Annotated in this window: 70 protein-coding genes and 1 tRNA gene (1 of these 71 cut by a window edge); 27 read left to right on the top strand and 44 right to left on the bottom strand. The window is 62.1% G+C overall.

The features are described from left to right. The 15 genes from API01S_RS00320 to API01S_RS00255 form a co-directional block, all read right to left on the bottom strand. Nucleotides 1-1,950 carry the 5' portion of a phage tail tape measure protein gene (locus tag API01S_RS00320; RefSeq protein ID WP_061302562.1) on the bottom strand. The gene continues 864 nt to the left of window position 1, outside the view, so only the first 1,950 of its 2,814 coding nucleotides appear in the window; it begins with the start codon at nt 1,948-1,950; its stop codon lies off the left edge, out of view. A 2-nt stretch (nt 1,951-1,952) separates the two neighbouring features. Beyond that, a complete protein-coding gene (locus tag API01S_RS00315; RefSeq protein ID WP_061302559.1) occupies nt 1,953-2,258 on the bottom strand; it encodes a DUF1799 domain-containing protein in 306 nt (101 codons plus the stop codon). Between the two features lie 8 nt (nt 2,259-2,266). Continuing rightward, a complete protein-coding gene (locus API01S_RS00310) occupies nt 2,267-2,578 on the bottom strand; it encodes a phage tail assembly chaperone (protein ID WP_061302558.1) in 312 nt (103 codons plus the stop codon). Next, on the bottom strand, nt 2,578-3,231 hold the full coding sequence (locus API01S_RS00305) for a phage tail protein (RefSeq protein WP_061302555.1): 654 nt from the start codon (nt 3,229-3,231) through the stop codon (nt 2,578-2,580). The genes API01S_RS00310 and API01S_RS00305 overlap by 1 nt, the downstream gene beginning before the upstream one ends. A gap of 60 nt (nt 3,232-3,291) precedes the next feature. Further along, a complete protein-coding gene (locus API01S_RS00300; protein WP_061302553.1) occupies nt 3,292-3,648 on the bottom strand; it encodes a DUF3168 domain-containing protein in 357 nt (118 codons plus the stop codon). Continuing rightward, on the bottom strand, nt 3,638-4,138 hold the full coding sequence (locus API01S_RS00295) for an HK97 gp10 family phage protein (RefSeq protein WP_061302551.1): 501 nt from the start codon (nt 4,136-4,138) through the stop codon (nt 3,638-3,640). Before API01S_RS00295 ends, API01S_RS00300 begins: the two co-directional genes overlap by 11 nt. Further along, nucleotides 4,131-4,481: a head-tail adaptor protein gene (locus tag API01S_RS00290; protein ID WP_061302548.1), complete on the bottom strand. Its 351-nt coding sequence runs from the start codon at nt 4,479-4,481 to the stop codon at nt 4,131-4,133. Before API01S_RS00290 ends, API01S_RS00295 begins: the two co-directional genes overlap by 8 nt. After that, nucleotides 4,478-4,897 (bottom strand): head-tail connector protein, encoded by a 420-nt coding sequence (locus API01S_RS00285; protein ID WP_061302546.1) that lies wholly within the window; start codon nt 4,895-4,897, stop codon nt 4,478-4,480. The genes API01S_RS00290 and API01S_RS00285 overlap by 4 nt, the downstream gene beginning before the upstream one ends. 2 nt (nt 4,898-4,899) lie before the next feature. Continuing rightward, nucleotides 4,900-5,238, bottom strand: a complete 339-nt coding sequence (locus tag API01S_RS29100) for a hypothetical protein (RefSeq protein ID WP_156487035.1) — start codon at nt 5,236-5,238, stop codon at nt 4,900-4,902. Nucleotides 5,239-5,304: 66 nt separating this feature from the next. Then, complete coding sequence (locus API01S_RS00280; RefSeq protein ID WP_061302545.1) at nt 5,305-6,543, bottom strand: phage major capsid protein; 1,239 nt, start codon at nt 6,541-6,543, stop codon at nt 5,305-5,307. A gap of 69 nt (nt 6,544-6,612) precedes the next feature. After that, entirely contained in the window at nt 6,613-7,353 is a 741-nt protein-coding gene (locus API01S_RS00275) for a head maturation protease, ClpP-related (RefSeq protein WP_061302543.1), read from the bottom strand. Further along, nucleotides 7,319-8,659, bottom strand: coding sequence for a phage portal protein (locus API01S_RS00270; protein ID WP_061302541.1), 1,341 nt, complete (start codon nt 8,657-8,659; stop codon nt 7,319-7,321). The genes API01S_RS00275 and API01S_RS00270 overlap by 35 nt, the downstream gene beginning before the upstream one ends. After that, on the bottom strand, nt 8,659-10,362 hold the full coding sequence (locus API01S_RS00265) for a terminase large subunit (protein ID WP_061302540.1): 1,704 nt from the start codon (nt 10,360-10,362) through the stop codon (nt 8,659-8,661). The genes API01S_RS00270 and API01S_RS00265 overlap by 1 nt, the downstream gene beginning before the upstream one ends. A 3-nt stretch (nt 10,363-10,365) precedes the next feature. After that, the gene (locus API01S_RS00260; protein ID WP_061302538.1) at nt 10,366-10,884 is read right to left on the bottom strand and encodes a terminase small subunit; all 519 of its coding nucleotides are present in this window, start codon (nt 10,882-10,884) and stop codon (nt 10,366-10,368) included. 234 nt (nt 10,885-11,118) lie between these two features. Next, a complete protein-coding gene (locus tag API01S_RS00255; RefSeq protein ID WP_061302537.1) occupies nt 11,119-11,451 on the bottom strand; it encodes an HNH endonuclease signature motif containing protein in 333 nt (110 codons plus the stop codon). Nucleotides 11,452-11,610: 159 nt separating this feature from the next. Here API01S_RS00255 and API01S_RS00250 point away from each other — a divergent pair, with 159 nt between their 5' ends. Both API01S_RS00250 and API01S_RS00245 read left to right on the top strand, forming a co-directional pair. Beyond that, nucleotides 11,611-11,793: a type II toxin-antitoxin system HicA family toxin gene (locus API01S_RS00250; RefSeq protein ID WP_061302535.1), complete on the top strand. Its 183-nt coding sequence runs from the start codon at nt 11,611-11,613 to the stop codon at nt 11,791-11,793. Nucleotides 11,794-11,818: 25 nt separating this feature from the next. After that, nucleotides 11,819-12,208 carry a type II toxin-antitoxin system HicB family antitoxin gene (locus API01S_RS00245; protein WP_061302533.1) on the top strand — a complete coding sequence of 130 codons (390 nt, stop codon included), beginning with the start codon at nt 11,819-11,821 and terminating at the stop codon, nt 12,206-12,208. Nucleotides 12,209-12,211: 3 nt separating this feature from the next. Here API01S_RS00245 and API01S_RS00240 read toward each other — a convergent pair whose 3' ends face one another. Together API01S_RS00240 and API01S_RS29625 are read right to left on the bottom strand one after the other, a co-directional pair. Further along, the gene (locus tag API01S_RS00240) at nt 12,212-12,979 is read right to left on the bottom strand and encodes a DNA adenine methylase (RefSeq protein WP_061302531.1); all 768 of its coding nucleotides are present in this window, start codon (nt 12,977-12,979) and stop codon (nt 12,212-12,214) included. Nucleotides 12,980-13,802: 823 nt separating this feature from the next. Next, the gene (locus API01S_RS29625; protein WP_409360599.1) at nt 13,803-14,045 is read right to left on the bottom strand and encodes an H-NS histone family protein; all 243 of its coding nucleotides are present in this window, start codon (nt 14,043-14,045) and stop codon (nt 13,803-13,805) included. 337 nt (nt 14,046-14,382) lie between these two features. Between API01S_RS29625 and API01S_RS29095 the strand changes: the two genes are divergently transcribed. Further along, a complete protein-coding gene (locus API01S_RS29095) occupies nt 14,383-14,640 on the top strand; it encodes a hypothetical protein (protein WP_156487034.1) in 258 nt (85 codons plus the stop codon). A 61-nt stretch (nt 14,641-14,701) separates the two neighbouring features. On the opposite strand, the gene API01S_RS29090 is transcribed toward API01S_RS29095, so the two are convergent. The 10 genes from API01S_RS29090 to API01S_RS00190 all read right to left on the bottom strand — a co-directional run bounded on the left by API01S_RS29090 (nt 14,702) and on the right by API01S_RS00190 (nt 19,483). After that, a tRNA-OTHER gene (locus API01S_RS29090) sits at nt 14,702-14,804 on the bottom strand. 109 nt (nt 14,805-14,913) lie between these two features. Beyond that, complete coding sequence (locus API01S_RS00230; RefSeq protein ID WP_061302527.1) at nt 14,914-15,555, bottom strand: hypothetical protein; 642 nt, start codon at nt 15,553-15,555, stop codon at nt 14,914-14,916. Further along, nucleotides 15,555-15,980, bottom strand: coding sequence for a putative PDDEXK endonuclease (locus API01S_RS00225; RefSeq protein ID WP_254598523.1), 426 nt, complete (start codon nt 15,978-15,980; stop codon nt 15,555-15,557). Before API01S_RS00225 ends, API01S_RS00230 begins: the two co-directional genes overlap by 1 nt. Continuing rightward, nucleotides 15,977-16,678 carry a hypothetical protein gene (locus tag API01S_RS00220; protein ID WP_061302522.1) on the bottom strand — a complete coding sequence of 234 codons (702 nt, stop codon included), beginning with the start codon at nt 16,676-16,678 and terminating at the stop codon, nt 15,977-15,979. Before API01S_RS00220 ends, API01S_RS00225 begins: the two co-directional genes overlap by 4 nt. After that, nucleotides 16,662-17,492 carry a YdaU family protein gene (locus API01S_RS00215; protein ID WP_061302520.1) on the bottom strand — a complete coding sequence of 277 codons (831 nt, stop codon included), beginning with the start codon at nt 17,490-17,492 and terminating at the stop codon, nt 16,662-16,664. The genes API01S_RS00220 and API01S_RS00215 overlap by 17 nt, the downstream gene beginning before the upstream one ends. Next, complete coding sequence (locus API01S_RS00210; RefSeq protein ID WP_061302518.1) at nt 17,489-17,983, bottom strand: nuclease domain-containing protein; 495 nt, start codon at nt 17,981-17,983, stop codon at nt 17,489-17,491. Before API01S_RS00210 ends, API01S_RS00215 begins: the two co-directional genes overlap by 4 nt. Further along, on the bottom strand, nt 17,974-18,279 hold the full coding sequence (locus API01S_RS00205; protein ID WP_061302516.1) for a hypothetical protein: 306 nt from the start codon (nt 18,277-18,279) through the stop codon (nt 17,974-17,976). Before API01S_RS00205 ends, API01S_RS00210 begins: the two co-directional genes overlap by 10 nt. Continuing rightward, a complete protein-coding gene (locus API01S_RS00200; protein WP_156487033.1) occupies nt 18,272-18,487 on the bottom strand; it encodes a hypothetical protein in 216 nt (71 codons plus the stop codon). The genes API01S_RS00205 and API01S_RS00200 overlap by 8 nt, the downstream gene beginning before the upstream one ends. Nucleotides 18,488-18,570: 83 nt before the next feature. Next, nucleotides 18,571-19,098 carry a hypothetical protein gene (locus API01S_RS00195; RefSeq protein ID WP_061302512.1) on the bottom strand — a complete coding sequence of 176 codons (528 nt, stop codon included), beginning with the start codon at nt 19,096-19,098 and terminating at the stop codon, nt 18,571-18,573. Between the two features lie 172 nt (nt 19,099-19,270). Next, nucleotides 19,271-19,483 carry a helix-turn-helix domain-containing protein gene (locus API01S_RS00190; protein WP_061302511.1) on the bottom strand — a complete coding sequence of 71 codons (213 nt, stop codon included), beginning with the start codon at nt 19,481-19,483 and terminating at the stop codon, nt 19,271-19,273. On the opposite strand from API01S_RS00190, the gene API01S_RS29085 reads away from it, so the two are divergent. Next, entirely contained in the window at nt 19,464-20,600 is a 1,137-nt protein-coding gene (locus API01S_RS29085) for a S24 family peptidase (protein WP_254598525.1), read from the top strand. The two genes, API01S_RS00190 and API01S_RS29085, sit on opposite strands and share 20 nt — an antisense overlap. Nucleotides 20,601-21,004: 404 nt before the next feature. On the opposite strand, the gene API01S_RS29080 is transcribed toward API01S_RS29085, so the two are convergent. After that, complete coding sequence (locus tag API01S_RS29080) at nt 21,005-21,349, bottom strand: hypothetical protein (protein WP_156487032.1); 345 nt, start codon at nt 21,347-21,349, stop codon at nt 21,005-21,007. A gap of 114 nt (nt 21,350-21,463) precedes the next feature. Between API01S_RS29080 and API01S_RS00180 the strand changes: the two genes are divergently transcribed. Further along, nucleotides 21,464-21,757, top strand: coding sequence for a hypothetical protein (locus API01S_RS00180; RefSeq protein WP_061302507.1), 294 nt, complete (start codon nt 21,464-21,466; stop codon nt 21,755-21,757). 97 nt (nt 21,758-21,854) lie between these two features. Continuing rightward, nucleotides 21,855-22,034, top strand: coding sequence for a hypothetical protein (locus tag API01S_RS00175; RefSeq protein ID WP_061302506.1), 180 nt, complete (start codon nt 21,855-21,857; stop codon nt 22,032-22,034). Between the two features lie 58 nt (nt 22,035-22,092). Here API01S_RS00175 and API01S_RS00170 read toward each other — a convergent pair whose 3' ends face one another. After that, the gene (locus API01S_RS00170) at nt 22,093-22,443 is read right to left on the bottom strand and encodes a hypothetical protein (RefSeq protein WP_061302504.1); all 351 of its coding nucleotides are present in this window, start codon (nt 22,441-22,443) and stop codon (nt 22,093-22,095) included. 339 nt (nt 22,444-22,782) lie between these two features. Here API01S_RS00170 and API01S_RS29465 point away from each other — a divergent pair, with 339 nt between their 5' ends. From API01S_RS29465 to API01S_RS28645, 9 genes are read left to right on the top strand one after another with little or no spacing between them, the layout of a single operon-like run. Next, the gene (locus tag API01S_RS29465) at nt 22,783-22,911 is read left to right on the top strand and encodes a hypothetical protein (RefSeq protein WP_255221292.1); all 129 of its coding nucleotides are present in this window, start codon (nt 22,783-22,785) and stop codon (nt 22,909-22,911) included. Beyond that, a complete protein-coding gene (locus tag API01S_RS00165) occupies nt 22,908-23,141 on the top strand; it encodes a hypothetical protein (RefSeq protein ID WP_061302502.1) in 234 nt (77 codons plus the stop codon). The genes API01S_RS29465 and API01S_RS00165 overlap by 4 nt, the downstream gene beginning before the upstream one ends. Next, nucleotides 23,138-23,437 (top strand): hypothetical protein, encoded by a 300-nt coding sequence (locus tag API01S_RS00160; protein WP_050729827.1) that lies wholly within the window; start codon nt 23,138-23,140, stop codon nt 23,435-23,437. The genes API01S_RS00165 and API01S_RS00160 overlap by 4 nt, the downstream gene beginning before the upstream one ends. Nucleotides 23,438-23,466: 29 nt before the next feature. Continuing rightward, complete coding sequence (locus API01S_RS00155; RefSeq protein ID WP_061302499.1) at nt 23,467-24,366, top strand: recombination-associated protein RdgC; 900 nt, start codon at nt 23,467-23,469, stop codon at nt 24,364-24,366. Between the two features lie 24 nt (nt 24,367-24,390). After that, nucleotides 24,391-25,389 carry a ParB N-terminal domain-containing protein gene (locus tag API01S_RS00150; RefSeq protein ID WP_156487031.1) on the top strand — a complete coding sequence of 333 codons (999 nt, stop codon included), beginning with the start codon at nt 24,391-24,393 and terminating at the stop codon, nt 25,387-25,389. Then, nucleotides 25,386-25,811, top strand: a complete 426-nt coding sequence (locus API01S_RS00145; protein WP_061302495.1) for a hypothetical protein — start codon at nt 25,386-25,388, stop codon at nt 25,809-25,811. Before API01S_RS00150 ends, API01S_RS00145 begins: the two co-directional genes overlap by 4 nt. Beyond that, nucleotides 25,808-26,188: a hypothetical protein gene (locus API01S_RS00140; protein ID WP_061302493.1), complete on the top strand. Its 381-nt coding sequence runs from the start codon at nt 25,808-25,810 to the stop codon at nt 26,186-26,188. Before API01S_RS00145 ends, API01S_RS00140 begins: the two co-directional genes overlap by 4 nt. Beyond that, a complete protein-coding gene (locus tag API01S_RS00135) occupies nt 26,185-27,162 on the top strand; it encodes a hypothetical protein (RefSeq protein WP_061302490.1) in 978 nt (325 codons plus the stop codon). The genes API01S_RS00140 and API01S_RS00135 overlap by 4 nt, the downstream gene beginning before the upstream one ends. Further along, nucleotides 27,152-27,418, top strand: coding sequence for a helix-turn-helix transcriptional regulator (locus tag API01S_RS28645; protein ID WP_084802328.1), 267 nt, complete (start codon nt 27,152-27,154; stop codon nt 27,416-27,418). The genes API01S_RS00135 and API01S_RS28645 overlap by 11 nt, the downstream gene beginning before the upstream one ends. On the opposite strand, the gene API01S_RS00130 is transcribed toward API01S_RS28645, so the two are convergent. Then, nucleotides 27,415-28,704: a tyrosine-type recombinase/integrase gene (locus API01S_RS00130; protein WP_061302488.1), complete on the bottom strand. Its 1,290-nt coding sequence runs from the start codon at nt 28,702-28,704 to the stop codon at nt 27,415-27,417. The two genes, API01S_RS28645 and API01S_RS00130, sit on opposite strands and share 4 nt — an antisense overlap. Before the next feature lie 190 nt (nt 28,705-28,894). Here API01S_RS00130 and mutS point away from each other — a divergent pair, with 190 nt between their 5' ends. The 3 genes from mutS (at nt 28,895) to API01S_RS28640 (ending at nt 33,178) form a co-directional block, all read left to right on the top strand. Next, complete coding sequence (mutS, locus tag API01S_RS00125) at nt 28,895-31,546, top strand: DNA mismatch repair protein MutS (protein WP_409360592.1); 2,652 nt, start codon at nt 28,895-28,897, stop codon at nt 31,544-31,546. After that, on the top strand, nt 31,543-32,736 hold the full coding sequence (locus tag API01S_RS00120) for a ribosomal protein uL16 3-hydroxylase (RefSeq protein WP_061302484.1): 1,194 nt from the start codon (nt 31,543-31,545) through the stop codon (nt 32,734-32,736). Before mutS ends, API01S_RS00120 begins: the two co-directional genes overlap by 4 nt. 217 nt (nt 32,737-32,953) lie before the next feature. Next, nucleotides 32,954-33,178 carry an endopeptidase gene (locus API01S_RS28640; protein WP_081451557.1) on the top strand — a complete coding sequence of 75 codons (225 nt, stop codon included), beginning with the start codon at nt 32,954-32,956 and terminating at the stop codon, nt 33,176-33,178. A gap of 195 nt (nt 33,179-33,373) precedes the next feature. Here the strand turns inward: API01S_RS28640 and bamC are convergent, their stop codons facing one another. From bamC to API01S_RS00095, 4 genes are all read right to left on the bottom strand, one after another. After that, nucleotides 33,374-34,498 carry an outer membrane protein assembly factor BamC gene (gene bamC, locus API01S_RS00110; RefSeq protein WP_006220701.1) on the bottom strand — a complete coding sequence of 375 codons (1,125 nt, stop codon included), beginning with the start codon at nt 34,496-34,498 and terminating at the stop codon, nt 33,374-33,376. Between the two features lie 17 nt (nt 34,499-34,515). Further along, nucleotides 34,516-35,421 carry a 4-hydroxy-tetrahydrodipicolinate synthase gene (gene dapA, locus API01S_RS00105; protein ID WP_006220702.1) on the bottom strand — a complete coding sequence of 302 codons (906 nt, stop codon included), beginning with the start codon at nt 35,419-35,421 and terminating at the stop codon, nt 34,516-34,518. Nucleotides 35,422-35,508: 87 nt separating this feature from the next. Beyond that, entirely contained in the window at nt 35,509-36,156 is a 648-nt protein-coding gene (locus API01S_RS00100; protein WP_006220703.1) for a site-2 protease family protein, read from the bottom strand. A gap of 72 nt (nt 36,157-36,228) precedes the next feature. Continuing rightward, entirely contained in the window at nt 36,229-36,855 is a 627-nt protein-coding gene (locus API01S_RS00095; RefSeq protein WP_006220706.1) for an L-threonylcarbamoyladenylate synthase, read from the bottom strand. Nucleotides 36,856-36,941: 86 nt separating this feature from the next. Between API01S_RS00095 and ypfJ the strand changes: the two genes are divergently transcribed. From ypfJ to API01S_RS00080, 3 genes are all read left to right on the top strand, one after another. After that, nucleotides 36,942-37,793: a KPN_02809 family neutral zinc metallopeptidase gene (gene ypfJ, locus API01S_RS00090; RefSeq protein ID WP_006220707.1), complete on the top strand. Its 852-nt coding sequence runs from the start codon at nt 36,942-36,944 to the stop codon at nt 37,791-37,793. A gap of 186 nt (nt 37,794-37,979) precedes the next feature. Then, on the top strand, nt 37,980-38,516 hold the full coding sequence (locus tag API01S_RS00085; RefSeq protein WP_006220708.1) for a hypothetical protein: 537 nt from the start codon (nt 37,980-37,982) through the stop codon (nt 38,514-38,516). Beyond that, nucleotides 38,513-39,277 (top strand): hypothetical protein, encoded by a 765-nt coding sequence (locus API01S_RS00080; RefSeq protein WP_061302482.1) that lies wholly within the window; start codon nt 38,513-38,515, stop codon nt 39,275-39,277. The genes API01S_RS00085 and API01S_RS00080 overlap by 4 nt, the downstream gene beginning before the upstream one ends. On the opposite strand, the gene API01S_RS00075 is transcribed toward API01S_RS00080, so the two are convergent. The 3 genes from API01S_RS00075 to API01S_RS00060 all read right to left on the bottom strand — a co-directional run bounded on the left by API01S_RS00075 (nt 39,274) and on the right by API01S_RS00060 (nt 41,433). Continuing rightward, nucleotides 39,274-39,546, bottom strand: coding sequence for a hypothetical protein (locus API01S_RS00075; protein WP_081451558.1), 273 nt, complete (start codon nt 39,544-39,546; stop codon nt 39,274-39,276). The two genes, API01S_RS00080 and API01S_RS00075, sit on opposite strands and share 4 nt — an antisense overlap. Before the next feature lie 220 nt (nt 39,547-39,766). Further along, the gene (locus tag API01S_RS00070; RefSeq protein ID WP_050729816.1) at nt 39,767-40,432 is read right to left on the bottom strand and encodes a hypothetical protein; all 666 of its coding nucleotides are present in this window, start codon (nt 40,430-40,432) and stop codon (nt 39,767-39,769) included. Between the two features lie 263 nt (nt 40,433-40,695). Further along, on the bottom strand, nt 40,696-41,433 hold the full coding sequence (locus tag API01S_RS00060; RefSeq protein ID WP_050729814.1) for an ArsR/SmtB family transcription factor: 738 nt from the start codon (nt 41,431-41,433) through the stop codon (nt 40,696-40,698). Between the two features lie 87 nt (nt 41,434-41,520). Between API01S_RS00060 and API01S_RS00055 the strand changes: the two genes are divergently transcribed. Beyond that, on the top strand, nt 41,521-42,786 hold the full coding sequence (locus API01S_RS00055; protein WP_061302480.1) for an MFS transporter: 1,266 nt from the start codon (nt 41,521-41,523) through the stop codon (nt 42,784-42,786). Here the strand turns inward: API01S_RS00055 and API01S_RS00050 are convergent. After that, nucleotides 42,776-43,408: an FMN-binding negative transcriptional regulator gene (locus API01S_RS00050; protein ID WP_061303770.1), complete on the bottom strand. Its 633-nt coding sequence runs from the start codon at nt 43,406-43,408 to the stop codon at nt 42,776-42,778. The genes API01S_RS00055 and API01S_RS00050 overlap by 11 nt on opposite strands. 143 nt (nt 43,409-43,551) lie before the next feature. Continuing rightward, nucleotides 43,552-43,746 (bottom strand): hypothetical protein, encoded by a 195-nt coding sequence (locus tag API01S_RS00045; RefSeq protein ID WP_039883411.1) that lies wholly within the window; start codon nt 43,744-43,746, stop codon nt 43,552-43,554. A 115-nt stretch (nt 43,747-43,861) separates the two neighbouring features. Here API01S_RS00045 and API01S_RS29075 point away from each other — a divergent pair, with 115 nt between their 5' ends. The 4 genes from API01S_RS29075 (at nt 43,862) to API01S_RS00035 (ending at nt 47,647) form a co-directional block, all read left to right on the top strand. After that, nucleotides 43,862-44,539: a hypothetical protein gene (locus API01S_RS29075; RefSeq protein ID WP_156487030.1), complete on the top strand. Its 678-nt coding sequence runs from the start codon at nt 43,862-43,864 to the stop codon at nt 44,537-44,539. 91 nt (nt 44,540-44,630) lie between these two features. After that, nucleotides 44,631-44,795, top strand: a complete 165-nt coding sequence (locus API01S_RS29290; protein WP_167351688.1) for a hypothetical protein — start codon at nt 44,631-44,633, stop codon at nt 44,793-44,795. 166 nt (nt 44,796-44,961) lie between these two features. Further along, a complete protein-coding gene (locus API01S_RS00040; protein WP_050729811.1) occupies nt 44,962-45,951 on the top strand; it encodes an Lnb N-terminal periplasmic domain-containing protein in 990 nt (329 codons plus the stop codon). A gap of 13 nt (nt 45,952-45,964) precedes the next feature. Beyond that, on the top strand, nt 45,965-47,647 hold the full coding sequence (locus API01S_RS00035; RefSeq protein WP_050729810.1) for a WD40 repeat domain-containing protein: 1,683 nt from the start codon (nt 45,965-45,967) through the stop codon (nt 47,645-47,647). Nucleotides 47,648-47,741: 94 nt separating this feature from the next. Here API01S_RS00035 and API01S_RS00030 read toward each other — a convergent pair whose 3' ends face one another. The 4 genes from API01S_RS00030 to API01S_RS00015 form a co-directional block, all read right to left on the bottom strand. Continuing rightward, nucleotides 47,742-48,236 (bottom strand): carboxymuconolactone decarboxylase family protein, encoded by a 495-nt coding sequence (locus API01S_RS00030; RefSeq protein ID WP_050729809.1) that lies wholly within the window; start codon nt 48,234-48,236, stop codon nt 47,742-47,744. Between the two features lie 226 nt (nt 48,237-48,462). Continuing rightward, a complete protein-coding gene (locus API01S_RS00025; protein ID WP_061302478.1) occupies nt 48,463-48,909 on the bottom strand; it encodes a hypothetical protein in 447 nt (148 codons plus the stop codon). Beyond that, nucleotides 48,906-49,316: a M15 family metallopeptidase gene (locus API01S_RS00020; protein WP_061302477.1), complete on the bottom strand. Its 411-nt coding sequence runs from the start codon at nt 49,314-49,316 to the stop codon at nt 48,906-48,908. Before API01S_RS00020 ends, API01S_RS00025 begins: the two co-directional genes overlap by 4 nt. Next, on the bottom strand, nt 49,313-49,603 hold the full coding sequence (locus API01S_RS00015) for a phage holin family protein (protein WP_050729806.1): 291 nt from the start codon (nt 49,601-49,603) through the stop codon (nt 49,313-49,315). The genes API01S_RS00020 and API01S_RS00015 overlap by 4 nt, the downstream gene beginning before the upstream one ends. Before the next feature lie 91 nt (nt 49,604-49,694). Between API01S_RS00015 and API01S_RS00010 the strand changes: the two genes are divergently transcribed. Further along, nucleotides 49,695-50,717 carry a tyrosine-type recombinase/integrase gene (locus API01S_RS00010; RefSeq protein WP_061302475.1) on the top strand — a complete coding sequence of 341 codons (1,023 nt, stop codon included), beginning with the start codon at nt 49,695-49,697 and terminating at the stop codon, nt 50,715-50,717. 27 nt (nt 50,718-50,744) lie between these two features. Here API01S_RS00010 and API01S_RS00005 read toward each other — a convergent pair. Then, a partial coding sequence (locus API01S_RS00005; protein WP_322788511.1) for a hypothetical protein occupies nt 50,745-51,139 on the bottom strand: 395 nt, incomplete at its 5' end.

The following is a 51,139-nucleotide window of genomic DNA, read 5'->3' as shown; positions in this document are numbered from 1 at the left end:
GGCCTGGTCCAGCTGCCGCTGGTAATCCCGCACGATGGACTGGCGGGCGCGGAGTTCTTCCTGCGCGCGGTCGCCCATGCCGATGGCGGCCAGCTGATCGTCGTACTGGCGCTGCTCGACCTCACGGGACGAACTCAGGCCGGCGCGCATGACTTCCACGCGTGCCGCCTCTTGCGCAAGACGAACCGACTTTTCCGCAGCGACGTTCTTTTCCAACGCCACGCGCAACTGGCTTTCTTGCGCAAGCAGGCTCTTCTGGTCTGCCGTGAGCGTCTTCTTGGTCTTGAGGTCCGAGATTTGTTGTTCGAACTCCAAGCGGCGCTTTTCCCAGGCTCCCAGCTTTTCCTGCGTGGTCAGCTGGGCCCGCAGCGCAGTTTCGGCCTGCGCATACTCGGCCAGCAGGCGGGTTGCGCTATCGTCCGTGTATGGCTTCTTGGCGCTCTTATCCTCAAAGCGACGATCGATTGCCTCGCGCGCCGCCTTAATGTCCGATGCGGACAACGTGGTGCCGTCCTTCTGGGCCTTAGCAATCTGGTCATCTAAGTCCTTCAGCGCCTTCTTGCGCTTTTCAGCCTTGGACGCCCCTTCGTCGATAATTTTTGAGATTTCAAGGCGGGATTGGATCGCCTCGCGGTTGATCCGGACCAACTCGGCCTGAGCCTTGGCCGCGTCCTCTGCCTCTTTCTTCTGCGCGATAAGCGCGTCACGGCGCCCCTCGGCGTTCTTGAGGCCCTGCCTTTCCTTGTCGCTGATCGTGGCGCCAGCTTCGGCAGCGATGCGGATGTTCTCCGCACGCTGCCGAACCTCACGCTCAAGGCCCCGAAGGGTTTCATCGACCGTGTTTTCTCGGCCGATGTCCAGCATCTTGTCCCAAGCCCAGCTGGCGGCAGAGCCCAGCTTGTTCCATGCCGATTCGAGCGTCCCGAGGTTGGCCTTCTGTGCTGCCGTGCGGCTCGTAAGTTCGGTCGCCGCTTGGCGCGCGACCAACTCTACCGCCTCCTGTGCGCGGCCTTGTTCGGTCAGTGCTCTGACCTGCTCGTAAATTGCGCCGGTTAAGATCCCATAGCGCTCGTTGAGGTCAACAACCGCCGCAACAGGGTCTTTCCCCAACTTGGAGAACACTTCAACAGTCTTCTCGATTTCCGCACCGGTCGCGCGCTGCCATTCCGCAGCAATGAGCGCCACATCACGTAGCGCGGACCCTGACAGCTTTCCAGAAGCCGCTACCGCGTTCAAGGCCTGCACCGCTCGCGAGTGACTGCCGGTGATTTCACCAAGCCCGTGCGCCAGGCTGATCAGGTTATCGGCCGTCAACCCTGCGGCATGGCCGGTGAGAATAAGTGCCTCACGGAAGTTCTGGCCTTCCGATGTCCCCTTCGCGTACGCCACGGCCAGCGCCGCAACGCCCGCTGCCGCCAATGTGTAAGGGTTGACCAGCCCCATGAGAGCGCCACCCAGCGCGCGCGCCGCCGGCACCACGCCTCCAAACATATCCTTCAGCTGACCGCCCTGCTGCAACAAGACGGTTAGCGGCTGTTGCCCGCCCTGAAGGGAGACGATGATGTCGGTCATCTGGGCAGGAACGCCGCGCATGGCTGCGGCCTGCTGTGCAGCGCTTATCCCATACTGATTCAACTGCTTGCCGGCGACAGCGGCAGCCGTTCCCGTGGCGGTCAGCTTCGTCTTCAGCTCATCTAGGATAGAAGTTGGAACACCGCGCAAGGCCGCGTTGTACAGGATCTGCTGCTTGCGGCTGTACTCAATGGTGTTCGCCTGATTGACTAGGGCGTCAACTCGCCGCTTCTCCGCAGCGGTCAGCTTGGCGTAGTCCGATTGCGCGGCCTGCGACATGCCGCTGGTTCCGCGCTTCGCCGCAGCAATGGCGGTGTCGAACTGCGTGGTGTCGACAACGATGTCTAACCGCGCGGTCCCGATGCTGTCCTGTGCCATTTTTAGCTCTTATGAAGAAGTTCCAGCGCAGCGCGTTCGACTTGCCGCACGACGTTCATTACCCCCGGACGCTTCGCTGGCTCGATCCCATACAACGCGAGGTCGGCATGGACGGCCACGTAATCCAGGCCAATAGGCCCGCCGTTTCCCATGCGCCATTGAGTGCAATTTCGGATGAAGACACTGAAGGCGTCAGCGTGCTCGGGCCAAAGCTCGACAGTGGGCCGCCGAAACAACGCAGGCCGTGACCTAATGCCGGCCAATGCCAAGGCATCGGCGGATGGCGGCTCCCAATAGAAGGCCGCCACCGCCGACTTCAGTTTTTTTCGCGCTCAACCTGCAAGGCTTGGTTGTAGGCTTGCATGATCGCCAGGTCTGCACCGGGCTGGTGCTGGCGCAAAACTGAAATCGACGCTTCCTCCAGCGGCATGTCAGCGTCCCACTGTGCGATCAACTCGACCAGCAATTCAGCAGTCGAAATTTCGTCGCTTTTGAGGCGGTTCATGAGCGCTTCGTACTCGTCGCTGGTCTTGTGGCGAAAGGTGACCGCGAGCTTTTGTTTGCGGCCTTGACCGACGATAGTTACGGTGGCGTCAATCGTCGGATTTGCTTTGATGATGAATGCCATTACGCGCCTTCGTAGGTGGTGGTGTCAGCCCGCAGCGACAGAACAAACGTGTTCTGAAGGTTGGTGTTCACGCCGCCGACCGGGTTCTTGTTGAAGGACGGGTAGCCGTAGTAGTAGACGACGCTTCCGTCTGGATAGACTGCTTCTACGACTACAGGCGCCTTCAGGATGTCGGCTGCGATCAGCTCGCCGTACCATTCCTTCTTTCGGTCGTAGTCCATGGTGAAGGTAAGCACCACCGGCGTTTTGAAGGTCGGCTTCTGCAATTGCTGGCTGCGCGGGTCCTCGACGTACTGGTACTGGTAGTTCTGCTGCTCGCCGCCCGTGATCTGCACATCCTGCATCTGGTCGAGGCTGAACCAGTCTGTGACCTTTCGATAGGCGCCCGCGCCCTTGCCCGTCGGATACAGCTTCTGCACGGTCGTGTCGGCCCCCTCCATCGTGAAACCAGTGGCGTCGGCCGCAGCGGCGCGCCATACCGTTTCATCAAGCGCAGGCCACCCAGAGCTGATGACCAGAACGTCACCATCGACCGGCGGTGTTGCGGTGGAGGCTTCGGGATCGACCCCATTGGTGACCGCAGTGATCGGGATCGGCGCGCCCAGGGTCTTGGACACGCGAAACTGCGTGCCATTGACAAAAATGGAAGACATTGCGTTTCCTCATAAAAAAACCCGGCTCAAGGCCGGGCAAAGAGTTGAATATTTCGGTGCTTAGGGCTGATACCAGATACCGAAATCCTGGCGTGTTCCGTACTTCTTGATCGCCTCTTCGTAGAGGCTGCTGGGTGCGCCGTAGGGCTCTACGGCAGGAAAGCCACTTTCACAGAGCGCTGTTCCGATCAAATCTGCGATGCCCGATGCCTCCAGGCGCGAAGTGGCCCAAACATGGATCTGGACGCGTTGATGCCGCTTCTCGCGGCGCTTTCCCTCGACATACCACTGCTCAGACCCGCCAACGCCTTGATAGACGATCAGCGGGAACTCGGGTTTGTCTGGCGTAACGTCCGGGAACAGGCGACCTGCCACCAGCGGCGCCAAAACAGCCTTCAGCTTGCCTTCAAGGCTCATGGCCTACCCCTTCTTGCGCTGCCAACAATTGCGGCAAACGCTCGCGGCCGCGCTCGACCATGGCGGCTCGTGCGCGCTGCGATGCTGCCTCGTATGCCGGTCGAAGAAACGGATATGCTGGCACCCACTTCGGGGTCGACAGCTTGCGGCGTTTGTCCGTGACGAAGGTTCCGTCAGGCTTTCGGACCACCGCGTAAATCTGCCAATGCCCGAACTCGATCAGGTGGCCGTGTGGCGCTTTGCTCTTGTTCCAGGTGACGGCGTACTGCACCTCCCTTTCCGTGGAGTGCTTGTCGCGGAACGCAAGGTAAATCGCATTGGCCAACACCCCGTTATGCGTGTTGATCCGCGCTTTGGCTTCGTCTCGCAACACCTCGCCGCCAGCCACGGCCATGGAGCGCGCCAAACTGACGCGCGCCGGACCTAGCAGCCGATCAAGACCAGCAGCCCAGCCGGAAGTGTCGAACTTCGCCTGAATGCCGTTAGCCATCGTTGCCCCCCTGCTCGCAGATCACGAATGCCCTCATTCGGTCCCTAAAGTCGCGGGTAATACCTTTGACCTCAAAAACCGTCCCATCGTGAATGACGCGCATTCCCTCATCAATACCCACCGCCTTGGCCGCGTCGAAGCTCACGAGAAAGCTGTAACGCGCAATTGACGGCGACACGTTGCCTTGCAGGCTTGACCGAATAGCACCGAGGCCGGTTTCGTTCGCAATGCCCGCCCAAAGCGAGCCTGCTTCCTCCCAGTCATCCAGGGGCTGGCCCGCTTCATCAGTCGCGCCGGAGCGGCGCTGGACCAGAATTCGGCGATTCCGCTCTCGAGCCGTCATGGCAACACTCGCGTGTAGGGAAAGACGAGTCGCGCGAATCCAGGGTTCTCATGGAGTACCTTTTCGCCCGCCGCCTCGGGGTTTTCGAGCAGGTCGCCCACCAGCATGACGATCGCAAGCTTCAACGGCTCAGGTGCCGGGCCAGGCTTGCTTGTGAACAACACAGGGACCGTTCCCGGCGCACTCGTGGTTTCGCCGGGCCAGATTGGCAGCGGGGATTCCCGCCCGCCCGCTGGCGTCCATTCATACGATGCTTCGGCCAATGCAAAGCCCGTCCTGCGCTCCACAAGTTCGCGAGCTGCGGAAATAACGCCGGGTATGTCTTCGTCCAGCGCATCGTGGTCGATGTGCAGGAGGCGTTTTGCCTGTGCCAAGCTAACGGGTTCAGCCGTCGCAGCGGTGATCAGGCGCAACATGATCAACCTCCAGCAAATTCCACCGCTTTGGGGTGGGGATCGATATAGCCAGCGATTTTCAGCGCCGAAACTTGTTCAACATCGAACTCGCGTACCTCGCCGCATTTGCCGTAGATGCTGTCATGCAGCACCAAGGCCTTGACCCACTTCCGCGTTTCGGGCGCATCCGTGGACACCTGGGGATCGATGGGATCTTGCCCCTGGGTTGTTGCCGCCGCATTGGCCCCGTGGTCGTCTCCGCCCGAATTCGGCGCAGGGCTTGGGGGTGCCGCAACGGGTACCACGGGCTGCGCTGGGGGGGCACTGACCGTCGGCGCTTCGGGTGTAGCTTTTCGTGCCATGACTTTTCCTTGAAAAATGCAGGCCAGCGGGATTCGCCCGCTGGCACGCGATCACGCGGAGGCCGATTAAGCGGCGGCGCCGTGTTGGAACAGCTTGACCGCCCCGCCCACGTCGATCAGGTTGCCACCCGAACGCATCCAGGCCAGAAAGCCGACTTGACCCTTCTTCACGTAGGCCGAGTCGTTGAAGCGGAACAGCGTGATCGCCATCACGTCGCGGATCTTGTACAGGCTGAAGTCGCCGAACGCGATGGACTTGGCGGCGGCCGCGGGCACCGGCATGTGCTGGTTGATCTGGATGTCACGGTTCAGCAAGCGATCCGGCGCGCCACCGGGGTTTCCCTGCTCGTAGCCAGGCACGAAGATGGGGCGGCCTTGGTCGTCCTTGATCTTGCGAACCATCTTCAGCATGTCGTCGTGGAACATCCACTTGGCGCCCAGGCGGTACGCAGGGTCAACGCTGTGCTCGATGTCAACCAGGTCGTCGTAGGTGATCAGCGGGATTGCCGAGACGGTGCCGATCTTGCCGACCGTAGCGGCGGTGACCAGGCCCATCGGGCCGGCCGTGCCGGGACCAACGGTGTAGTGGCGATTGGTGACGCGGCCAAGCCGGGTGTTCAGACGTTTGGTGATGAAGCCCTCAATGTTGGACGAACTGTCCTGCAACAGTTCCCAGGGCACGGTCACAACCTTCGAGCTGAACTTGTAAACCGCCAAGCCCTTCGTGCCAAAGCTCACGTCCTCGTCGCTTGCAGACTGGTTCTCTTCAACGATTTCGCCCTCTTCGTTCGTCCCGTCGCTCGTCGGGTACTGCATGGGTTCGCCGCCGCCGGTCGAGAAGACGTCCGCAACGGCGCGCATGCCGCCAAACGATTTCAGCGTATCGATAATGGAGCTGGCGACGGTGGTGGGCACCGTATAGCCACCCTGCTCCGGATTCACTGCCGGGTTGCCGCTCATGGCGTTGCGGACCTGGGTCCAGTCCTCGGCGGTGAGCGCGTTGTCGCCACCACGGCACCATTTATCAAACAGGGCCACGTCGGCACTGCGGTTGCCCTTCGCGCCGGGGCGGGTCTCATGCTCACGCACGCCGGCGTCATGAAGACCGCTTTCAGCCGTCAGGTCCATCATCTTTTGATGGCGCTCGATCGAGGCGTCAATGCGTTCGATTTCCGCCGTGTTGTCGTCGTACTTCTTTTGATGGTCGGCGTTCCAGTTTGCGCCGGGGTTGTTGTCCAGCAGGGCGCGGGTTTCTTTGGCCAGCGCGTTGCGGCGCTCCCGCTCGGCTTGAGGATTGAAAGCCATAACGTAGTTTCCTTCAGTCGAAAAAAAACCGCCCGAGGGCGGTGGGGTTGTCCTGCGTGCGGGAGCCGCTTATGCAGGGGTGGCCTCGATCAGCGAAAACCGCCGCTCAAGATCATTTCTTAGGGCTTGGACCTCGGCGTCATCAACACCAGACGATTTCGGTTCGGTGAGCGCTTTGGGCGCGTTCTGGTAGGCCGCCAGATTCCATGCATTTGAGGCGGCCGGCTTCTTCGCAGCAGCGTCAACGATGCGATCGACAAAGCCATGTTCCAGCGCCTCGTCGGCGCTGAACCAGGTCTCCGCGTCCATCCAGGTCCTGACCTGCTCCGGCGACTGCCCTGAACGGGCCACATAGTCAGCGGTGATCGCCCCGTCCACCTTTTCGAGCAAATCGGCCGTTTCGCGCATGTCCGCCTTGTTGCCGATGGCAACGGTCCAGGCGTTGTGGATCATGAAGAACGCCCCCTGCGAGATCTCTACCTCATCGCATGCCATACAAACGTCCGTCGCCGCAGAAGCAGCCAAGCCGTCCACGTGAGCAACTACCTTCGCCGAATGCTGGCGGATGGCGGTCATCATCGCGCGGGCGTCGAACACGTCGCCCCCCGGCGAGTTAATGCGCAAGTGGATCGTGTCGGCCGTGATGCTGGAAAGGGCCTTGGCAAATTCGGTCGCGTCGATATCGCCCCACCAACCGCCTATAACCCCATGCAGGTAGATCGTATGCTCACCGTTGTTAGACTCGGCGCGCAGCGGCTTCGATCCAGAGGCGTTGTCACGCGCCATCTGAAGCAGTTTCGGAATTTTCATTCTGGGTTTCCCTGTCTTGATCGTTGTCGTGCTCGGGTTCGGGTTGCGCTTGCTCGCCCGCCCGCGTCGGGCGGTCAAACTCGCCGCCCAAGGGCTGGAGGTTCTTCACGCGGCGGACCTCATCTACGCTCATCCAGCCCTGCGCACCTGGCCCACCCAATGCCTTAGCGAAGTACTCCGCCTGAGCCTTGGAATCGCCGGCCATGAGCCCATCTGTGTTGTGCTCGGTGAAATACCGCGCGGTGCGGAATAGCTTTCGGTTCAACTCGCCCTTGATCCGCTTCAAATGCGGGGCCAATGTGTATTTCACAAAGCCGATACCCATCTGCTCAATGCCGCTACCCCAGCTGCTGGACTTCGTCATTTCGCCGATCATGTGCGGCGGGACACCAAAGGCGCGCGCCATGTCGATCACCTGCCATTGCCGGGACTCCAGCAGTTGCTGGTCCACCGCCGACATAGTCAATTCCTTGATGTCCAACCCTTCGGTCAGAATCAGCGGTATACGGCGGTTCCCCTGGATACCTCCATACTTGGCAACCCAGGCGGCGCGGAAGTCTTCCTGCATGTCGAAAGACATGGCTGCTGGCGCCTTGATGGCGACTTCGGGCTTGCCCCCTTCGCTGAAGAACTTCCCGGCATGCTCGTCACCCTGGATGGCGATGCCAATGCCGTTGCGCGCGCCCCACTGAATTACGGACATCGAACTGATGCCGTTGAATCCGAATCCGGGAATGTGGATCACGTCATCCTGATCGACCGTGAAGAATCCCTTGTCGTCGTAGAAGGTGTATTGCAACCGCCGCAGCTCGCGCGGGCTTTCTCGCTCCTGCTCCCGGATCTCCACACGAGAGCGGGGCCAGGGGATAAGGTTCGTCATGGTGCCGGCACGATTGCGGACGATGTATGCAATGCCATCGCCCCGCAGCAGCATCTGCGTCACCAAGAATTCCCACGCCGCAGACGCCACCCAGGTGGGGCAAAACTGCTCGTTCAGCGTCCACCAATACGCGTGGTCCACTTGCTGACGTGCCCCGCCCACGCGCTCAAAGACGGGAAGCGGCAGTTGGGCGATCGATCCGGCGATCAGCGAGACACACGCATACACGGCCGACACCCGCATTGCGGTCTGGTCATTGACCACAGCGCCAGCCGCTGTCCGAGGATCACCAAAAATCTCAAACATGCGGATGTCGGACGATGAGACCGTCTCGCCGTCGGCGATATTGCCTATTGCTGGCTCTTGTCGGCTGTCGGGCTGTACTGCCTGGCTGTCCGAGCCGAAGAATCTGGAAAGTAGTCCCATCACATCACCACGAATCCTTGTTGAATTTTCTTGGGGCCGGCCAATGGGTTCAGCGCCATCAGTTGCGCGGCATCGAAAAGCGCCATCAGTGGGTCAATCTTTGCCGTGCCGCTGGCCTGCTTCGTGATGAGAATTGAATTCGCGCGCTGCTCGATACGCGCATTGCTGACGGCCCACGCCATCATTGGCCGTCCGCCGTGAGAAAAGGCTCCCTCCGCGAGCTTGCGCTCCACGGTCTTGATGGTGCCTCCCAGACGCCAACCTTGCGAAACACCGACAAGAACGTTGTCTGGGATGCCCGCATCTGCAAATGCTTCCGCAAACGTGATGCCACTAGGGTCGACCCCGACCCCTTCCTTTTCGGGGAATAGCCCGGCGTCATACACCCTCTTGACGATCTCGGCCAACTCGGCCACGTCGTCCCCAATCCGGTTGACGATGACCAGGTCTTTGTCTTGCTCGAAGTCCCGCAAACGCGGCGCGATTTCCTTTCTGCGCTCCAAAACGGACGGATGCGCCCAAGCTCGCCCCCAATGCAACCAGCGCCCCGTCCCAGGCTCTCGGCCCACCAATCCAAGCCCCAATAAGTCGTCTAGGCCGCCACCGTCGATACCTCCGGTTATGACCTCCACGCGAAGCAGGAAATCATCAAGGTGGCGCAGACTCGGGTCGCCATACGCTTGCCAGTGGTCGGCCCCCGCCCAACGGTCAGACCGCAGATTCAGGCCGATTTCGACGTTGAGGTGCTTTGCCAGGAACTGCTGGAACGCGCCGTCCGTCCTGGCGCGCAGCAGCTTGAGCTGATCCTCCAGCCACTCGGCGCTGACTGAGCGGCCTATGTTGGGATTGGTGAAGTAGAAATTGGCCGGGTCAAGATAGGCCTTTGCCTCCAACATATCCTCCGGGAACTCGTACAGAATGCCCAATGTCTTCGGATCGACCACCTTCCCGTCACGGACATCGCGCCAGTACGCCAGCTTCTCTTTAAAGACACCTGCGGGCGGGTCATCGCTTTGAGTGGTCAGGTAGATCACCCAGCCTTCATCACGCGATATTTGGCCGCCAAGCGCCTCAAGGAACATCGCCACAGCATTAGCACGCTTGCCGAATAGCCACAATTCGTCCACCAAGATGCGACCGGACTTCTTGCCCGACACCGTGTCAGTGTCGGCAGCTACCACCTTAAGGCTGTTGCGAGTCGTGCGATGGGTAATGGTGCGGATGTGGTCCTGGACGTGGAACATGTCCGACAGCTCCTCATCCGCCCGAACCATTGCCGCCGCCGGCTTGAAGCTGTTGTCTGCCACTTCCTTCGTTGGGGCCAGGATCAAGTGTTCCTCTTCCTGGCGCCAGCAGATGATTACCGCCGTCAACATGATGCCGGCGGCAATAGTCGATTTCGTGTTCTTCTTGCTGATCAGCAGGCCATATTCCCGGATACGTTGCTTTCCGGTTTCGACGTCATATCCGCCGAAGATCGCCCGCACAAAGTCAAAAACCCATTCTTCGGAGCATTCCCCGAAGGTCTGGTGTCGGTAAGTCCCAATGGCTTCGTCATAGACCTGGGCCAGATCAACGACCTTGAGCTGCTTGAAGATGCCCAGCGCATATTCGGCCTGGTCGGGATAGATGGGCGGCGGAATGATCGACTTGCGCGTGCGCAGACGTTCCGCCCAATCCGGGCACGCGGTTGTCCAGGTCATGGCCTAGCCTTTCCCGACAACGCGCAGATGCGTAGGCGGCGGCGGTGGCGCAAACCGACCGCCCGCCGCCTTGTTTGCTGCCTCCTGTTTGGCGCCCTTCTTGCCCTGTTCAGCAATCTTTCCGTGCGTGAACGGCATAAGCGCCTTCGCGGCCTCCATCCGTAACTTCGGTTCTTCGCCCAGGTCGTTCATGATTGCCACAAGCACGGCACGCGGATCTGAGGTCAGGCCCAGCGCTTTCAGGCCGACGCTTTCGACGGAGTCGGCGGCACTTGGTTGGTCACTTGGAACGTCAGACGGCGGTGCAGAATCCGGCTTTTTGTTAACCGAATTTTTGTTAACTATTTTGTTAACTTGGGCAGTCCGCCCCAGAGCGGCCAGCACATGCTTGTCACGCATCAATCGAGCGGCTGCTTGGGCCGCCCCGTTTTCGCTGTAACCCGCATGGATAGCGGCTTTCGCACCGGATAGACCCGACAGCAGCGCATCGACGAAACGGCGCTTTTTGTCGGTTAATGCCATAGGTTTTGGTTAACAAAAGTGGGTTAACAATTTTCCGAAACGGGGAAATTTTCTGTGCGTGAGGGAACAGGTGGTTTCCAAGGCCGATACCCCTCAGACTTTCACCCCGCCCCCCCCTGCCATCGGCAGCTCACACCCGCGCACAGGCGCTCCACGGCGCGATCCCGGGGCGGCTAATGGCGCGCCATCACGACGGCAATGGATCGCGCCACGGGCCTGTGATGTCGAACAGTGCTAGGCCCGGTTTCGATATCCGAGATCAGCCCGCGTCTTGGCGTCATGGCACCCGGTCTTGCGGCCGATCGCGTCGCGTGACACGCACAGGATCTGCGTGTTCGCGTCGGTGTCTTCACCGCCGTCGAACAGGCTTACCTTGTGGTCCAGTTCGAACCCATGCGGGTAAATGGTCAGCGTCCGGCAATGCGCGCAGTGCGGATCCGCAGACCAGACACGCAACCGGCGGTCTTGCAGCTTGCGGCCCGTCATGCGCTTTGCGCTGGGCGTCGGCGCAACGGCCAACCTGGAACCAGCCATTGCAAGGCGCGGCTTGAGTGTCGTGAGCTTCATGCCGATTCCCTTGTGACCTTGCCGGGTGCTATCCACCACACGCCGCCCGGTGGCGATGAGCGAATCCCCGCGCGCCATGCCCAGCGTACGGACCTTGATAGCGAAAGGGCGGAGACAATAATTGTTGTGTATTCTTGTGTAGTGTGTATAATTACACACATGAACAGCGCAGACCTCATCAAGCAACTGAAAGCCGACGGCTGGTATCACGTGCACACCGTAGGTTCACACCATCAGTTCAAGCACCCAACCAAGCCGGGCAAGGTCACGGTGCCGCACCCCAAGAAGGACTTACCGACACCGACAATGCGCAGCATCCTCAAGCAAGCCGGCCTGCGATAAGCGGGCCTTCAGAAAGGAGAAAGAATTGCTCTATCCCATTCACGTACACAAGGAGGAAGGCAGCGCCTACGGTGCCTCCTTTCCCGACTTCCCCGGCTGCTTTGCCGCGGCCGATGAACTGCAGGACCTCCCGCGCGCGGCGCAAGAGGCAGTTGAAGCGCATTTCTTTGGCGAGACCGACCGTATCCCCGCGCCCACCGCGCCCGAAGCATGGGCGGGGAAAGAGGACTTTCAGGGCGGATACTGGATGATGGTTGATATCGATCTGTCCAAAGTCAATGCCAAGGCCGTAAGGCTCAACATCAGCCTGCCCGAAAACCTCGTTCACCGCATCGACGAAGTCGCCAAGGCACGCCACCTCTCACGCTCCGCGTTCCTGGCGATGGCCGCAGAGCATGAAATGGCCGAGGTGTAACGGCTACTCCGGCCAGCTTTGAATAAGTAGTTCGGTACGAGGCACACCCGCGCCCCCAGCGACGATGTACCGGATGTCCAGCACTCGCATGGTGAACCCAGCGAAGACCTCGCGCATTTGTGGGTTGTCATTGACGCTGACCAGGGCGCGGCCTTTCATGGTGCGCATTGCTTCGGCCATTGCCACGTACTGCTCAAGCCCGAACTCGACGCCATATCCCGCCGTGCCCCAATACGGTGGATCCATATAGAAGAGCGTATGCGGGCGGTCGTAACGGGTCACGCAATCTCGCCAAGGCAGATGCTCAAGATAGGCCCGCGCCAGGCGCAGGTGCGCGGCTGAAAGCGTCTCTTCCAACCGCAGCAGGTTTAGGCCCGGCGGCGCAGTCGTTGCGGTGCCGAAACTTTGACCCTCAACCTTTCCGCCAAAGGCGTTCTGTTGGAGGTAGTAGAAACGCGCGGCCCGCTGAATATCGGTCAGCGTCTCGGGGCGCGCTTCCTTCTGCCACTTGAACATCTGGCGGCTGGACAGCGCCCACTTGAACTGGCGGACGAATTCCTCCAGGTGGTGCTGCACCACGCGGTACAGGTTCACCAGATCGCCGTTGATGTCGTTCAACACCTCCACCTTGGCCGGCTCGGGCCGTGCGAACAGCAAAGCCGCGCCCCCGGCGAAGGGTTCGACGTAGCAAGAGTGCTTCGGGAACAAGGGGAGAATTTTGTCAGCCAGGCGGCGCTTGCCACCCAGCCAGGGAATGATCGGTTTTGCCACTTGTGAACGTCCATGTAAACTGGCCCCCGCCTGTACAGGTGGGACGGCCTTGGGTAGATCACGGCTCACTCCGTGTTTCGGCTGTCAGCCGGGGAACTCGCGATTCTCCGGCTGTCGCCGTCTTCTACAGCTGCAATGCAAAAGCCCCGACCGGACTATCCGTATCGGGGCTTTCGTTTAAGTATTGTGGACGTTTGAACCTAGCCACGATGCGAAGTCAGCGTAATCGCCGGCCAGCGTTGGCTTTCAACGATATACACTCGACCAATAGCGACCTGTCATCAAGCCGAGCAGGTCAGCGGAATTCGGCATGGTTCAACATCGCCCGCATCTCGCCCCCTAACGCAAAGGAGGTGGACACTTGACCGAGACTGCCCCTCGCACCACAAAGTTTCTTGTCGAACTCATTGGGGACTTAGAGACAGTCACCGACATATGTTGGAGGTGCCCCGATACCATTTCGCTGGAAGAGCACTTCACAGGTTGGGAGCCAAGCGCCAAACCGACGGTCCAAGTTTTCCTCGTGGCCCGACAAGACTTGACGGCGGATGCCGCAGCATCTCTGCTCGCTCACATCTTAGAAGACATACGGGATCGCCCTCCGCGCAGCGACCGCACGATGCAGATGCGAACAATCGTCGGCAACGATGCAGAATTGTCACATATAAAGAACTACTTCCAGAATTTGGACGGTTGCTCCTGGGCTGAATTCCGATTCACCTCTGCACCGGGCGCTGACATTGAGGTCAAAACCACAAATATGTCCGCGCTCTTAAAGCGAGCGGTAGCGAGCAGTCGTGGGGCCAATAAATAACGCCTCGGCCTAACGTGGCGGTAGTTGTCCAACCACAAAATGATGACGACTACGGCCTTCTAATTCTGCCGCAGCGAGCCAACGCGGAACGATGCCTCGGCCTGACCATGTATGCCCCGTCTCAGGATCTAAATACTTCGGTGCCACTCGGGACCGGCCGTCTAGGGGTTCTATTGGAGCCCTGGCGGGTTGTGGCGAAAGCAGTTGATACGCAGCGGTTATTTCGTCAGGTGTGATCTGAAGCTGACGCATCAAATTAACAATTTGATGGACAGTAAGAGCCTTGCTCTTCGCTCGTAGGGCGTTTAAACGATGCTCCAAACGAGCGATTTCAGCATGCAGCGAATTCAGTGTGTTGTTTTTCATCGTGGCGGCTCCCTATGACCGGCAGACGCACTTTATTACTCGCAGAATTTTGTAGGGAGCCAGGGGTTTCCCTCGTTGCGGCCATGCCCACAGCCCGTTGCAATCCATCCCCAAGCGAGCTAGTTCGCCCTGGATGTGGCTAAAGGGTGTATTGACTACGGCAAGAGCTGGTGCCCAAATCAAGACCTAAGAATCGGCAACCCCAACGCAAGGGAGTCGCGCCATGCAAACGGTCTACACGAAGCGTCCTACAGTGTTGATTGCGGTAAGCCCAGACGGAAAGACCTTTGTTATCGAGCGGCGATGCCGATCGCTGCCCTGCGATGATGGCGAACAGGCGTTCTTTTATTGCTGCTTGCAGGACGGAAGCGCCGTATCTTGGATGGGCGAGAACTACTACCAGTTAGCCGACGGTACAACCCTGCTCGCGGTGGCATGCCGCCTGACACCGCCCGGGGACAGCAAAATGGATCGAGCGTGAAATGAACCTGCGTAGGCGGCTTGGAAGGCCGCAGCCTGACCACTCGGCCAAGCCAGCCGGTTTGCGCGGCTGGGATTCGAACCCAGGGACTCCACAGTATCGGGTGCGCGCCCCACTGCAAAGCCTCTAGCGGCATCACCTTTTGGCCTCTCAGGCACCGCGCAGAAAGCAAAAAGCCCGCTGCTTTCGCTGGCGGGCTTTTTATGTACGCACTTATTCAAAGTGAATAAACAGGGCGAACTTTAGCAGAGAAAATTCAACCCTGCAAGAGATTCAGTCACACAGCCCCTTTGCCAACAGGAGGTCGGCTGCGTACTCCATCGCCAACGCTTCGACGCCCTTCTGGCCCGCGCCCCGCTCGCCCCCCCTCTGCTTCGTTGTCCGCGTGCCATAGAGCCACAGCTTGATCTTGCCGTTGTGATTTGTCGCAGTAGCAACGCTCACGCCTGCACGCTCGGCAGCATCTGACAGCTTCACATCCTTCCCGAAATACCGGGCCACGATGGCGTCACGCAGCACACGGGGCGTCGGATGCGCCGACAAGGCATCACACGCAGCCGCGTCAGAGATTTCGCGTACCGCCGCGAGCCAATCATGCCGATCAACGGTGCCCTGGCAGCATTTGCAGCGGTCTGTTCGGGGCGCAAAGCGCGCAACCAGGATGGCGCGGTACAGACGAGGTAGTGGATCCAGCGCCCCGAAGACAAAGGCGGCCTGCCCTGCCCCGTCGGTGCCGCCCAAGCCCTTACCCTCTGACGGTGCCTGCGCCATGCGAGCCATCATGGGCTTGTCATACACCTGGTCGGTGTGGTTATAGGCGAAGGTCAGCGCCGCATGAGCGGTGGCAAACAGTCGGCTGGGTGTCGCCTCTACGACCGGGGTCGAAGCCAGGCGGGAAAGGGTCAAGGTGGTCATCAATAAATCCCCGGAGAAAAAGTCACTTTGGCGGGCAGCATTTCCCGCATCCATTGCATTGCCGCTTCCCATCCGAGGGTTACGGTGTGCCGCCCCCGGACAGGAAAAATCTTCGGGTTCACGTCGTGGGCATCAACCATCACCGATTCGCCGCGCGCCCCCGTTTGTCTGTAGATCAGCACCGGAACACCTCGCTCGCCGGCCTGCTGCTGGGCTTGCCGCCACCATGCGGGCAGGCAGAGCGTGTTCGCGTGCTTGCATTCGATGCTGATACGCGCGAAGGCGGGATCGTCCGCCACCACATCGCTATCGCCTACCGCGTTGCGCACGCGCCGCCGCCACACCTTGCCCGTTGCCTCGGTCAGCATGTTGGCCACCTTGCGCTCATACGACGCACCCTTGTTGCGTGACAATGCACCGCTCATGCTTGCGCTCCCTGATCGGGGTAAGCGTCCATGGCAGCCTGAGCCATGGCAATCACAGTGGGCGAGTACGACGCGTTGCCCTTCTTCACGGCGGCAAGGATGCGTCTTGCACCCCGGCGCGGATCGCGGCCCGACTCGTTCAGGACCGCGCCCGCCCCCATCGCCTTCAAAGCCTTGGCCGCTTCCTCCGGCGTGGCTTGAGTAGCGCCAGGCGCTGGCAGCGCCGCAGCTGGCGTGGGAACCGGATGCCATTGGCCGCGCGCCATTTCATCGCCAAATGCCCGTTCCCAGCGCCCTTTCAGAACCCCATAGCCGCAGTTCAGCAAGTCATGCGTCCCGACCGCCACCGCAGCCCAGTAGATTGCGGGGTGCGGCCATTTGCCGATTTCGCCCCGGCGGCGCGCAGTCATGCCCGTCATCGCGTCGTGAAAGGCAACCTCTGGCGACATCCACGGACGGCACAATCGGATGAACTCGGGCAACGTGGGCGGCCAATCACGGCTCAAGCACGCAACGATGCCCACACGCGCCTCAGCTTCTGTGAAGCCAGCCAGCATTTGATTCCACGCGTCTTTGACCTCGCGCGGAGTCAGCCCTTCCCATGCCTGCGCAAACTTCGACCCGTACATGAGCCGTAACTCCGCGACAACCAGGTCGCCAATGCCCTTGCCGGTGGTCGGATTAATGAGCTGTGACATCGATGACTCCCATGTCGATTTCGGGTTGCGGCACGCCACGCGAAAGCGAGGCGCCCATTTCTTCGTTCCAGGATGCGCGGCGTTGGGCTGCACTCTGCGGGCGGCTAGCCCGTGCCGCACCGGAGCGCAGGACGCGCTGCAAGTAGGCAACGGGTTCAATGGCCTGGTCATCCACGCATTGCTGGATGGCCCGTACGATCTCCGCATCGTCGTGACCCTTGCGGAACATGCCCAGCATGGAACGGGCTTGCTTCTCCGGTTGGCCAGCAGAGATCAGCAAGGGCAAGCCCAAGGCGAAAATCTTGTCTGCGTCCGTTGGTGGCTGCGGCGGCGTGCCGCCCGTTCCGCTAGGAACGGAATAGTTTTTGGTTCTTGGTTCTTGGTTAGGGTTACGACTGGGTTCTGTCTGGCCCCCGTCTGGGTTTGCTTTCGCATCCGCTTGGGTTTCTTCTGGCAACCCATCAGAAACCGACTGGGTTTCGTTGGGTTTCTTTTTGGGCCTTCCGCCGGCCTTCCCGTTATCCCGATTGGTTTTTGCCTTCTGCTGGTACGCGGCGATTTCGCTATCCGCCCGCTTATTGCGCCACGCACCGTCAACCAGCTCAAAGAACTCCTGCAAGATCATCGGCACGGCGGCGCGCTCTTCCTCGCTGCGCGCCCCCACCCAACGGCACACCTGTTGCAGGTCATCCTTGATGGGCTGTTCCTCGGCGTAGTAACGCCGCAGAAGACGGCTGTAGATGGCGTCTTCGATCAGGCTCAAGTGCATCGTTGCCTGGGCGTAGTCGCCGATGTTGTGGCTGTAGTAGTTCATTCGGTGACTCCATAGAGCGCTTGAAAGCCGCGCTCTGCTTCCTCGGGCCACTTGCCCAGGTCAATGATTCGTTGGCGCGTAAGCCGCAAGGCGGGGATGAAATAGCTCAGCTTCATTTGCCTGGGAGCCTTGGATTGGTCCAGGAAGAAGTGGCAACCGCCGCAGGCGAACGCGATGGCCCAATCATGGGCTTTGATGCCCTTGCCCTTGCCATCGCGCGTCTGATTCGAATGCGCCGACACGGTGCTTTCAATTCCGCCCCAGCAGTACGTCGGCACGCGCGTAAGACATTCCTCGCCCTCGGCGAGCGCCAACAGCGCAGGGTTGCGATAGACGGTCTTGGGCTTCTTCTTGCCCTTCTTGCGCGCCTTGATGGCTGCGCGCGGGGGCGGCATGGGTGTGGTCCGAATCGGCGCGGCACGCATCATCGGCGTGCTGCTGCGCTTCATCGGCGTCTTGTTCTTGAGCGGCGTGCGGCGCATCAGCGACATACCGCCCCCGGCTCCGCTTTGACTCGCCACCAGTACGGGAATTTCCAGGCGTTTGCGCGGCGTTTGATCAAGCCAGCGCAGGCAGCATCGAACAGGAACGAATCAACGGCACGCGCGGCAGCATCAGCGCGAGGCGTGCTGGGCCAAGGGTCCACCGCCACCAAGGCGGGCAGCACCATGGCCCGTAGCGCCACGACATCAACGCGGCGCGGCGTGTCGATGATGGCCTGCTTGACCGCTTCAACGGTCGCAGGCGGCACCCGGTAGCCTCGGAACATGTGCAAGCAGTCAGCCATAGACGCCGCTCCACTCAACGAATGGGATGCGAACGGCGGTATGAAATAACGTGGCCGCCTCGGCGTTGTGATCCAGATCCGCGCGGCTGGTGATGCCGCACATATCGCGGACGTACTGCGCGGCGTGCTGCTGGGCCGACACGCCCTCGGGGGCGGCGCCAATGCGGGAAGCAACCCACCGCTGGAACCTCGCGCCGTTGCACATCATTGCAGCCGTGCGCGAAAGCGCCGCCCCCTTACGCTCCGTGGACGGGACACGCGCCCGCACGGGTACACCCGATGTCCCGCGCGTCAGCATGCAGCCCTCGCCTTATCCTGGTAGGCACGGACAACGTTTCGCTTGAGGCGCTGAGCCTTCTCGATGATCTTGTCGCACTCAATCACGATCTGAGAGGCGTCCGCTTCGCAGATGTCGCCGTCCGACACTGCGTCAATCGCCACGGCCGACAAGCTCCCGTTGAGGCTCGACATCTCCATAACCTTGGTGCGGACCGCCGCAACCTCATCCGGCTGATGCGGAGCCGGCGGCAGAATGCTCGCCGCAACGCCATGACGAACGTTCAGCGCCATCAACCAGTCGCGTGCGTAGCGCCCCCCGTCCTGCTTCTCCATCATCCACTCGGTCGATAGCTCAATCATGTCGAGCGACATAGACTGGCCTTTCGCACGAGTCATTTTCTGCCGCAGCGTTTCCGGGTGAATTGAAATGCCGCGGCGGTTCGTAAGGAAGGCTGCAAGCTCTTCCACGCCTCCGGGCGTTTTCGTGACGCCGATATACAGCGCGTCATGCGGATCAATTAGGTTGTATTTGCAGGTCATGCGGTCCTACCTTGAAATGCCTTGCGGATCAGGGTTTTGCTCTTGTTCCGCCGCCCATAAGATGCGCAGCATGGAAAACAAACTTCAGACGTCCAACGGCCCTATCTGGACTTTGTCGTTAGGTGGTATCGGCGCGGCGGTCTCCGGGACGGGCTGCGAAGGCGGTGCTGTGTCATTCATGGTTGCTCTCCTGATTGGCGAGTTCCGGCCAACGCGCGGCCCAATCGCTCGGGTGGCGGCGCACGAATGCAGCCTGCACGCGGTCCTTGATCCTGGGCGTCAATACGTCAGGCCATTTGTCTACGGCTTGGTACGAGATCCCAATCGCGCGAGCGGCATCGGCTTTTGAGCCGCCCAATTTGCTGATGGCGTCGGTCTTTTTCATCTGGCGATTGAACCATAGTTCATTTCACGAAGCAACTATAGTTCTGGCCAAATCAGGTACTTTTGCAACTATGGTTGAATACAGAGATCGGCTCGCCGCCGCGATGAAGGCGGCCTCTATTTCCGCTTCGCAGTTGGCGGAAGGCTTGAGTACGTCCTATCAAGCCGTTAAGAAAGTCATCGATGGAAAATCCAGCGCATTCAATGCCGCCAATAACGCGATTGCGGCACGAATGCTGGGCGTCTCCAGCGACTGGCTGGCCCTCGGCGAAGGCAAACAAGATCGAGGCGCGGGGGCCACTTCTGAGACTGTCGCCGCCTGGCCCTTCCCGGACATTCCGGAAGATCAGGTTCGCAAGTTGGCGCCTTCGCAGCTGAGTTCGCTTCAAGGGGCGCTGGCGCTTGCGATCGCTCAACTGAACCTTGGTATAGCCGTTTCGTCCCCAGCCCCCCAGTCAGCTCCTGCAAGTCGGGGCGGACTTGTGGACATGGACCACGCTCATGACCCGTTCCCAATGCGAACTGGGGGCATGCCCGCCGCGCCCAGGGATGGAGGCAAGACCACTCACCAAGCCGAGCGAGACTCGCGCGTGAGAATCAGCACCCGGACAGGAGTGGTCGCCAACGTCGGCCCGGGAGAACCGCACGCAGCGAACGACAAGTTTGAAAAGGTGCCGGAATTGGCAGACGTACGCCTGGCTGCCGGAGACGGCATTGAAAACAGTCTTGAGGAACAGACGGGGGTAGTGCAGTTCCGCCGCTCATTTTTGCGCTCTGTTGGAGCTAGCGCGGGGAAAGCTCGTGTGGTTTACGCTAAGGGCGCCAGCATGGAGCCGATCATTAAAGATGGGGCAGCGCTGCTCGTCGTTCCAAGCGAAGAATTGACTATCCGCGACCTCGCTGCGGGTGGCGTTTACGCGATCAACTACGACGGGAAGATGATCGTGAAGACCGTGGCGCAGGATCGTTTAACAAAGCGATGGGTCGCTCGCTCGTTCAATGCTAGCTACCCTGATATTCCTCTGGAAAACGGCTCGCCCGTGCGCGTCCTTGGGCAAGTGGTTTGGGCCGGCTCCCGTCTGGGCGATGACGAGTCCGGCCAGTGGATCAAATCCTAAGCTAGCCATCTGATCTAGAAAAAATAGCCACCCTGCGGGGTGGCTTTTTGTCGTCCTGACAAAGCCGAACCACGCGCACCACTGAACTATGGTTGAACTTAAAAATGAACTATGGTTAAATTCATCCACGCCTTAACCGGCAAAGCAGTAGCCCCCACGGACCCGCAGGCAGCAGTCAGGCCATCGCCTCAAGCGGGAGACGTCACCGCCACAAAGTCGGAATGGGGAAGGCGAATACCGCTCTTTAACAACCGAGGCCGCCCGCCCTCACAGGGGAAGGGCGAAACAGGACAACCAGGCGCAAACGCGCCCCGGCCCCTGTGTGCTTGAGCCACCACGCCCAAGCAACGCCCAGCCGGGCGTGGCGACGATAACCCCGGCCATCAAATCTATTGCAAGACTCGCTAGGGTCGGCTGCGGCCTTTAAGGCAACCAGCAAATACCGCGTTCTTGAATTCCGAAACAGCTTCGTCTCGATCTTCAAGCGCAGATTCTCGCGGGAATCGAAAGGCCATTTCAGTAAGAGTTGCAACGGACCTCCCCCAGTAGCCTGGCGTGTCGGCGGCAACGCTCATGACTTCGGACATACCTGCCCCCTCTTGGCGCAGTTCCATGACGTGCCCTGCCATGCCTTCCAGTTCTTTGCAGTGCTCAAGCGTCTCTTGGCTTGGTTTCCCAAAAGCGAAGTTCGCTTGCACTAAGGTCACGGCGAACACCGCCGAGACAAAGCATTTTTTAGATTGGCTCACGCCGTTCCCTCCTATCGAACCGTCAAGTGTAGCTACCGTTTCCGCTGAAAAGCGGGTTTCGGCCAGCGCTGCGAGTCAGCGCTTACCGAAGCTCTCCCCTTGAGGAACCCCACCATGAAGACCTATGCACGCGGCAGGACAAGCGCGGAATTTGTAGACGCGGCGAAGGCTGCCGGACTGACCGTAAACACGTCGGGTTTCGAAGCCGGCGGCGATTGGGTCGTGTTCCACGGCACCCTGCACGACGTGCCGCTGCACGGCCTCTTCAACACCGTAAATAGTCGCGTGATCGGCACCTTTGGCGCCGACAACGCGAACTTCAGCACCGATGATTCTCGGGACGGCACACCCTGGTTTGACGCTGTGCTGGACCTCGCAAACACAAACGATCCGCACCCCCAGCATTGAGGAAATGACCATGCAATGCCACTGCATTTCGCGTGTTGAACAAGAGGCTAGAGCACACCTTCAACCGCAAATCAAAGGTCCGATAAGCAGCGTCAAGATGGGCAACATCGCCTTCGTCATCGACGGCAGCGCAATGGACGCCCGGCTCTGCATCCCGCTTCAAATGAAAGCGGATGCCCCAGGCTACCGCAGCCAGGATGGCAAAGCGGTGCCAATACATGTGACCTTCTGCCCCTTTTGCGGCGCGCGTGCAAAAGCCGAAGCGGTCTCGGCCTGACAGTCCCGGCTCATGCCCCGCGGGCGATGACCTGAACCGGGAAACTTATCAGACAGCCCTAGTAGCGCCAGCGCCCCGAATACCAGCTTTCTGCGGCGTTGAAGATGAGTAGACCGGCGACACCACCGACAAAGGCCGCCCAAATTAGCTTGATTTGCTGTTCATGGGTGTGGCCCCCACGGCTTTCCAAATGTTGGATCCAAGACGTTGGCTCGCTTTGAAACCAGACATCCCACCCATACCCGCAAACCAACGCAACCATCCCCACCGCCGCCACAATCCATCGAGCCAATGGTTGATCCAACAGAGTCGATACCCCCCAACCCAAAAACCCAACAAAGAACATCAGGCCCGCAGACCAAAAAGCCACCATCACCCAATCAAATATGAAACCGATGCCGGAAAGCATATGTGCTCCTAGAGAAGTCAATATCGCTAATTGCCAACGGCATCAATTCCGCCAACTTAAGTCCGCCCTCAGCTTTTAACTACACCTTTCTTCTCATTGGAAAATGACATGATCAAGTTCCTCGAAGCCCTGCTCGATATCCTCGCGCCCATCCTCAGCGTGCTGATCCGCAACGGAAAGCTGTAATCCCCTACCCCTACCCCTGCCCCGTCTACCGGGGCGGCTTTGGAGAGCGGGCCGGCGTCGCAACGTCACCGACGCTGAAAGTGACTTTCAGGGATTAACCGGGCCTCCGGCCTGCTCTCCAAAGCCCATCACCGCGCATTCGCGCACTTCCCCATGCCTTCAACCATCCCCGCCATCTGGTGGGGCCTGGCCCTGCTCGCCTTGGCAGCGGTGGCCGTGGTCCCTATCGGCGAACACTTCAACCGCCGCTATGTCGCGGCCGATCCCTGGAAAGCAACATGAACGCAATCACTGCAACCGCGCCTACCGCTCGCCGCAAGGTGCCGTCCATCGCGCAAGCGGCGGGCAAGCTGACCAACATCGTTGCCCCGCGTGACCACGCAGGCCGGGGCAACTGGAGCGAAGACGCGGACATTCCCGCTTCGTGGGCTTGGGCCGCTGGCATCGGCTTCGCCGCATTCGTTCTCTTCGGCCGCCAGATCCTCGGCTGGCTCCTGAGCTTCGCGGCATGAACGGAATCGATTTTGTTGTGCGCGACCGCGCCGGGTGGTCTCCCCCGGTCGCGCCCCCTGCGTCCTTCCTCCATCCTGAGTTCGAAACGCCCACGCCGCCCGTCAAGGGCCAGCCGTTGAGTGACGAACATATCGACTACATCAACGCCATGCGGGGCTTCGTCAGCGTCTATGACTTGGCGGCGCAGTTCCATGTCTCGCGCGGGACCATCTGCAACATCTGGAAGGGCGTGCGCAACGCCGGACGTGCGATCAATCGCCAGTCGCCCGACCGCTTTCCCCCGATCCGGCCGTAATCGCCCCCCTTTGCCCTGGAGTTTTCAAAATGTGGTTCAGAAATCTGAAGATCTACCGCTTGTCCGCCGCCTGGACTTTGTACGGCGATGAACTGCAAGCAGCCCTTGAGCGCTTCGCATTCCAGCCCGGCAATAACCTCGAAATGCAATCGATCGGCTGGGTGCCTGCCCGTGAAAATGGCGGCTTCGCCCATGTCGTGAATGGGCAGATCCTGTTGTCGCTGCGTTCCGAAAAGAAGTTGCTTCCGGCCACGGTCATCAACCAGGTGGCCAAGTTCCGCGCCCAAGAAATTGAAGAGCAGCAAGGCTACAAGCCGGGGCGCAAGCAGATGAAGGATATCAAGGAGCGCGTCACTGACGAACTCCTGCCCCGCGCATTCAGCATCTACCGCGATACCCGCGTGTGGATCGACCCTTTGAACCGCTGGCTTGTGATCGACGCCGCCGCCTCCGCTCGGGCTGACGAAGTGATCGGCATCCTCGCCAAATGCGTTGAGCCGTTCCCTCTGGAGAACCTGTACGTCGCGCAGTCTCCGGCTGCGGCCATGACCGGCTGGCTGGCCGAAGATGAAGCGCCCGCCAACTTCACAATCGACCAAGACACCGAACTCCGGTCATCAGGTGAAAGCGGCGCAGCTATCCGCTACGTGAAGCATTCCATCGATGCGGAAGACGCCCGCCGCCACATCCAATCCGGCAAGCAATGCACTCGCCTCGCCATGACCTGGGCCGACCGCATCTCGTTCGTGCTCACCGAAGGTATGGACGTCAAGCGCGTTTCGCCGCTGGATGTGCTGAAGGAAGGCAACGAAGGCGTGGCCGCCAACGACGACGAAAAGTTCGATTCCGACATGATGCTGATGACGGGTGAACTGGCCAAGATGATGGCCGAACTTGTTGACGTCCTCGGCGGCGAAAAGCGCTTCTGATCCACAACCATCCAAGGTGTCCGCATGACCGACTCTCCCGCCCCCGTGTCCTTCCGACAGAAGATCCTCAACAAAGAAATCAGGCGCGCCCACGCAATGCAGATTCGATACAGGGATCTGCACGTAGAACCAGGCTTCAACCTGCGTATCCCCGTCGAAAATCTATCAGGCGAGGAACGCGCACAGGCCGAGGCCGACGATGAAAGCCTGTTTCAGCACATTATGGGCGGCGGCCCGCTTCCGCCGTTGGAAGTCCGCCCCCGATCTGAGGGCGGCTGCTGGATTGTCGAAGGCCACCGCAGGTATAAGCAGATCGGCCGGGCCATCGACGCAGGCGCGCCCCTCCAGGATGAGGACGGTGAAGTCTGGATCGACATTACTTCTTTCGTCGGCAACGACGCTGACCGGACCGCCCGCGTCCTCAATAGTGCCAAAGGCCGCCACCTCCTGTCACTGGAAACCGCTTTTGGTTATGCCCGTCTCGCCAGTTTCAAGTGGGACTATGACCGCATTGCCCGCCTAGATCAGGTTTCCCCGCAGTGGGTCGCCAAGATGATCAGCCTGGCCCATGCAAACAGCGATGTCCACGCCCTGATACTGTCCGGCGCCGTCATGGCTTCCACGGCCATCGACACAATTGCCAAGCACGGCGAAGCTGCCGGCCCCTACTTGCAAGCCCAGTTGGACAAGGCCAAGGCCGCAGGCAAATCGAAGGTGACGCCCAGCGCGATCCACGGCCGCGCCCTGCCCCGCAAGGTCGTCTCCCCGCTTATCAGCGGCGTGGACGCCTTCATCAAGGGACTGGACCCTAACCAGCGCGCAACCCTGGTAGACACGCAGGAGGGCCGCGTAGCGCCCGAAACCATCACCATCCCTACCGCCGCCTTGCTGGATCTGTTCCAGGCCCATGGCGCGGTTGAAACCGTCCGCGCCAAGCAAGCCGAAAAGCAGCGCATCCAGGCCGAAGCCGCAGCAGCTGCCGGCCAGGCTGAAATTCCTACCGAACAGGAACCCGCCGAATGACCGCCCCCGAGAACGCGCCCCCGGTCGAATTGGTCGACGCTGCTGTAAATGCTTGGTTCGCCGCAGGCCCGCGTGCTGCGCTGACGCGTGACCAGCAAGAACACTTCCGCGAACGAATGCGCGCCGCCCTCGCTGCCGTTGGTTTCCTTGCTCCCGCTGCTGGCGATGCGCGGGATGCTCTGCCGCCCCTGGATGACGACCTGATCGAAATACTGGGACGGCCGAACTTCGCGTGCGGCGAGCTGGCAACGCTTCTGAGAGCCGGCGGCCACGTCATCAAGAACAAGGCCGAGCACGAGCAAGCGGCAGTGATTTATTTCTTGCTTGGGTACTACCTGAAACACGGGTCCGCTTGGCACGAACATGTCGGCGAAGCCTTCGAAGCCATTGCCGCCCAGCAGGGCAAAGTGGGTGAGGCATGACCACCGGCCTCGATGTCCTCAACGAGTTCACGAAGGAAGAAATCATCGCCTTCGTGCGTGAAAAGGGATTCTTCCTGCGCATCAGTCGCCGAGACCTGCTTTTCATCCGCTGGAAGGTTGCTAGCGAGAAGCTGCTTGCCGACTACGACGCGGAGTCTGCCCGATGGGCAACTGAGAAGCCCGACTTCACGAAGCGCGACGCACTGGCCGTCCAATTCAACGCGACCACCGACATTCAAGAAAGGATCCGGCTACTACGCGAGATCGAGTCCTACGACAAACCTATGCATGACCACCTGATGCGATCCAAAAAGCTGGATGCCCGGCAGAAGGCCGTGGACCGCATGTATCGCAACATCGGAAAGGAGGCAGCATGACCACCAACACCGCGGCCCCGGCACCGCAAGAAACTGGCGCCCAGGATCTGAACACCAGCGAAGGCGCCCGAGCCTACGTTGCGGAATACTTCGCAACGCAGATCGGCCGGCACGACTTCAAGCGGTATATCGCTAACACCCTGGCAGCTGACTTTGCTTGCGCCCTGGCGCAGCACCTGTCTCAGCTGCGCGCCCCTGTAGCCGATGAGCGGGCGGCCGTGGACCCGTGCGGGTACGTCGCGGTTAAGCGTTCGGCCGTCGATTGGCTCAAAGATAAATTCCCGTTACTGACGATCAAGGCCGGACTCTGCGAGCGCATCGGCGGCCGGCTCTATACCATCACTCGCCTGATGCGCGACCATGACGCCGCCCTGGCAAGCGCCCCTGTAGTCGGGGAGGCACGCCCGCACATCATGAGCCTAGGCGAAATCTTGGCCGAGTATCGAAAGGGTTGCACCAACACCGGCGGTGAAGGTCCGGAGAATTGCCCCGATTGCGTGCGGGCATTCGTCAGCGCCTTGGAAGCTCTGAATGTACGCCAAGCAAGCGCCCCTGTAGCCGGGGAGGCGCTTGCTCGGTACTGCCCAGGATGCGGCAGCGTCGGCCCGGTAGGCGACGAGTACCGGGACTGCTGCCCAGATGGCATTCAAGCCCGCATGATCCCCGCACGCCTGGCGGAACAATGCCGCGACACGTTCAGGCTTGCGATCAAGTCCCTGCTCGCGAATGCTGCGGAAAATGACAGCGCCGCACCACAGGCCGGCGAGGCGGTGCGCATCCTGTTCCCGACGCATCTGCGCAAGATGTGGTCAGGCGGCGAAGTGCAAGCGTGGCTTGACGAACGGCAAGGAATTTCCGTGCCGCAGGCGGAAGCCAAAGGTAGCTTTGGTCGATACCGGAAATGGCTGGAACGAAAATCTGATCTGAAAGAGGAGACCGTCCAGCGGTCGCAGGAGAAGTCTAATGAGCGCTGAATTTCGTATTGAGCCGGTCTACGTGGATCTGCCGACCGTAGCATTGATCACCACCTTGGCCGAATCAACCATCCAGGCCATGGTGACCCGCAATGAGTTCCCCGCGCCGAGGGAACTGTCCGGACGGCGCGTTGGTTATCTCTATGCCGAAGTTGTGGAGTGGGCGGCGAGTCGCCCTCGGTCTACGATTCTTCCGCCGTGCAACACCGGGGCGAAAAAGCCAAGACGCGCCCCCGCTAGAAGTGCGGGTGGTTAAACGCCACTCTTGACCAGCTTTTCCAGATACACAGACAAGCGCTTGAGCCATAGGCGGCGCTCTTTGTCGTAGGCATGCCGGTTGTACACCCCCTCAACTCCAGGCAGCATATGGCCCAGAATTACTTCGCCCACCTCACGCGGGCAGCCGAGGGAAGCGAGGAATGTGCGAGACGTGCGCCGCAGGTCATGCGGCGCCCAATGCGTCACTGTCAACCGTTCACGCTTCCTATCTGGAGCAGTTTCGCTGTATGGCTGGTGGTAGTAAACGCGGGTCTGCACTGACTTTTGTTCCCAGTGGCCCGACTTCCCGTACGAGGGAAACAAGTATCCCGTTTTCTGCGCGGCCAGCCGCCGCCTGACCACCTGTTCTGCACGACCGACCAAAGGCACGCGAAAATCCGTAGCTTCCGGTCGTTTTGCATTTTTCGTTTTTTCTTTCGGTACCGTCCACCATAAGCCGTCAGCTTCGTCCGAGATTTCCTCGGCTTCGATAGCACCGATCTCGGCCCCTCTGGCGCAAGTCCAGAGATACAGCGTCAAAAAATCCTCCACGTCGCGCGAAAAGTTGGGGAGCCAAGGAATTAATTCCCCGGCTTCCTTCGGCGACAGGACTCGCTTTTTCACGCCGCTCTTCTTGCCGTTGATCGCCTTTCCCTTCGATTTCAGCTTCCCCCGAAGAATCATGCGCCACCAATTGGGCACGGTCTCGGACAGCTTTCCTGCGTCATGGCAATGGTCCCAAGCCGCCCCCAACTCACGGCGTAGGATCTGCGCCTGGACAGGGATGTGCCCATATGATTCGATCAACCCGAACGCGTCCGCCCGCGTGACCTCCCCTGCGGGCTTGTCAGCCAGATCTCCCAGCATAGTGTTGAACATTCGAGCGATCTCGACCTGGCCCTTCTCTGTGCGGTGCAGCTTGATGTGCCCTGCGTGATAGATCGCGCACGCGCCCGCCACTGTCAGCGCGCCCTTTTGCTTTTCCCGCGCGGCAGCGGCAGCCACTTTGGATGCTTGGCGCGCCTCCTTTGCCTGTACAGCCACGTCTACTCCCGCGTCACGCAGCTGGCGCAGTCGCTCCCACTCCACGATTGCGGCGGCGATGGACATTGCTGGCCACCGACCCAGCTTCTTCTGCCGCATGTTGCCGTTGACGGGACTCTTGTATCGGTAGGTCCACGTCCGCGCTGTCGCAGTGGCTTCCAGGCGCAGACCGGGGTATCCATCAATGGTAAGGTGTCGGCCTGGTTCAAGAAGCTTTGCGGCGCGTGCGTCGAATTGCATGGAAGGCGGGATCCTGTGGCGTAGCTTTTTAAAGGATCCTAAACGAATCAGCGTAACTTCTCAATTCGACCCCTCAAAAAGCTACGCCAAACCATCAAGTGTTGGCGGGTTTTGATGGGCGTCGCTGGGCCGTAGCAACAACACAAATGACGGTTCGACCCCACAGCAAATGCATGTAGCACAAGGCAAAATGCCAAAATCCCAGGCTGAAACGACAGAGCAGCTTTCTAGCCACACCCCCATGATGCAGCAATACCTCCGCCTGAAAGCGGAGGCCGGCCCCTTGCTGCTCTTTTATCGCATGGGCGACTTCTATGAAATGTTCTACGAAGACGCCGAGCGCGGCGCGCGCCTGCTCAACCTCACCCTGACCAAGCGCGGCTCGTCCAACGGCACGCCGATTCCGATGGCCGGTCTACCCGTGCACGCCATGGAGCAATACCTGGCGCGGCTGGTGGCCATGGGCGAATCCATCGCCATCTGCGAACAGATCGGCGACCCGGCCGCATCCAAAGGCCCCGTCGAGCGCCGTATCGTGCGCATCGTTACGCCGGGCACGCTGACCGACGACGCGCTGCTGCCCGCCAAGGCGGATCGCGCGCTGGCCGCCGTGTTCGTGTCGGGCAACGCCCGCGCGCCGCGCGCCGGCCTGGCGTGGCTGAACCTGGCCAGCGGCGAATTCCGCGTGACCGAATGCGCGCCGGCCCAGCTTGAATCCGAGCTGCACCGCATTTCTCCCGCTGAGATCGTTTGCGCCGACAGCGCCGCTTTCGACTTCCCGTTCGACGGCGCGCGCTCACGCGTGCCGGACTGGCATTTCGAAAGCGATGGCGCGCGCGCGCATCTGCTTGCGCACTTCAAGACGGACACGCTGGCGGGCTTCGATATCGAAGACATGCCGGCTGGCATCTGCGCCGCGGGCGCGTTGCTGCGCTACGCCGCGCGCACGCAATCGCAGGCGCTGGCGCACGTGCAGAGCCTGTCTGCCGAGCGGCCAGGGCAATACGTGCTGCTGGATCCGGTCACCCGACGCAATCTGGAACTGACCCAGACGCTGTCCGGCGAAGACTCTCCCACGCTGTTCTCGCTCTTGGACGGCTGCCGCACGCCCATGGGCAGCCGCCTGCTGCGCCGCTGGCTGCATCACCCCTTGCGCGAAAACGAACAGGCCCTGGCGCGCCAGCAAGCCATTTCGGCGCTGCTGGCCGGCCGCATGGACGTGGAACAGACCTTTGGCTCGGCGGGCGTGCTGGAAGCCCTGCGCGCCGCGCTCAACGCCTTCCCGGATATCGAACGTATCGCGGCGCGGCTGGCGCTGCGCTCGGTGCGCCCGCGCGAACTGGCCAGCCTGCGGGATGCGCTGCAAGCATTGCCCGCGCTGCGCGATCTGGTCGAACCCATGGCGGCCTCGCCGCGCCTGGGCGATCTGATTTCTCATCTGTCGGTGGATCCGGCGCTGGCCGCGCTGCTGGTTCGCGCGATTGCGCCGGAACCCGCCGTGGCCATCCGTGATGGCGGCGTGCTGGCGGCGGGGTTCGACGCCGAACTCGACGAGCTGCGCGGCCTGGCGGCCGATGGCGGCGACTTCCTGCTGCAACTGGAAGCCCGTGAACGCGAACGCACCGGCATCAGCAATCTGCGCGTGGAATTCAACCGCGTGCACGGCTTCTATATTGAAGTGACCAAGGGCCAGACCGCCAAGGTGCCCGAGGACTACCGCCGCCGCCAGACGCTGAAAAACGCCGAGCGCTACATCACGCCCGAGCTCAAGACCTGGGAAGACAAGGTGCTGTCCGCGCAAGACCGTTCGCTGGCGCGCGAGAAATGGCTGTTCGAGCAGTTGCTGGACGTGCTGGCCGAACACGTGCGCCCCCTGTCGGACTGCGCCGCCGCGCTGGCGGAGCTGGACGCGCTGTCCGCCCTGGCCGAGCATGCGCGCCGCCACGACTGGATCGCGCCCGAGCTGTCGGAAAACGCCGACATCGACATCGATGCGGGCCGTCACCCGGTGGTCGAACACGCCATCGAACGCTTCACGCCCAACGGCTGCCGTCTGGACCCGGCGCGCCGCATGCTGCTGATCACCGGCCCGAACATGGGCGGTAAATCGACGTACATGCGGCAGGTCGCGCTGATCGTGCTGCTGGCGCGCATCGGCAGCTTCGTGCCGGCCGCGCGCGCGCGCATCGGCAAGATCGACCGCATCTTCACCCGCATCGGCGCCGCCGATGACCTGGCGGGCGGGCGCTCGACGTTCATGATGGAAATGACCGAGGCCGCCGCGATCCTTTCCGCGAGCACGCCCAACAGCCTGGTGCTGATGGACGAAATCGGCCGTGGCACGTCCACCTACGACGGCCTGGCACTGGCCTGGGCGATTGCCTGCCGGCTGCTGGCGCACAACCGCGCCTTGACCTTGTTCGCCACCCACTATTTTGAATTGACGCGCCTGCCCGCAGAACAGCCAGCATCGGCCAACGTGCATCTGGCGGCGGCCGAGTCCGCCGCCGGCATCGTGTTCCTGCATGAAGTGCGCGAAGGCCCAGCCAGCCGCAGCTACGGTATCCAGGTGGCGCAGCGTGCCGGCGTGCCGGCCGCCGTCATCCGGCAGGCGACGCGCGAACTGGAACGGCTGGAAGCGCAAGGCGCGCCCACGCCGCAACTGGGTCTGTTCTCGGCGGCGGCGGATGCCGACGCGCAAGCCTACGCCCAGGCTGATCGCCACGACGCCATCGAAGCGCTCGACGCGCTGCGCGAAGAGCTCGCCACTATCGACCCCGACAGCCTGACCCCGCGCGAAGCGCTGGACGCCCTCTACCGCCTGAAGAAGCACCTTCAATGAACCTTGACCAACCCCTGCCGCTCTTGGGCAATCAAAGCCCCAACGACTTCATGCGCCGCCACTGGCAGCGCAAGCCGCTCTTGATCCGCCAGGCGATCCCGAACTTCCAGCCGCCGCTGACCATCGCCGCCATCAAGAAGCTGGCCCGCCGCGACGACGTGGAATCGCGTCTGATCTGGCGTGAAAACGGTGAATGGCAGATGGAGAACGGCCCCTTCGCGCGCCTGCCCAAGGACAACGAGGGCGACTGGACGCTGCTGGTGCAAAGCGTGGACCTGCTCAGTGACGCCGCCTCTGAACTGATGGGCTTGTTTCGCTTCATTCCGGACGCCCGCCTGGACGATGTGATGATCAGCGTCGCCAGCCATGGCGGTGGCGTGGGTCCGCACTTCGACAGCTACGACGTCTTCCTGCTGCAAGCGGCCGGCGAACGCGAATGGCGTTATGGCCGTCAGAAAGACCTGTCGCTGGAACCGGGCTTGCCCTTGAAGATCCTCAGCAATTTCCAGCCCGAAGAAAAGGCGGTGCTGTCGCCGGGCGACATGCTGTACCTGCCGCCCCAGGCCGCCCACGACGGCGTCGCCATGGGCGATGGCTGCATGACGATCTCGATCGGCTTTCGTGCGCCTACCCAGGCCATCCTGGCGCGCGGCCTGCTGGAAGCCGCCGCCGATCAGGTGATGGCGCGCGTCGGTTTGCTGGGCGGCCCTTACGGTGAACCGGCCCTGCCCGGCCCGAAGCTGTCCGCCGTGTACCGCGACCCGGGGCAACCCGCTGTCGACACGCCGGCCGCGCTGCCCGATGGGCTGGTGGCGGCCACGCTGGAAACCGTGGAAAAACTGCGCTTTGACGATGCGCTGGCGTCGCGCTTTTTGGGCTGCTGGCTGACAGAACCGCACAACCAAAGCGTGTTCGATGCGCCGGAAGATGTGCAGGTGGATCTGGAAGAAGACTGGCCCACGACGGGCCGTCTGGTGCTGGATCGCCGCAGCCGCATGCTGTATCGCGGCAAGCAGCTCTTCATCAATGGCGAAACCGCAATGACGCCTGCGGACGCCGCGCTGCGCACCCTGGCCGATGCGCGCAGCCTGGACTGCGGGAACCCTGCCTGCGCCAAGCTGTCAGACGAAGCACGGTCCTGCCTGGCCGACTGGTTGGATTCGGGCTGGATTCACTACCGCGCCGAGTAGTATCCGGAAACGCCCGCGTATCGGATTTGAACAGAACGCAATCAGATCCATGCGCGGGGACACATAAGGAAAGAGATAACACGAAGCTGAAAGGTTTGTTGCCGTTGGGATGCGACCTTTTTAACTTTCACACGCGATGCGGCGTTGGCTTCCTGTAGCCTGACTTCTGGTTTCCCCTAAGGGGGTTTCAAGAGTCGTCATCTACAGGAGTCCAAAAATGATGAGCAAAACCTTGATTATTGCCTCGGTGCTGGCCGTCGCGCTCAGCGCTTGCAACAAGAAGGAAGATGCCCCGGCGGCGCCCGCGACCACCCCTGGCGCCAGCACGCCGGCCCCCTCGTCCACGCCTCCGGCCACGTCGCCGGCTCCGGCCCCGACCCCTGGCACGACCCCTGGCGGCGGCTCGACCACCCCGGGCGGCTCGACCACCCCGGCGTCTTAATAAAACAGAGACGAACCCCCGCTCTGAAGACGCAGAAAGGCCTCGGCAAGCAATTGCCGGGGCTTTTTTGCGCCTGTCGTATCGCCAGCACGCGAGCGGCGGGAATCGACCGCCGCGCCCAAAGAAAAAGCCCCCGCATGCGGGGGCTTTGGCGCTTCGCCGCTGGCGCGTGAGCGCCAGCGTAGGAAAGCCGGATTACATCTTGTCCTTCAAGACGCTGAGCAGACGCTGGGCGGTTGCGCTGTTGTCGCGCGAGCCATTGGAATCCAGCACCGTCACCGTGGTCTGTTCGCCCGTGGCGGCCAGGCGGATGCGGTACTGCGGCGCTTCGGCCTTCTTGTCGCCCGAGAACATGCGGCTGAAGAAGCCCGGTTGCTCGTTCTTTTCGCCGGTGTCGGTATCGACATAGCGCACGTAGTAGTCGCCGGTGGAGCGGTCGCGGTCGTCAACGGCAAAGCCGCCGCCGTCCAGCGCCACGCCAACACGACGCCAGGCGCGGTCAAACGATTCCGCGATCAGCAACGAGGTGCCTTGCGAACGGACGTCTTCCTGCACGGCCGGCTTTTGCGGCGCGGCTTCCGCCTGCTGCACCAGCTTGCGGGCGTTGTCCACATCGGAACCCAGGTAGACCATCATGCGAGCAAGCATGGCGGCGTTCAGGCCCGGGTCTTCCTTGCCGTTTTGCCACTGCACCTGGCCGCCGTCGGAACCGACGCGCTTTTCCAGCATCTGGCGATGGCTGACGTACACCTCGGTGTGGCCGTTGACGCGTTCGACCCGGGTGCGGAATTTCTCGCGCTCGCCGCTATCCCAGGCAGATTCCAGCACGGCGCCCAATGCCTGGCGCAACCAGCTTTCCGGAATCTTGGCGCGGTTTTCCGCCCAATCGGTTTCGATCAAGCCGGCGGCCGGATTGTTGCTAGCCACGGTAAAGCCGTTTTCGGTCCAGAAGTCGACCAGGCGCGGGAAGACGTCTTCCGGCGCGCGGTCCACGACCAACCAGCGCAGGTCGCCATCACGCTCGACACGCATGTCCTGGCGGCCGGGCAACACGTTGCTGGTCTTGGGCGCGGAGGCTTGCGCCTGGCCCTGTTGTTGGAACTGCGAGTACGTCGTCGAGCCCGAAGCGGGCGCGCGGTAACGCGGGTCGCTGTTGGCCTGAGTCAGATCCGGCGGGATGCTCAGAGGCTCTCCACGCTGGTTGACGGCGCTCTTGTAGTTGACGGATTCTTCATTGCCCAGGAATTGGTTGACCTCGCTGCAGCCGGCCAACAACACCAGAGACATCAATGCCGACAAACCGGCATGACGTTTGTTCATACGTATCCTCACGATATTTAGAGCAGACCCGTTTCCTGGAGCGCGCGACGCACGGTTTCGTGGTTCTGCGTTCCCAGTTCGACCAGCGGGAGCCGGTAGCCCAATGCGCTCTTGCCCATTTCGGCAAGGGCCCACTTGACGGGGATGGGATTGGCTTCAACAAACAAAGCCTTGTTCAGACGGGCCAGATAGGCATTAAGTTCACGCACCTTCGGCACGTCGCCCGCCAATGCGGCGGCACAGAGGTCACGCATGAGCTTGGGGGCCACGTTGGCGGTGACAGAGATATTGCCGCGCGCGCCCAGCAGGATCAGGGCGGCGGCGGTGGGATCGTCGCCGCTGAAGACCTGGAAGCCGGCCGGCGCTTCACGCAGCAGCAGGCCGCCGCGCGCGATGTCGCCGGTGGCGTCCTTGATGCCGATGATGCCGGGCACTTGCGCCAGGCGCAGGACCGTCTCGTTCGTCATGTCGGCCACGGTGCGGCCGGGCACGTTGTACAGGATGGTCGGCAGGTCCACGGCTTCCGCGATGGTGCGGAAGTGGCGGTACAGGCCTTCTTGCGAGGGCTTGTTGTAGTAGGGAACGACCGACAGGCCTGCCTGCGCGCCGACTGCCTTGGCGTGGTTCGTCAGGTGAATGGCTTCGTCGGTGGAGTTGGCGCCCACGCCAGCGATGACCGGGATGCGGCCTGCGGCATGTTCCACCGCCACGCGGATCAGCTCCGCATGTTCTTCCATGGAAACCGTGGGCGACTCCCCGGTGGTGCCCACCACCACGAGTGCGTCGGTTCCTTCCTGGACGTGCCAGTCGATCAGTGACCGGTAGGCAGCGTAGTCCAAGCTGCCGTCAGGCTGCATGGGAGTGACCAGGGCCACCAAGCTGCCCTGGAAATTAACGCCTGCGGCGGTTGCAGGGGATGCCATAAATGTAGGGCTCCAACGCCCCGCGGCAGGATGCCCCAGGGCCAGAATCAATGAAACCGCTGAGTTTAACGGATATTGGATGAAATCCTACAGAAACCACTGGACGATAGTCGTTCCAAGTTCATACACGGGACGCATCAAAACCCAGAGCACATCGGTGACCAGTAACACGATCACGATGACCAGGCCATACGGTTCGATTTTTGAATATTGCCAGGCCAGGCGGTTCGGCAGCAGGCTGAACAGGATACGTCCCCCATCCAGCGGCAGGATCGGCAGCAGGTTCAGCGCCATCAGCACCAGATTGATGTTCACGCCCGCCACGCCCATCTGGAACCAGAACGATTCCTGCATGCCCGATTCCAGCATCATGCGCAGCGAAAACGCCCACAGAATTGCCATGAACAGGTTGGCGGCGGGGCCCGCCAGCGCCACCCAGAGCATGTCGCGCTTGGGCCGGCGCAGGCGGCCGAAATCCACGGGCACCGGTTTGGCCCAGCCGAACAGCATGCCGGGACTGCCCAGCAACTTGGACGCGAGCAAAATCGCCATCGGCACAAGCAGCGTGCCGATCGGGTCGATATGGCGGGCGGGATTCAGGCTGACGCGGCCCGCTTCATAAGCAGTGGGGTCGCCGAACATGCGGGCCACGTAGCCGTGCGCGGCCTCGTGCAGCGTGATGGCGAAAATGACCGGTATCGCGTAGACCGCAATGGTTTGGATGATGTCGTTCATGGCGAACCGGATTGTAGATGAGCCGCGTGCCGGCGGGGGCCGGCACGCAAAGGCAAAACAATGAAGGGGGAATCAGGCAAGACCGAGCGTGGCCGGGTCGCCGCGGCCAACGCGCACCACGACGGGATCGTCGCTGGTGAGGTCGATGACGGTGGTGGGAGACTGCGGGCAGGCGCCCGCGTCGATGATGGCGGCCAGATCGTGGTCGTAGCGTTCGCGGATGGCCTCGGCGTCGTTCAACGCTTCGGTTTCGTTCTTGGGAATCAGCGTCGTGGAAAGCAGCGGCGCGCCGACTTGTTCCAAGAGACCCAGCATCACGGCGTGATCGGGCACACGGATGCCGATGGTTTTGCGCGACGGATGCGAGACGCGCCGCGGCACTTCCTTGGTGGCTTCAAGAATGAAGGTCCACGGGCCCGGCGTGGCAGCCTTCAGCAAGCGGTATTGCTTGTTGTCGACGCGCGCGAAATGGCCGATTTCAGCCAGGTCACGGCACAGCAGAGTCAGGTGATGTCTTTCGTCCAGACCGCGTAGCCGACGCAAGCCGTCAGCGGCGTCCTTGTCGTCCAGCCGTGCGACAACGGCGTAGCTGGAATCGGTGGGTACGGCCAGAAGGCCTCCATCGTTCAGCCATTGGGCTGCCTGCTTAAGCAGGCGAGGTTGAGGATTCGCAGGATGAATAGATAGATACAGAGCCATGGGTTTATCCTAACACTCTTGAATGCCGCCCAGTAAAGCGCGGCGATGCAAAATGGCGGGAACGCCGACCCGCCCGGAGAAACAATATGCGCCTCGATGACTCGCGCGAAAGCGACAATGTGGAAGACCGACGTGCCAGTGGTCCCAGGATCGGCGGCCGGGGGACCATCGGCATCGGTACGATAGTACTTGCCTTGGTGGCCATGTATTTTGGCGTCGATCCCAGCGTCGTGCTGCAAATGGCGGAAGGCCCGCCCACGACCCAGGATGCCCCCGCGACCAAACCGCCCGCCAACGATCCGCAAGCGCGCTTCGTCTCCAAGGTGCTGGGTGAAACCGAAGACACCTGGTCCGCCATTTTTCAGAAAGATCTGAATCGCCAGTACGTGGCGCCCAAGCTCGTACTGTTTCGCGGCGCCACGCCCACCGCTTGCGGCACGGGCCAATCGGCGATGGGTCCGTTCTATTGCCCGGGCGACAGCAAGGTGTATATCGACCTGGCCTTTTTCGACGAACTGCAAAACCGCTTCAAGGCGCCCGGCGATTTCGCGCAGGCCTACGTGATTGCCCATGAAGTCGGACACCACGTGCAGCATCTGTTGGGCATTTCGGATCAGGTCGATCAGCTGCGCCGTCGCAATCCGTCGCAAGCCAATGCGCTGTCTGTGCGCATGGAGTTGCAGGCCGATTGTCTGGCCGGCCTGTGGGCGCAGCGCGCCAACGCGGCTCGCAACATCCTGGAAGGCGGCGACATCGAAGAAGCGCTGGGCGCAGCCACCGCCATCGGCGACGATCGCCTGCAAAAACAGGCGCAAGGCTATGCCGTGCCCGACTCCTTCACCCATGGCTCGTCGGCCCAGCGCGTGCGCTGGTTCAAGCGCGGCCTGGAAGGCGGCGGTCTCAAGCAATGCGACACGTTCGCAGCCAGCACGCTCTAGCCCGGCACACAATCCCGCGTCGCAACCGGGTCGCAAGCTGTATATCCATACAGCTTGCGGGTTTGCACTGACTCCATCTTGTAAGATTACGCCCCCTCGCCCTGTTTGCGCGCATGAGTCCCCTGCGGCGCGACGCGAGCGGCGCAGCGCATTGACCGCGCAATTCAAAGACCCTAGATCCGCTTTATGGCCAACAAGTTCGAACCGTTAATTACCGTTGATGAGGTGCAAGAGATACTTGCCGAACCCAAGGAAACCGTAAAACCGATCTCTTGGATTCCCAAGCCCGCCGCTAACAACATCCAATGGATGGAGTTCACCAGCCCGTGCAAGGTCAAGGGCGAAGTGCGCGACGACGTGATCTTTCGCGCAACCTATCGCGGCGCGCGCACGGTGGTCCAGGGGCAGGCGACGATCTTTCTGACCGAAGCTTTTTGCGCCAGCCTGTTCGTCGGCCCGCATCGCGTATTTGGCGTGGATACCGACGACTCTTTCCATACCAGCCTGGTGGGCGAAGGCCGGCCGCAGTTTCGCAAGCCGCTTGCGGACCGCAGCCATGAACACATCTGGGTGGACGAAGGCGAAGGCTATGCCGAACCGATCGTGCCCGCCCTGCACACTATCGGCGCGCTGATGCAGTATTTCCTGCCGCGCGCGAACCTGACGCTTGTTGGCGGCTTTGCGCATCCCCTCAAAGGCCGCCAAATCGAACTGATCCTATGAGCAATTTTCTGGAAGCCTCCGGCTGGACCGTCCTGCCGGCCGGTGAACACGCCATCCGCGCTGTCGCGCCCATGACGCTGGGGCTGGACGGCCAGCACGCGGCATTCTTCATCGCGCACCCGGACGAGGCCACCTTCTACCTGACCGACGCCTGTGAAACCTCGATGCACGCGTCCAGCTACGGCATCGAAGTCGGACCCAAGCGCATCGACATGCTGAACGAGACACCCGGCGTCAGCCTGGCGCATTTCGATCGCGACGGCGCCATCGTGGCCACCGGCCCGAACGAGCAGTTGCAGGAAGCGCTTTGGGATGCGGTCAAGCTGGCGATGGCCTTGTCATTCCAGTGCGCCAAATGGATGCCGCGTTTCAGCCAGCTGCGTTTTCGCGCGCAGGTCGGGCGCGCGTTGGCCGAGGGCGTGGGCGTGAACCGCATGGTCAAGGGCGCGCGCGCCAAGGGCAGCAGCGGCCACACCGCCGACTTCGCCTTCGCCGTGCGCGCAGCGGGCAGCACCGCGCTGACCTACATCGAACCGATCGCGCTGAAAGCCGGCAAGAAGATGGACTGGACGCAGGTCTATCAAACCCACGGCAAGATGTCCGACGTCAAGATGGCCAACGCGCGCCATTCGCGCATGGTCATCCTGGAAGACGGCGCAAGCGCCGAGGAATTCAAGAAGGCCGTGACCATCCTGGAGCAGTCGGCCACCGTGCAGACGCTGGCCAAGACGCGCGACTGGCGGGAAGTCTTTTCCGGCTAGGACGGCATGTTCGTCAGGCCGTCGACGATCTCGCGGCCATGCAGGATGGCCGCGTGCACGGCTTCGCGTGGACTGTAGACAAATCCGCCGTCCGCAAAGCGCGGCACGGGATATTCGTCGCCGCCCTCAAGCACGGCGCCCGCCTGAACCACCATTACGGATGCGATGAATACGGGGCCGCTGGGCAACGCGGGAATGTCCGCGTCCGCGCCCCGGGAAACCTTGGCCGTGAGCCGGTATCCCTTGTAGATCAAGTTGTTCTGATGCACTTCGGATGCCCTCGTTCGTCGATTCAGCATACCCCGGTGTTCATGACAACCCAGATATGTTTTGTAACCTCGGCAGTTAATAGAAACATTGTTGCAAGGCAACAATTGCGTCCCCGTTTCTGAAGCGCCACTGGAGCGATCCGGGCGTTTGCCGCATCGGCAAGCCTGGCGCGGCTTTCAGGCGGACGGCTTGAGTGGCCGCCCTGCCCTCAACCCCGTTTCAGGGGGATTTCCCTAAGTCCTGTTGCGAAAGTGCATCGTTGGACGCTGCCATTCCCGTTGCCCGCATGTAATCGGACAAGCGCCAGCCACGCCCCAACAGAATCATGCGCGTGTGCAGATCTTCGAGTACGCGGGGCGGAACGTCCCGGCCCAGATAGCGAAGCTGCTTCTGCCGCAAATCGACAAAACCCAGTTCGTAATGCCGCGCCAGGCCCATCCACAAACGATGCGCGCCGGTGGACTGGCGCGCGCCGCTGATGACGCACAGGCCCGCGTCCAGGCCCCAGCGGTATACCGCCGTGGCCAGCCCCATGCCCTGATAAGCCGGTGCGTACTTGGAATGCGGCGCGCGCACGTAGGGGTCGGCCTTCCTGCCCACTTCGATCAGGCGGTTGAAGACCGTGTAGCCCGCCACGCGGTCGCGCTGCACGTCCACCACATAGACGTAGTACTCGCCGTCGGCTTCGCGGTAGCGAAGCACGATCCCAGGGATGTCGGTAGGCACCTCCGGCAGCCCGTGCAGGCGGTCCGACGACCGCAGCATCCGCTCGCGTATGGCGTCCAGTTCGCTCTGGACTTCCTCTGGGGCGTGGTTGACGTCGATGCGTAGCTCGGAGACGAAACGGGCGGGAAAACGAAATGCGCGCAGCGCCAGCGTAGGCAAGGCCACCTCCTGAATAACGTGGGTAAGGCTAATGGTTGAAAAGGTCGAAGCAAAGAATCTTCAAAGCGGCTTGAAGACGACGTGAAACGCACACGGCGTCTGGCCAGACCTGCGTTGCCGCGCATTCGCGGCCGACGAAAAAAAAGCCGCATTCGCGGCTGGAATGGTTGTGTTCGATGCGCCGTCTTCGGGCAGAAGCGGCAATGCGGAAAACTCGCGTGGGCTGCGACAGGCAGGCCCGGCGCTGCGCCAGGAAGACGGGATCATGCTGCGACATGCGTGTCCTCGTGCAGGGCACCGCCAGCGGCTTGCGCATCCGGCATGCCAAAAAACGCTGGGAACTGCCGCGCGCCCTTGCGGGTGACGCAGAGCGCGCGAGAGTCCAGGTCTTTGGTGATCCAGCCGCGCTGCATCAGGGCGTCGAGCAGGGCCGCGCCCAGCGCGCCGCCCAGATGCGAGCGGCGTTCGCTCCAGTCCAGGCACGCACAGGCAAAACGGCGCCGCCGCTGGCGCGCGGCGGCGGCATCCACGCCCAACTGCGCCAACGAGGCTTCGCCCAGCGAGGTCAGCACGTAATCGCGGCCGTCCTCGGCGAGCCAGCGGCGCGCCACCATCGCATCGTGAATACGCACGGCCAACGTGCCCGCCATGTGGTCGTAGCAGGTGCGAGCCTCGCGCAGCGCGGACGGCGTGCTGGGCTTGAACGGCGCGCGTTCGGTGCCGGCCACCACCAGCAGCGCTTCCAGCGCATGCCCGACTTCGCCATTGGCCAGCCGGTAGTAGCGATGTTTGCCCTGCACGGCCATGTCGACCAACCCCTGTTCACGCAGGCGCTGAAAATGACTGCTGGCCGTCGATGCGCCGATATCAGCCGCGGCGGCCAGCTCGGTGGCGGTACGGGCCCGGCCATCCAGCAGCAGGCACAGCATGCGCGCGCGCGCCGGGTCGGCGATGGCGGCCGCCACGGACGAAAGATTGATGTCGGCGAACTTGGATTCCATGTTTCGCTACAGACCAAAGTGTTGTGTGCAAGGCGTAAGCATACTTCGGCTGACCTCAACAAGACATCCCGACAAGTCCGAAAAATCATGCCTGCAACTCCCGCATTCTTCGGTTGGAAAGTCCTTGCCGCCACCTTCGTGCTGGCCATTTTTGGATGGGGGGTGGGCTTTTACGGCCCGCCCGTCTTCCTGCACGCCGTGGTTCAGCGCACCGGCTGGAGCGTGGCGCTGGTGTCCGGCGCGGTCACGCTGCATTTCCTGTGCGGCACGGTCGTGGTGGCCAACCTGCCGCGCTTGTATCGCCGGGTCGGCGTGCCGCTGGCCACGTTCGGCGGCGCGGTGCTGCTGGCGCTGGGCGTGGGGGGATGGTCGATGGCCGCAGCCCCGTGGCAGTTGTACGGAGCAGCCGTACTCAGCGGCATGGGCTGGGTCATGTTGGGCGCGGCGGCGGTCAACGCATTGATCGCGCCCTGGTTCGTGCGGCGGCGGCCGGCTGCGCTGGGCATGGCCTATAACGGCGCCAGCGTGGGCGGCATCGTGTTTTCGCCCTTGTGGGTGTACCTGATCGCGCAGGCGGGCTTTGCCCAGGCCGCCTTGTGGGTGGGCGTGGCGATGGTCGTGGTCATCGCGCTGCTAGCGCGCAAGGTGTTCGCCATCACGCCGCAGCAATTGGGTCAGTTGCCGGATGCCGACGACGCCAGCGCGCCGCAGCCCCCCGCCGCCCCCGCCTTGCCACGCGTATCGCGGCTATGGCGCGACCGGGCCTTCCTGACCTTGGCCGCAGGCATGGCCCTGGGCCTCTTTGCACAGATCGGCTTGATCGCGCACCTGCTGTCGTTGCTGGCGCCGCTGCTGGGCGCGCAAACGGCCGGCCTGGCGATGGGGCTGGCGACGGCTGCCGCCATCGCCGGGCGCACCGTCGTCGGCGCGGTCATGCCGGCGGGGGCCGACCGTCGCAAGGTGGCCTGCGTCGCCTACGCGGTGCAGATCGCCGGCTCGCTCGTATTGTTGCTCGCCGCGCAGCACCCCTGGGCGGTGTGGCTGGGCGTGATCCTGTTCGGCTCGGGCATCGGCAACGCGACGTCGCTGCCGCCCCTGATCGCGCAGACGGAATTTGCGCGTGAAGACAGTATGCGCGTCGTGCCGCTGATCGTCGCGCTGTCGCAAGGCGCCTATGCATTCGCCCCGGCGCTGTTCGGGTTGCTGCGCGCGGTGCTGGACGCCAGCGGGCAATCGATGATCGGGTTCCTGGCGGTGGCGGCGGTGTTGCAGGCGGCGGCCATCATGTGCTTTGCCGCCGGGCGCGGACACGCGGCGACGCGCGTGGCTACGCCCTCGGTCGTCAACCCATAGCGCCCCGGCGCGCCACCAGCCCCGCCATGACTGCGTCGCCCGCCTCGCTTGCCAGCCCTTGCGCCACGCCCTGCCGGTCGGCCGGCGTGCGGTTCTGGCTGACCTTCCATTTGCCTTCGATGCGCGATATGGGAATCTCGACACCGACGATGGCGCGCATCTGCGCCGCGATGAAATCCGCCGGCGCCTCGTCCACGCTCCACGGTTGCGCGCGCGCTTTCTCCTGGCTGGCCGTCAGCGCTTCCAATTGCGCGCGCAGCCAGGCGGGATCGTCCTGGATGATCGGCGTGCCCCACGCATGCACGGCCACGAAATTCCAGGTAGGCACGACCTTGTGCGTTTCCGCCTTGGTCGCATACCAGGACGGCGTGATGTAAGCCTGCGCGCCATGAAAGGCAATCAGGCATTCCTGCCCGGCCGCCAGTTGCCGCAGCTGCGGATTGGCGCGCGCGATGTGCAGGCGCAGCACGCCATGATCGCCTTCGGGATAGAGCAGACAGGGGATGTGGTTGGCCATGAGCCCACCTTCGCCGCTCGTCATGACAACGCCCAGCGGATGGGCGCGGATAAAGTCGTGCTGGACGGCAAGATCGTCTTCACGGAAAGCGGTGGGCAGGTACATGGCAGGCAGCGTCGTCGGGGAAAAAAACACAACATAACGCCATCGTGGCTCTATTAACAGGGCCAACGCCTGGTTGTTTTGTAGAGCCACCTTCAGGCATCGAGCTGTTGCTCAACCCGCAGCGCCGTGGCGAGACAGACGCCTCATCGTCGGACGCGTTCGTAGGCCTGGTTCATGCGTTCTCGCGCCTCGGTCTCGCGCGCGAAAGCGCGATCGTAGCTTTCCAGGCAGCCCGGCGTGGGGCTGGGCCACTTGATGGCGGCGATTGCTCCGGTGAGCTCGTCGCGGGCGCGCTGCCATTCCTTCACAGCGGCATACCATTCCTTGGCAGTGTCCATAGTTGTCTCCCTATGTGCACGCCAATCATCGTAGTCCCGCGCTCCGTCCGTGGTTACGTCGTACCGATTAAAAAAATGGATGATCTCCAATTCCTGACAGGGTTTACCCCGCAGGATGCGCGCCGCCGCGCGCCGCGTGTTCAACGCGCGGCGGATGCGCGAAAACATACGCACGTCGAACGGGCCGCCGAGGATCGATCCCATTCCCATTCAGCGCGAGGCGTGCTCTAAAAAAATAGACACGAGTCTCAAGATGCAGCGTCACCCCATCCGGCGCGCGCGATCCCCCACAGCTAAACGCAAGCCAAATGGCATGAGCTTCTTCACACATCAGGAACGCCGCGCCATCCAGTCAGGAAACGTGACCGAACCCAGGCTGGCAACGCGTTCGCCCCTGCCCATGTCCGCTCGCGCCGCCCGCTTTCACAACTTGCGTAAAATCCGGCAGCCCGACCAGTGCGCGCCGGTGGCGGCTGCGGCCTGGCGCGGCAGGCAAGCGCGACGGACAAGCGCGACAAACCAGCGCATAAGCGCGTCGCGCAAGCCGCTCCTGCCGCGTAAAAAGGAATCATCATCGCGACGCCATGCGCGCATCGATGCTCTCGTTTATCGGGCAATGCCTGATGCATCGACGCTGCACGCTGGTGGAAACCATGTGCACGCCAACACCGCGCAATCAGGGTTCGGTCAGCACGCATCCACTACGATTCCACGCCTTGCCGCAAGCAACTTGTCGCAAGCCGGGAACATAGTTGGGGTTGCTTCCGTCCAAACCCGAAGTTTTTTTTCCTAAAAATCACGATGTGATGAATATTGACGTCAACCCTCACTTACTCGCAGCCACGGCTAATGCTACTGTTCCGCCTGTGCAAGGAGTACATGCAATGGATCAGAAAACGAAGCCCTGGGCCTTTCCCAAGCCTCATCCGGAAAACACCCCACGTGGTGAGCGCAACAAACAGGAGTTCGACGCTCCTGCCGAAGTCAAGAAACCCGCGCCTAAACCGCGCGCCAAAAAAGAGCCGGCCGCAAGTCGGGCGCGCTCATGATGTTGCCGGCCTGGAACCGCGCCGCCCGCGCGGCGTTGTCATTCCTGCGCCGGCCCCGCATGCACCTGCTGGACTGACCGGATTCGCGCCCGCGTTCCCTCGGCGCAATTGACGGCTCAAATCAAGCCCGGCCATACTCTGGCGGCCTCGACCGCTCAGAGATCGCATGACCGCCTCCATCCTGCTTGGCATCACCATCGCGCTGGTCGCCGCCTGGGGCGCCCTGGCCTTGTGGATACGCGCGCCCTTGAGCCTCACGGCAAGGGCTCTGCTCGCGCTCGCCTGGCTGATCTTGGCCTTGGCGGCGCTGGCCGCGCTGGCATGGCCCGCATGGCGGCCGGCCGGGTACGCCTTCGCGCTGGCAACGCTGGCACTGGCTCTTTGGTGGCTGCGCATCCGTCCGTCAAACAATCGCCAATGGATGCCCGAAGTCGCGCGGCAGACCGTTGGCGACATCGACGGCGACCTCGTCACGCTGCACAACGTGCGCAACTTCGAGTGGCGCACGCGCACCGACTACACGCCCCGCTGGGAAACGCGCCGCTACGCGCTCAGTGAACTGCAATCGGTGGACGTGGCCCTGTCGTACTGGGGCCGCCTGGCCATCGCCCATGCCTTGGTGTCATTCGGATTCGGGCAGGACCGCTACGTGGTTTTCTCGGTCGAGATCCGGCGCAAGGAAGGCGACAACTTTTCAGAAATCGGCGGCTTCTTCAAACAATACGAACTGAGCCTGATCGCGTCGACCGAAGAAGACAGCCTGCGCGTGCGCACCAACGTGCGCGGCGAAGACAGCTACCTGTACCGCATCCACATGCCGCTGGACAACGCCCGCTCGCTGCTCCTGGCCTACGTAAAGCGTGCCAACCAATTGCACGACAAGCCGCGTTTCTATCACACGCTGACGGGCAATTGCACCACCATCGTTTTCCAGATGGCGCGGCGCATCGTACCGGGCCTGCCGCTGGACTATCGACAACTGGCATCGGGCTATCTGCCCGAATATTTTTTCGACCTGCACGTGCTGCAAGGCGCGCACAGCGCCGCGCAGTATCGCAAGCAGGGTCGTTATACGGACCGGGCGCGCGCCCTTGGAAATGCTCCAGGGTTTTCGCAAACCATCCGCCAAGGCGTACCCGGTATCGATCCTGCCTAGCCCTATTCCAGCCATGACCGCCTTGATAGACCCCACGCTGCGCGGCAGCGGCAAAATCACCGGCGTGTTCTTCAACGCGGCGGGCGACGTGGCCGCCGTCGCGTCGGAGTTTCCCTTGCTTGCCCACCCGCGCGCACGCGCCGCATACGGTGGCCGCCGGCTGCGCTATCGCGTGGCGCTGTACCGGCGCGATGCGCTCGTGCCCTTCGCCGTCTTCGACGAGCTGCAATATCCCATCAACGACGTGGCCTTTCACCCCTCCGACACGACGGTGGCCATCGGCATCGGCAGCTACGACGGCGGCTTCCTGTTCGAAGGCGACCTGATCGTCTGGAACTGGCGCGATGCGCACGGCCTGCAAGTGTTTCACCACGCGTCCGAAGTCGTGCGCTGCCGCTACAACGCGCGCGGTGATGAGCTTGAAGCCTGGGTCCGTCCCTGGGATGAAGAATGGGGCCCACTCGCCGACCCAGACACTGACTTCGATCCCTACGACACGCTGTTCAGCGTGCGCGTGCCCGCGCCAGCAACGGGATCGCAACCCGTCGATCTGAGCATCGACCCCGCTGCCATCGTCCCAGCCGACCAACGCGCCGCTGACGACACGACGAATCCCGCGCACGGCCACGAGGCCCGCTTGCAAGCGTGGTTTGGCGTTGACGACTGCACGCCGCGCGACGCCATCCGCGACGTGGCCTGGCTGGACGACGAGCGCTTCGCCGTCTTGCATGGCGCCTTCCTGCTTGAGATCCACGTTCGCCACGGCGCGCCTGTCGTGGCGCATTCCTTCGCGGTCGCCGGCCACGGGGCCGAGCTGCTCAAGAGCAAGGATCTGCTGGTCCACGTCGTCGAAACAGGCGAGCGCACCACGCCGGTCGCGCGCCAGGACTCGCGCCTGTACGCGCTGACGCGCGACGGCCTGCGCCTGACGCAGGCTTACGACGGAGAATTCACGTTTTCCTCGACGCCGCAAGGGCGGGTGCTGGGTCGTCAGAACCGCTTCAACCTGGCTGGCGCACCGCCGAGCGACGTGTTGCTGGACCTGGAAGCCAGAAGCGAACACCGCCTGGATCTTGGCCACTACGACTGCTTCAACCACTACATCGGCATCCGCAACGCGCCGCAGCTGTTCCTGCTGCAAGGCACACCCGCCAGCTCGCACGAACGCAAGTTCCTATGCATCGTCGAGCCCGACGGCTCGGTGCGCCGCCTATGGCCCATCCTGAAAGCGGACAACAAACCCGCCAGCCATGCGATGGAGCTTTGTGGCGCGTACATCGACGACGCGCTAGGCCCGGGCGTCGTGATCAGCGGCAAGCACTATTCGCCGGACACCTTCACGACCTATGCCGGCTTCATCTACCGCAAGCCGCTGGATCGCGACCGCGAGGTATGGCGCCGCAAGATTCCAGCATCCGCCAGCGCCATCGTCAGCATGCCCGACGCGGGCTTGATTGCCGCCGCGTTCCTGGACGGCACGCTGCAACTGATCGACGCCGCCAGTGGCGCGCTGCGGCTGCACGCCCAAGTGCGCGTCGACCAGTGGCCGACGGTCATCTTCTCGATGGACGCAAACGGGCGGTCGCTATTGGTGGGCACCGTGGACGGCAGGATCGCCGTGCTGGATATCGACGTGCTGTGCAAGGGCGGTGAGGTCGGCGCGCAGGATACGCCGTCCGTCGTGAACCTGGATTGATGAAGCGTCACCCGGTCGCCGAGTGCCTTGGGATTTGCCGCCACAAGTACTCGTCAGTTTTCTTCGCACCCCTGTCAGCCACCTGCCGGGCCGCCTACTCGTTCGTTTCCTCAGCGCCGCTGTCAGCCGCTTGCTGCGCCGCCTTCGTCGCAGCCGGTGTAGCGCGGAACGACACGCCCAGGCGGTTGAACGCGTTCATCAGCCCGATCGCGTAGGTCAGGTCCGCCAGTTCCTTGTCGCTGAATTCCGCCGAAGCTGCCGCGTAATCGTCGTCAGGCACGCCGGTCTGCGCGACCCGCGTGACGCTTTCCGCCCAGGCCAGGGCTACGCGTTCGCGGCGCGAGAACACCTCGCCCGCTTCGTGCCAAACCGGCACCAGCACCAGCTTGTCCACGGCCACGCCCTGCTTGATCAGATCGCGCGAATGCATGTCGATGCAGTAGGCGCAGCCGTTGATCTGCGACACGCGCAGAAAGACCAGGTCGGTCAGCGTCTTGGGCAGACCGCAACGTTGCAGGTAGACGTATACGCCTCCGAAGGCCTTGTAGCCCTCTGGCGAAGCGTTGGCGTAATCGAGTCGAGCGCTCATGATGGGTCCTGAATAGAGATAAGCAGAACCCCTATCGTGCGCCTTCTTGGCCTGGTGCGGTAGAGCCAAGAAGCACCATATCGACTGGGTCATGATGGGACGCCACCATCGTGATGGCGGCTTTCATTGTGGCCACGCCCGCACCGTCTCCCGATGCCGCGATGCACATATCCCCCAGAGCACCAATACCTGATCCTGCGCCCAAACCTGCCAATCGTCATAGCTGTCAGGGTTTTGCGGTGGGTCCGGTATTGGCGGGCATGGCTCGGCCAGGCGGCTGTCCAGCGGCGGCACCTCGCGCGGCACGTACTGCGTCGGTGAGACTGCGCACCCGGACATCATCAGGACGGCAGCCCACAAGAAGAGGTTTCGCATTTTTCAGTGCCTTGGTCATTTCGCCCACTTGGGCAGGAAGTGCGCCAGCGTCGGCTGCCGCCCGCGCCGCAGCGTCCGCGATCGCGTTGATATCGATCTTGATGGCGTCCAGTACGGTGGCGTTACGATCGGCCCTGGTCTGCTGCAAATCGCGCTGAAGCTCGGCGATCTGAACGCCCTTGCGCCAACCCTGCGTGGTCCACGCTGCGCAGCTCGCCAGTGTGGCGGCCGCCAGCGCGACAGCCGCGTAGCCTTTCCAGCCCGTCAGAGCCTGGCCAAGCGTTGCTACGGCGCTCACGGCCTGCCCCGCCAGTCGCGGGGGATCTGGAAATGGGGGCCATCCTTGAACGATTTCCAGTCGCCGCCCCACTCCACTGGTACGCCCAGCTCTGCGGCGCAGGCCTTGACCACCGCGGCCAGATCCGAAAATGCCGACCAGTTGTTCCAGGGAATCGCGCCACCCATCAACGGCGCCAGGTCGACGGCGTGACCGAAGCCGTCAGTCTGTGGAAGGTGATAGCTGCTCATCGTCCGGCTGGCGCCCTTGGCCACGTAATCGCGCTGTTGCGCCAGCGTCCGGACGCCCTCCACCACCATGAAATCGACAGTGGAGCGCTGAATGGCCAGTTTGACGACGGCAACGAGGTCAGGATGCACGCCGATGAGGCGCGTCTGGCTCCGCTGCGAAAGTTGGAACTGGCTCATTTGGGATCACCACCCAGCCTGGAAGCAATGAAGCGACGCGCTGCCAGTTCAAGCACCTGCTCACCCAGAATTCCCACCGCAGCGCCAGCGCCCACCAGGACGGCTATAGGCGCGTTCGGAAACGGAATCAAAAGCAGCGTCACGACCATCGACAGCGCGCTGCCAAGGATCATGCGCCCTGCCACTACGCGCCATGACAGCGCCTCCTTGTTGGTCAGCGCGCGACCTACGGCAACCAGCGCGCCCACGCCGGCCAACCACGCAAGCGTTCTTTCCCAATCGTTCATAACGTTTCCCGACAACGATAAAAAGCCCGCAGTCGCGGGCAATGTAAAAACACGGAATTTGGATCTGCGTTACAACTCGGGGCTTTTGCCCATGAAACCCTGGTCCCGCCGTCAGCCCCGCCGCAAGTCCACGCCCACCCTGGCCGAAGCGCTCACGCGTTATCTGGCCGAGGTTTCATCCGCGAAGAAGGGGCACGCGGCAGAACAGTCGATTGCGCGCGTCTGGCGCGCGACGCGCCTGGCCATCCGGCCAGTTGACCGGATCCGCAGTTCTGACTTGACCGAGTTGCGAGACCAATGGCTTTCAGACAGGGCGCCTGCAACCGTCGTAAGGCGGATGGCCTTCTTGTCCCACGTCTACACGGTGATCCGGAAAGACTGGGGCTTCGATCAACTCGCCAATCCGGTACAACTGGTGCGCCGACCCGCTGTGGACGACGCGCGCGACCGTCGACTGTTCGACCGCATCACATTGCGCGGCGTGTCCGAGGACGACTGCCCACGCCAGGAATTGGAGTGGATCATCCGCGCGACCCGGTCAGCGGAGCTGCCCACCATCCTGACGGTCGCCAAAGAGACTGGAATGCGCCGATCCGAAGTCGCCGGCATCCTGCGTGAGCACCTGGACCTTATGCACGGCGTGGTGCACCTGCCCCATACGAAGAACGGGCGCGCGCGAAACGTGCCGTTAACGCCGCGCGCTCGCGAGGCCCTCCGACACTGGCTCACCGGCAAGCCCCTGCGCGGCCGCATTTTTCAAATGCAGCCGGGATCGGTCACGCGTGCATTCATCCGGGCTCGGCGGCGCGCTCGCGAGGCCTACGAATTGATGTGCCGACAGTACGGTCGACGGCCGAATAGCGCCTACTTTCGCGACCTGCGATTTCATGACCTTAGACACGAAGGCACATCGCAGCTTGCGACCGTCTTCCAGATTCATGAGCTGGCCAAGGTCAACGGCAACGTGGACACTCGGATGCTGCTGCGTTATTACCACCCGCATGGGCGAGAGCTGGCGCAAAAGCTTGTGCGCAGCCCATTGGGGCGACGGCAACTGGAAGAAATGCGCCGAGAGCGAGAGTCTGCATTGCAGACCCTGCCCCTGGCGGCTTGACCCCTGGGCCCCTGGGCTCCTAGGCCCTTAGGCCTTACTCAAGGCAACTTCGGCTCCTCGCGTCGGCTCTACCGCGGTCAACCAAGACGGCAGCGTTCCCCAACCCGGGTAGCTGACCTTTTCGCCGGCCACTTCGTGATCGGCTCCGACTGAGTATGGCGTCCCATCCTCCACCACCCATAGCGGAGTGGTGCGATAGTCGGCGACCATGATCCACGCGTCGCCCACCCGGCGTGGACATTTCCCTTCGAGGGACGACGGCGGTGCGTCCTCGTATGCCCCAAAGGCAATGTTGAACTGGCCACGCGTAAGCGCCAACTCATTCGCCACCGAAGCGTAAAGGTAAAGACCGTCGCCGTCGGTCTGGTAAATGTTCTTCTGCATTGTTTTTTCCTGTGAAATGAAATTTGCACTGCAAATGC

It is taken from the genome of Achromobacter piechaudii NBRC 102461 (genome assembly GCF_001571245.1).
Lineage (GTDB): Bacteria > Pseudomonadota > Gammaproteobacteria > Burkholderiales > Burkholderiaceae_B > Achromobacter > Achromobacter piechaudii.
The sequence above is the reverse complement of the archived record's forward strand: the minus strand, read 5'-3'. Positions and strand labels throughout refer to the sequence as shown.

What these genes read in the sequence shown, in the direction of transcription:
- dapA (WP_006220702.1), bottom strand. Translation starts at nt 35,421, where the DNA reads ATGGCATCCCCTGCAACCGCCGCAGGCGTTAATTTCCAGGGCAGCTTG.
- API01S_RS00220 (WP_061302522.1), bottom strand. Translation starts at nt 16,678, where the DNA reads ATGTCACAGCTCATTAATCCGACCACCGGCAAGGGCATTGGCGACCTG.
- API01S_RS00215 (WP_061302520.1), bottom strand. Translation starts at nt 17,492, where the DNA reads ATGAACTACTACAGCCACAACATCGGCGACTACGCCCAGGCAACGATG.
- API01S_RS00180 (WP_061302507.1), top strand. Translation starts at nt 21,464, where the DNA reads ATGAAGACCTATGCACGCGGCAGGACAAGCGCGGAATTTGTAGACGCG.
- bamC (WP_006220701.1), bottom strand. Translation starts at nt 34,498, where the DNA reads ATGAACAAACGTCATGCCGGTTTGTCGGCATTGATGTCTCTGGTGTTG.
- API01S_RS00020 (WP_061302477.1), bottom strand. Translation starts at nt 49,316, where the DNA reads ATGAGCCAGTTCCAACTTTCGCAGCGGAGCCAGACGCGCCTCATCGGC.
- API01S_RS00285 (WP_061302546.1), bottom strand. Translation starts at nt 4,897, where the DNA reads ATGTTGCGCCTGATCACCGCTGCGACGGCTGAACCCGTTAGCTTGGCA.
- API01S_RS29290 (WP_167351688.1), top strand. Translation starts at nt 44,631, where the DNA reads ATGGATCAGAAAACGAAGCCCTGGGCCTTTCCCAAGCCTCATCCGGAA.
- API01S_RS00200 (WP_156487033.1), bottom strand. Translation starts at nt 18,487, where the DNA reads ATGATGTGCAACGGCGCGAGGTTCCAGCGGTGGGTTGCTTCCCGCATT.
- API01S_RS00250 (WP_061302535.1), top strand. Translation starts at nt 11,611, where the DNA reads ATGAACAGCGCAGACCTCATCAAGCAACTGAAAGCCGACGGCTGGTAT.
- API01S_RS00155 (WP_061302499.1), top strand. Translation starts at nt 23,467, where the DNA reads ATGTGGTTCAGAAATCTGAAGATCTACCGCTTGTCCGCCGCCTGGACT.
- API01S_RS00295 (WP_061302551.1), bottom strand. Translation starts at nt 4,138, where the DNA reads ATGGCTAACGGCATTCAGGCGAAGTTCGACACTTCCGGCTGGGCTGCT.
- API01S_RS00170 (WP_061302504.1), bottom strand. Translation starts at nt 22,443, where the DNA reads ATGCTTTCCGGCATCGGTTTCATATTTGATTGGGTGATGGTGGCTTTT.
- API01S_RS00130 (WP_061302488.1), bottom strand. Translation starts at nt 28,704, where the DNA reads ATGCAATTCGACGCACGCGCCGCAAAGCTTCTTGAACCAGGCCGACAC.
- API01S_RS00095 (WP_006220706.1), bottom strand. Translation starts at nt 36,855, where the DNA reads ATGGCTCTGTATCTATCTATTCATCCTGCGAATCCTCAACCTCGCCTG.
- API01S_RS00040 (WP_050729811.1), top strand. Translation starts at nt 44,962, where the DNA reads ATGACCGCCTCCATCCTGCTTGGCATCACCATCGCGCTGGTCGCCGCC.
- API01S_RS00175 (WP_061302506.1), top strand. Translation starts at nt 21,855, where the DNA reads ATGGGCAACATCGCCTTCGTCATCGACGGCAGCGCAATGGACGCCCGG.
- API01S_RS29100 (WP_156487035.1), bottom strand. Translation starts at nt 5,238, where the DNA reads ATGGCACGAAAAGCTACACCCGAAGCGCCGACGGTCAGTGCCCCCCCA.
- API01S_RS00085 (WP_006220708.1), top strand. Translation starts at nt 37,980, where the DNA reads ATGGCCAACAAGTTCGAACCGTTAATTACCGTTGATGAGGTGCAAGAG.
- API01S_RS00015 (WP_050729806.1), bottom strand. Translation starts at nt 49,603, where the DNA reads ATGAACGATTGGGAAAGAACGCTTGCGTGGTTGGCCGGCGTGGGCGCG.
- API01S_RS00055 (WP_061302480.1), top strand. Translation starts at nt 41,521, where the DNA reads ATGCCTGCAACTCCCGCATTCTTCGGTTGGAAAGTCCTTGCCGCCACC.
- API01S_RS00260 (WP_061302538.1), bottom strand. Translation starts at nt 10,884, where the DNA reads ATGGCATTAACCGACAAAAAGCGCCGTTTCGTCGATGCGCTGCTGTCG.
- API01S_RS29075 (WP_156487030.1), top strand. Translation starts at nt 43,862, where the DNA reads ATGCGCGCCGCCGCGCGCCGCGTGTTCAACGCGCGGCGGATGCGCGAA.
- API01S_RS00060 (WP_050729814.1), bottom strand. Translation starts at nt 41,433, where the DNA reads ATGGAATCCAAGTTCGCCGACATCAATCTTTCGTCCGTGGCGGCCGCC.
- API01S_RS00225 (WP_254598523.1), bottom strand. Translation starts at nt 15,980, where the DNA reads ATGAGCGGTGCATTGTCACGCAACAAGGGTGCGTCGTATGAGCGCAAG.
- API01S_RS00165 (WP_061302502.1), top strand. Translation starts at nt 22,908, where the DNA reads ATGAACGCAATCACTGCAACCGCGCCTACCGCTCGCCGCAAGGTGCCG.
- API01S_RS28640 (WP_081451557.1), top strand. Translation starts at nt 32,954, where the DNA reads ATGATGAGCAAAACCTTGATTATTGCCTCGGTGCTGGCCGTCGCGCTC.
- API01S_RS29465 (WP_255221292.1), top strand. Translation starts at nt 22,783, where the DNA reads ATGCCTTCAACCATCCCCGCCATCTGGTGGGGCCTGGCCCTGCTCGCC.
- mutS (WP_409360592.1), top strand. Translation starts at nt 28,895, where the DNA reads ATGCCAAAATCCCAGGCTGAAACGACAGAGCAGCTTTCTAGCCACACC.
- API01S_RS29095 (WP_156487034.1), top strand. Translation starts at nt 14,383, where the DNA reads ATGCAAACGGTCTACACGAAGCGTCCTACAGTGTTGATTGCGGTAAGC.
- API01S_RS00030 (WP_050729809.1), bottom strand. Translation starts at nt 48,236, where the DNA reads ATGAGCGCTCGACTCGATTACGCCAACGCTTCGCCAGAGGGCTACAAG.
- API01S_RS00230 (WP_061302527.1), bottom strand. Translation starts at nt 15,555, where the DNA reads ATGACCACCTTGACCCTTTCCCGCCTGGCTTCGACCCCGGTCGTAGAG.
- API01S_RS00010 (WP_061302475.1), top strand. Translation starts at nt 49,695, where the DNA reads ATGAAACCCTGGTCCCGCCGTCAGCCCCGCCGCAAGTCCACGCCCACC.
- API01S_RS00290 (WP_061302548.1), bottom strand. Translation starts at nt 4,481, where the DNA reads ATGACGGCTCGAGAGCGGAATCGCCGAATTCTGGTCCAGCGCCGCTCC.
- API01S_RS00305 (WP_061302555.1), bottom strand. Translation starts at nt 3,231, where the DNA reads ATGTCTTCCATTTTTGTCAATGGCACGCAGTTTCGCGTGTCCAAGACC.
- API01S_RS00300 (WP_061302553.1), bottom strand. Translation starts at nt 3,648, where the DNA reads ATGAGCCTTGAAGGCAAGCTGAAGGCTGTTTTGGCGCCGCTGGTGGCA.
- API01S_RS00035 (WP_050729810.1), top strand. Translation starts at nt 45,965, where the DNA reads ATGACCGCCTTGATAGACCCCACGCTGCGCGGCAGCGGCAAAATCACC.
- API01S_RS00150 (WP_156487031.1), top strand. Translation starts at nt 24,391, where the DNA reads ATGACCGACTCTCCCGCCCCCGTGTCCTTCCGACAGAAGATCCTCAAC.
- API01S_RS00205 (WP_061302516.1), bottom strand. Translation starts at nt 18,279, where the DNA reads ATGGCTGACTGCTTGCACATGTTCCGAGGCTACCGGGTGCCGCCTGCG.
- API01S_RS00160 (WP_050729827.1), top strand. Translation starts at nt 23,138, where the DNA reads ATGAACGGAATCGATTTTGTTGTGCGCGACCGCGCCGGGTGGTCTCCC.
- API01S_RS00195 (WP_061302512.1), bottom strand. Translation starts at nt 19,098, where the DNA reads ATGACCTGCAAATACAACCTAATTGATCCGCATGACGCGCTGTATATC.
- API01S_RS00210 (WP_061302518.1), bottom strand. Translation starts at nt 17,983, where the DNA reads ATGTCGCTGATGCGCCGCACGCCGCTCAAGAACAAGACGCCGATGAAG.
- API01S_RS00310 (WP_061302558.1), bottom strand. Translation starts at nt 2,578, where the DNA reads ATGGCATTCATCATCAAAGCAAATCCGACGATTGACGCCACCGTAACT.
- API01S_RS00120 (WP_061302484.1), top strand. Translation starts at nt 31,543, where the DNA reads ATGAACCTTGACCAACCCCTGCCGCTCTTGGGCAATCAAAGCCCCAAC.
- API01S_RS00280 (WP_061302545.1), bottom strand. Translation starts at nt 6,543, where the DNA reads ATGGCTTTCAATCCTCAAGCCGAGCGGGAGCGCCGCAACGCGCTGGCC.
- API01S_RS00265 (WP_061302540.1), bottom strand. Translation starts at nt 10,362, where the DNA reads ATGACCTGGACAACCGCGTGCCCGGATTGGGCGGAACGTCTGCGCACG.
- ypfJ (WP_006220707.1), top strand. Translation starts at nt 36,942, where the DNA reads ATGCGCCTCGATGACTCGCGCGAAAGCGACAATGTGGAAGACCGACGT.
- API01S_RS29625 (WP_409360599.1), bottom strand. Translation starts at nt 14,045, where the DNA reads ATGCGTCAGCTTCAGATCACACCTGACGAAATAACCGCTGCGTATCAA.
- API01S_RS00255 (WP_061302537.1), bottom strand. Translation starts at nt 11,451, where the DNA reads ATGAAGCTCACGACACTCAAGCCGCGCCTTGCAATGGCTGGTTCCAGG.
- API01S_RS29085 (WP_254598525.1), top strand. Translation starts at nt 19,464, where the DNA reads ATGGCGTCGGTCTTTTTCATCTGGCGATTGAACCATAGTTCATTTCAC.
- API01S_RS00140 (WP_061302493.1), top strand. Translation starts at nt 25,808, where the DNA reads ATGACCACCGGCCTCGATGTCCTCAACGAGTTCACGAAGGAAGAAATC.
- API01S_RS00050 (WP_061303770.1), bottom strand. Translation starts at nt 43,408, where the DNA reads ATGTACCTGCCCACCGCTTTCCGTGAAGACGATCTTGCCGTCCAGCAC.
- API01S_RS00080 (WP_061302482.1), top strand. Translation starts at nt 38,513, where the DNA reads ATGAGCAATTTTCTGGAAGCCTCCGGCTGGACCGTCCTGCCGGCCGGT.
- API01S_RS00270 (WP_061302541.1), bottom strand. Translation starts at nt 8,659, where the DNA reads ATGGGACTACTTTCCAGATTCTTCGGCTCGGACAGCCAGGCAGTACAG.
- API01S_RS00275 (WP_061302543.1), bottom strand. Translation starts at nt 7,353, where the DNA reads ATGAAAATTCCGAAACTGCTTCAGATGGCGCGTGACAACGCCTCTGGA.
- API01S_RS00190 (WP_061302511.1), bottom strand. Translation starts at nt 19,483, where the DNA reads ATGAAAAAGACCGACGCCATCAGCAAATTGGGCGGCTCAAAAGCCGAT.
- API01S_RS00100 (WP_006220703.1), bottom strand. Translation starts at nt 36,156, where the DNA reads ATGAACGACATCATCCAAACCATTGCGGTCTACGCGATACCGGTCATT.
- API01S_RS00135 (WP_061302490.1), top strand. Translation starts at nt 26,185, where the DNA reads ATGACCACCAACACCGCGGCCCCGGCACCGCAAGAAACTGGCGCCCAG.
- API01S_RS00045 (WP_039883411.1), bottom strand. Translation starts at nt 43,746, where the DNA reads ATGGACACTGCCAAGGAATGGTATGCCGCTGTGAAGGAATGGCAGCGC.
- API01S_RS00145 (WP_061302495.1), top strand. Translation starts at nt 25,386, where the DNA reads ATGACCGCCCCCGAGAACGCGCCCCCGGTCGAATTGGTCGACGCTGCT.
- API01S_RS28645 (WP_084802328.1), top strand. Translation starts at nt 27,152, where the DNA reads ATGAGCGCTGAATTTCGTATTGAGCCGGTCTACGTGGATCTGCCGACC.